This window comes from Hydrogenibacillus schlegelii, assembly GCF_001653195.1.
In the GTDB taxonomy this organism is placed as follows: Bacteria; Bacillota; Bacilli; order Thermicanales; family DSM-22653; genus Hydrogenibacillus; species Hydrogenibacillus schlegelii.
In genome coordinates this window covers 1-57,671 of record NZ_JXBB01000006.1, presented here as the reverse complement: position 1 = coordinate 57,671, position 57,671 = coordinate 1, and the positions used below count along the sequence as shown (strand labels likewise).

37 protein-coding genes, 8 tRNA genes, 1 other RNA gene, 3 pseudogenes and 1 CRISPR repeat array (1 of these 50 running past the window's edge) are annotated in these 57,671 nt (G+C 64.2%); of the genes and pseudogenes, 7 read left to right on the top strand and 42 right to left on the bottom strand.

Annotation, left to right across the window (positions count from 1 at the left end; genetic code table 11):
* Window positions 1–8,774: a CRISPR direct-repeat array (repeat unit 30 nt; unit sequence GTTTCAATCCCTCATAGGTAGGCTGCAAAC); it reaches 1,062 nt to the left of the window's first position.
* A gap of 238 nt (window positions 8,775–9,012) precedes the next feature.
* From cas3 to SA87_RS13435, 17 genes and pseudogenes are all read right to left on the bottom strand, one after another.
* Window positions 9,013–10,674 carry a CRISPR-associated helicase Cas3' gene (gene cas3 / locus SA87_RS03190; RefSeq protein ID WP_066199057.1) on the bottom strand — a complete coding sequence of 554 codons (1,662 nt, stop codon included), beginning with the start codon at window positions 10,672–10,674 and terminating at the stop codon, window positions 9,013–9,015.
* Window positions 10,675–10,978: 304 nt separating this feature from the next.
* Window positions 10,979–11,449 (bottom strand): annotated as a pseudogene (locus tag SA87_RS14340) (CRISPR-associated endonuclease Cas3''); the annotation flags it as partial.
* On the bottom strand, window positions 11,437–12,195 hold the full coding sequence (gene cas5, locus SA87_RS03180; RefSeq protein ID WP_082910453.1) for a CRISPR-associated protein Cas5: 759 nt from the start codon (window positions 12,193–12,195) through the stop codon (window positions 11,437–11,439). The pseudogene SA87_RS14340 and the gene cas5, both read right to left, overlap by 13 nt.
* Window positions 12,174–13,112 (bottom strand): type I-B CRISPR-associated protein Cas7/Cst2/DevR, encoded by a 939-nt coding sequence (gene cas7i / locus SA87_RS03175; RefSeq protein WP_066199049.1) that lies wholly within the window; start codon window positions 13,110–13,112, stop codon window positions 12,174–12,176. The genes cas5 and cas7i overlap by 22 nt, the downstream gene beginning before the upstream one ends.
* A 68-nt stretch (window positions 13,113–13,180) precedes the next feature.
* Window positions 13,181–14,773, bottom strand: coding sequence for a hypothetical protein (locus tag SA87_RS03170; protein ID WP_066199046.1), 1,593 nt, complete (start codon window positions 14,771–14,773; stop codon window positions 13,181–13,183).
* A gap of 189 nt (window positions 14,774–14,962) precedes the next feature.
* Entirely contained in the window at window positions 14,963–16,003 is a 1,041-nt protein-coding gene (locus tag SA87_RS03165) for a helix-turn-helix transcriptional regulator (RefSeq protein ID WP_066199045.1), read from the bottom strand.
* A gap of 219 nt (window positions 16,004–16,222) precedes the next feature.
* On the bottom strand, window positions 16,223–16,993 hold the full coding sequence (locus SA87_RS03160; RefSeq protein ID WP_066199042.1) for an amino acid ABC transporter ATP-binding protein: 771 nt from the start codon (window positions 16,991–16,993) through the stop codon (window positions 16,223–16,225).
* A gap of 181 nt (window positions 16,994–17,174) precedes the next feature.
* On the bottom strand, window positions 17,175–17,855 hold the full coding sequence (locus SA87_RS03155) for an amino acid ABC transporter permease (RefSeq protein WP_245637631.1): 681 nt from the start codon (window positions 17,853–17,855) through the stop codon (window positions 17,175–17,177).
* Between the two features lie 35 nt (window positions 17,856–17,890).
* Window positions 17,891–18,751, bottom strand: a complete 861-nt coding sequence (locus SA87_RS03150) for a basic amino acid ABC transporter substrate-binding protein (protein WP_082718505.1) — start codon at window positions 18,749–18,751, stop codon at window positions 17,891–17,893.
* A 470-nt stretch (window positions 18,752–19,221) separates the two neighbouring features.
* Window positions 19,222–21,912: an aconitate hydratase AcnA gene (acnA, locus tag SA87_RS03145; RefSeq protein ID WP_066199040.1), complete on the bottom strand. Its 2,691-nt coding sequence runs from the start codon at window positions 21,910–21,912 to the stop codon at window positions 19,222–19,224.
* A 281-nt stretch (window positions 21,913–22,193) separates the two neighbouring features.
* Window positions 22,194–23,174 carry a 2-hydroxyacid dehydrogenase gene (locus SA87_RS03140; protein ID WP_066199038.1) on the bottom strand — a complete coding sequence of 327 codons (981 nt, stop codon included), beginning with the start codon at window positions 23,172–23,174 and terminating at the stop codon, window positions 22,194–22,196.
* A gap of 266 nt (window positions 23,175–23,440) precedes the next feature.
* Window positions 23,441–25,243 (bottom strand): ABC transporter ATP-binding protein, encoded by a 1,803-nt coding sequence (locus SA87_RS03135; protein ID WP_066199036.1) that lies wholly within the window; start codon window positions 25,241–25,243, stop codon window positions 23,441–23,443.
* Window positions 25,224–27,008, bottom strand: coding sequence for an ABC transporter transmembrane domain-containing protein (locus SA87_RS03130; RefSeq protein ID WP_066199035.1), 1,785 nt, complete (start codon window positions 27,006–27,008; stop codon window positions 25,224–25,226). Before SA87_RS03130 ends, SA87_RS03135 begins: the two co-directional genes overlap by 20 nt.
* Before the next feature lie 4 nt (window positions 27,009–27,012).
* Window positions 27,013–28,149 carry a hypothetical protein gene (locus tag SA87_RS03125; protein WP_245637630.1) on the bottom strand — a complete coding sequence of 379 codons (1,137 nt, stop codon included), beginning with the start codon at window positions 28,147–28,149 and terminating at the stop codon, window positions 27,013–27,015.
* Between the two features lie 198 nt (window positions 28,150–28,347).
* Window positions 28,348–29,172 carry a Cof-type HAD-IIB family hydrolase gene (locus SA87_RS03120; protein WP_066199034.1) on the bottom strand — a complete coding sequence of 275 codons (825 nt, stop codon included), beginning with the start codon at window positions 29,170–29,172 and terminating at the stop codon, window positions 28,348–28,350.
* 165 nt (window positions 29,173–29,337) lie between these two features.
* Complete coding sequence (locus SA87_RS03115) at window positions 29,338–29,871, bottom strand: response regulator transcription factor (protein ID WP_066199032.1); 534 nt, start codon at window positions 29,869–29,871, stop codon at window positions 29,338–29,340.
* 65 nt (window positions 29,872–29,936) lie between these two features.
* A complete protein-coding gene (locus tag SA87_RS13435) occupies window positions 29,937–30,074 on the bottom strand; it encodes a hypothetical protein (RefSeq protein ID WP_169816894.1) in 138 nt (45 codons plus the stop codon).
* A 60-nt stretch (window positions 30,075–30,134) separates the two neighbouring features.
* Here SA87_RS13435 and SA87_RS03105 point away from each other — a divergent pair, with 60 nt between their 5' ends.
* Window positions 30,135–30,890 carry a S1C family serine protease gene (locus SA87_RS03105; protein ID WP_245637629.1) on the top strand — a complete coding sequence of 252 codons (756 nt, stop codon included), beginning with the start codon at window positions 30,135–30,137 and terminating at the stop codon, window positions 30,888–30,890.
* 177 nt (window positions 30,891–31,067) lie between these two features.
* Here the strand turns inward: SA87_RS03105 and SA87_RS03100 are convergent, their stop codons facing one another.
* The 15 genes and pseudogenes from SA87_RS03100 to SA87_RS03030 form a co-directional block, all read right to left on the bottom strand.
* The gene (locus SA87_RS03100; protein WP_066199024.1) at window positions 31,068–31,502 is read right to left on the bottom strand and encodes an Hpt domain-containing protein; all 435 of its coding nucleotides are present in this window, start codon (window positions 31,500–31,502) and stop codon (window positions 31,068–31,070) included.
* Window positions 31,503–31,649: 147 nt separating this feature from the next.
* Window positions 31,650–32,255, bottom strand: a complete 606-nt coding sequence (gene plsY, locus SA87_RS03095; RefSeq protein ID WP_066199022.1) for a glycerol-3-phosphate 1-O-acyltransferase PlsY — start codon at window positions 32,253–32,255, stop codon at window positions 31,650–31,652.
* Entirely contained in the window at window positions 32,252–33,409 is a 1,158-nt protein-coding gene (locus tag SA87_RS03090) for an MGDG synthase family glycosyltransferase (protein WP_066199020.1), read from the bottom strand. The genes plsY and SA87_RS03090 overlap by 4 nt, the downstream gene beginning before the upstream one ends.
* A 145-nt stretch (window positions 33,410–33,554) precedes the next feature.
* Window positions 33,555–33,966, bottom strand: an RNA gene (rnpB, locus tag SA87_RS03085) — RNase P RNA component class B.
* Window positions 33,967–33,995: 29 nt separating this feature from the next.
* Window positions 33,996–34,086, bottom strand: a tRNA-Ser gene (locus SA87_RS03080).
* 99 nt (window positions 34,087–34,185) lie between these two features.
* A tRNA-Ile gene (locus tag SA87_RS03075) sits at window positions 34,186–34,261 on the bottom strand.
* An 11-nt stretch (window positions 34,262–34,272) separates the two neighbouring features.
* Window positions 34,273–34,349: transfer RNA gene (locus tag SA87_RS03070), tRNA-Arg, on the bottom strand.
* 3 nt (window positions 34,350–34,352) lie between these two features.
* A tRNA-Cys gene (locus SA87_RS03065) sits at window positions 34,353–34,426 on the bottom strand.
* A gap of 32 nt (window positions 34,427–34,458) precedes the next feature.
* Window positions 34,459–34,532: transfer RNA gene (locus SA87_RS03060), tRNA-Trp, on the bottom strand.
* 5 nt (window positions 34,533–34,537) lie between these two features.
* A tRNA-Met gene (locus tag SA87_RS03055) sits at window positions 34,538–34,614 on the bottom strand.
* Between the two features lie 3 nt (window positions 34,615–34,617).
* Window positions 34,618–34,710, bottom strand: a tRNA-Ser gene (locus SA87_RS03050).
* Window positions 34,711–34,790: 80 nt separating this feature from the next.
* Window positions 34,791–34,866, bottom strand: a tRNA-Ala gene (locus SA87_RS03045).
* 141 nt (window positions 34,867–35,007) lie between these two features.
* Complete coding sequence (locus SA87_RS03040) at window positions 35,008–35,862, bottom strand: inositol monophosphatase family protein (protein ID WP_245637628.1); 855 nt, start codon at window positions 35,860–35,862, stop codon at window positions 35,008–35,010.
* A gap of 197 nt (window positions 35,863–36,059) precedes the next feature.
* Window positions 36,060–36,716: pseudogene (locus tag SA87_RS03035) on the bottom strand (uracil-DNA glycosylase); the annotation flags it as partial.
* A gap of 8 nt (window positions 36,717–36,724) precedes the next feature.
* Window positions 36,725–37,831 carry a M42 family metallopeptidase gene (locus SA87_RS03030; RefSeq protein ID WP_082718070.1) on the bottom strand — a complete coding sequence of 369 codons (1,107 nt, stop codon included), beginning with the start codon at window positions 37,829–37,831 and terminating at the stop codon, window positions 36,725–36,727.
* Between the two features lie 257 nt (window positions 37,832–38,088).
* Between SA87_RS03030 and pdo the strand changes: the two genes are divergently transcribed.
* Window positions 38,089–38,748, top strand: a complete 660-nt coding sequence (gene pdo / locus SA87_RS03025; RefSeq protein WP_066199013.1) for a protein disulfide oxidoreductase — start codon at window positions 38,089–38,091, stop codon at window positions 38,746–38,748.
* Between the two features lie 152 nt (window positions 38,749–38,900).
* Here the strand turns inward: pdo and SA87_RS03020 are convergent, their stop codons facing one another.
* The 4 genes from SA87_RS03020 to SA87_RS13655 are packed head-to-tail and all read right to left on the bottom strand — an operon-like array spanning window position 38,901 to window position 42,642.
* Window positions 38,901–39,122: a YqgQ family protein gene (locus SA87_RS03020; protein ID WP_066199010.1), complete on the bottom strand. Its 222-nt coding sequence runs from the start codon at window positions 39,120–39,122 to the stop codon at window positions 38,901–38,903.
* Window positions 39,109–39,588 carry a response regulator gene (locus tag SA87_RS03015; protein WP_066199006.1) on the bottom strand — a complete coding sequence of 160 codons (480 nt, stop codon included), beginning with the start codon at window positions 39,586–39,588 and terminating at the stop codon, window positions 39,109–39,111. The genes SA87_RS03020 and SA87_RS03015 overlap by 14 nt, the downstream gene beginning before the upstream one ends.
* Entirely contained in the window at window positions 39,557–41,581 is a 2,025-nt protein-coding gene (locus SA87_RS03010) for a sensor histidine kinase (protein WP_066199004.1), read from the bottom strand. Before SA87_RS03010 ends, SA87_RS03015 begins: the two co-directional genes overlap by 32 nt.
* Window positions 41,578–42,642, bottom strand: coding sequence for a BMP family ABC transporter substrate-binding protein (locus SA87_RS13655; RefSeq protein WP_066199001.1), 1,065 nt, complete (start codon window positions 42,640–42,642; stop codon window positions 41,578–41,580). Before SA87_RS13655 ends, SA87_RS03010 begins: the two co-directional genes overlap by 4 nt.
* Window positions 42,643–42,703: 61 nt before the next feature.
* Here SA87_RS13655 and SA87_RS13900 point away from each other — a divergent pair, with 61 nt between their 5' ends.
* The 5 genes from SA87_RS13900 (at window position 42,704) to queF (ending at window position 48,625) form a co-directional block, all read left to right on the top strand.
* The gene (locus SA87_RS13900) at window positions 42,704–43,768 is read left to right on the top strand and encodes a helix-turn-helix domain-containing protein (RefSeq protein WP_066198998.1); all 1,065 of its coding nucleotides are present in this window, start codon (window positions 42,704–42,706) and stop codon (window positions 43,766–43,768) included.
* Window positions 43,769–43,835: 67 nt separating this feature from the next.
* The gene (locus SA87_RS02995) at window positions 43,836–44,963 is read left to right on the top strand and encodes an ABC transporter ATP-binding protein (RefSeq protein ID WP_066198995.1); all 1,128 of its coding nucleotides are present in this window, start codon (window positions 43,836–43,838) and stop codon (window positions 44,961–44,963) included.
* A 300-nt stretch (window positions 44,964–45,263) separates the two neighbouring features.
* Entirely contained in the window at window positions 45,264–47,216 is a 1,953-nt protein-coding gene (locus tag SA87_RS02990; RefSeq protein ID WP_082718293.1) for a heavy metal translocating P-type ATPase, read from the top strand.
* 346 nt (window positions 47,217–47,562) lie between these two features.
* Window positions 47,563–48,180, top strand: a complete 618-nt coding sequence (locus SA87_RS02985; protein WP_245637627.1) for a queuosine precursor transporter — start codon at window positions 47,563–47,565, stop codon at window positions 48,178–48,180.
* Window positions 48,143–48,625, top strand: coding sequence for a preQ(1) synthase (queF, locus tag SA87_RS02980; protein ID WP_066198992.1), 483 nt, complete (start codon window positions 48,143–48,145; stop codon window positions 48,623–48,625). The genes SA87_RS02985 and queF overlap by 38 nt, the downstream gene beginning before the upstream one ends.
* 115 nt (window positions 48,626–48,740) lie before the next feature.
* On the opposite strand, the gene SA87_RS02975 is transcribed toward queF, so the two are convergent.
* The 6 genes and pseudogenes from SA87_RS02975 to SA87_RS02950 form a co-directional block, all read right to left on the bottom strand.
* Window positions 48,741–49,409, bottom strand: a complete 669-nt coding sequence (locus SA87_RS02975; protein ID WP_066198988.1) for a methyl-accepting chemotaxis protein — start codon at window positions 49,407–49,409, stop codon at window positions 48,741–48,743.
* An 11-nt stretch (window positions 49,410–49,420) separates the two neighbouring features.
* Window positions 49,421–50,254: a protoglobin domain-containing protein gene (locus tag SA87_RS02970; protein WP_066198985.1), complete on the bottom strand. Its 834-nt coding sequence runs from the start codon at window positions 50,252–50,254 to the stop codon at window positions 49,421–49,423.
* A gap of 280 nt (window positions 50,255–50,534) precedes the next feature.
* Window positions 50,535–51,815, bottom strand: coding sequence for a globin-coupled sensor protein (locus tag SA87_RS14205; RefSeq protein WP_169816893.1), 1,281 nt, complete (start codon window positions 51,813–51,815; stop codon window positions 50,535–50,537).
* A 335-nt stretch (window positions 51,816–52,150) separates the two neighbouring features.
* Complete coding sequence (locus SA87_RS02960) at window positions 52,151–53,758, bottom strand: gamma-glutamyltransferase family protein (RefSeq protein WP_066198981.1); 1,608 nt, start codon at window positions 53,756–53,758, stop codon at window positions 52,151–52,153.
* A gap of 194 nt (window positions 53,759–53,952) precedes the next feature.
* Window positions 53,953–55,266, bottom strand: a pseudogene (locus tag SA87_RS02955) (class I SAM-dependent rRNA methyltransferase); the annotation flags it as partial.
* Window positions 55,267–55,676: 410 nt separating this feature from the next.
* Window positions 55,677–56,666 carry a DUF1028 domain-containing protein gene (locus SA87_RS02950; protein WP_245637625.1) on the bottom strand — a complete coding sequence of 330 codons (990 nt, stop codon included), beginning with the start codon at window positions 56,664–56,666 and terminating at the stop codon, window positions 55,677–55,679.
* Window positions 56,667–57,671 lie beyond the last annotated feature (1,005 nt).

Genomic DNA, 57,671 nt, shown 5'->3' with positions numbered 1-57,671 from the left:
ATCCCTCATAGGTAGGCTGCAAACACTGCCCATGTGCGCATAAGTGCTCTTATGTGTACAGTTTCAATCCCTCATAGGTAGGCTGCAAACTGATCGAGTTTCGCGGCCATGATCTTGCGTCGGATCAGTTTCAATCCCTCATAGGTAGGCTGCAAACTCCAGAAACAACACGTCTCGCATGTCCGGGTGATCCGTTTCAATCCCTCATAGGTAGGCTGCAAACCGTAGGAACCGGCAGGGTGGCCTGGTTGAACGTTCCGGTTTCAATCCCTCATAGGTAGGCTGCAAACTTTCGACCAGGCGCCAGAAGTCGGCCTCGATTCGGAGTTTCAATCCCTCATAGGTAGGCTGCAAACGGAGTCATTGTTGGCGTTGTTAGCGGTTTTGCGCTGTTTCAATCCCTCATAGGTAGGCTGCAAACGGGGTTGTACGTTGTATCGCTATTTGATCGCATTTCGTTTCAATCCCTCATAGGTAGGCTGCAAACCCCTGCTCAAGCGCCTTATCGTAAATCCGCAAGAACGGTTTCAATCCCTCATAGGTAGGCTGCAAACTCGATTCTTGGCGCCTATCTTGTGGCCGTTGGGATTGTTTCAATCCCTCATAGGTAGGCTGCAAACAGCGGACGCGCTCGCAATAAGGGCCGATCGCCGCGACGTTTCAATCCCTCATAGGTAGGCTGCAAACGTTGCTCGATTGTGGCCATGCCGAGATCGGCAAGAAGTTTCAATCCCTCATAGGTAGGCTGCAAACCCCGGTCAGCTCGCGCCGCCGGCCGGTCCCGACGAGTTTCAATCCCTCATAGGTAGGCTGCAAACCGTCTTACGCGCCGACGGCCTCGAACTGATCGTCACGTTTCAATCCCTCATAGGTAGGCTGCAAACTGTCCCGGCTGCCCTGAAAAACGCAATCGAACTGTGTTTCAATCCCTCATAGGTAGGCTGCAAACACTGCGTCGGCTGCGGCCCGGACGTAAGCGATGGAGGTTTCAATCCCTCATAGGTAGGCTGCAAACGATCGCGGCGAGCGTCCGAAACGCCGCCTCAGCGTGTTTCAATCCCTCATAGGTAGGCTGCAAACTCGGCTGTCATTACGGCCGAAGACGTAACGGCTCGTTGTTTCAATCCCTCATAGGTAGGCTGCAAACTTGTTGCTTTGCCGTCAAGAGCTCCTTGTCCATATGTTTCAATCCCTCATAGGTAGGCTGCAAACCCGTGTTGGATCGGCCCTGTCGTCACCTGCACAGTGTTTCAATCCCTCATAGGTAGGCTGCAAACGGCCGTCCCTGCCGCGGAACGGTCCAGCCGCGGCGGGTTTCAATCCCTCATAGGTAGGCTGCAAACCGCAAACCCTTAAGCGAAGCGGAACTCAAACTCATCGGTTTCAATCCCTCATAGGTAGGCTGCAAACGTACTTACCGCCTACGCCTGGATGGACTCCAGCACGTGTTTCAATCCCTCATAGGTAGGCTGCAAACCTTTTGGTATGTAATAAAGATATGGAGGGGATAAAAGTTTCAATCCCTCATAGGTAGGCTGCAAACAAGCATCTCCGTCGCTCCTTTCTCAGAACTGCATCTGTTTCAATCCCTCATAGGTAGGCTGCAAACCCGGTTCACACAAAATCATGCGGAGGGGTTAGACAAGTTTCAATCCCTCATAGGTAGGCTGCAAACGGTCGACTGCGCCTGTTTAATCATCAAATGATGGAGTTTCAATCCCTCATAGGTAGGCTGCAAACCGCCTGCGCCGTTGGTAGGGGAGGGAAAATATGTGGTTTCAATCCCTCATAGGTAGGCTGCAAACAATCCACCGATCAGGAATTCCTTTCTTTGCTTCCTTGTTTCAATCCCTCATAGGTAGGCTGCAAACTGTCTGGTGTAACGGCTGTCGTTCCTCTCGCGCTTTGTTTCAATCCCTCATAGGTAGGCTGCAAACTCGGGAGACGAGCTTATCGATCGTGCGGGTCAAAGAGTTTCAATCCCTCATAGGTAGGCTGCAAACGCTAGAAGAAATTAAAATATCGATTACGTCTTCGTAAGTTTCAATCCCTCATAGGTAGGCTGCAAACCCCTTTTAAGATCATGTCAATACCACCTGCCACGGGGTTTCAATCCCTCATAGGTAGGCTGCAAACCGCGGGCTGAGGACAAAGGGGCGTACAGCGTTATTCGTTTCAATCCCTCATAGGTAGGCTGCAAACTCCCGCCGGGGCGACCAAACAGCGGGGGTGAATAAAGTTTCAATCCCTCATAGGTAGGCTGCAAACGGCGTCCTCCGTTAGCACATAATATTTAGTACCACTGTTTCAATCCCTCATAGGTAGGCTGCAAACGTATTTCCCGGTACAGAAAAGCGTCCCAGAGCTATTGTTTCAATCCCTCATAGGTAGGCTGCAAACACTGCGCCGTTTCGGCGCTTGTGCTTGCGCTTGCGGTGTTTCAATCCCTCATAGGTAGGCTGCAAACGGCAAGATCGAATCAGTAGATAGCTTTTTAGATTTGGTTTCAATCCCTCATAGGTAGGCTGCAAACTGGAAAAGCTCACCCGGCAAATCGAAACCGCCCGTCGGGGTTTCAATCCCTCATAGGTAGGCTGCAAACCCCGGCCGACACAGCAATGCCCTCCGCCCGTGAAAGTTTCAATCCCTCATAGGTAGGCTGCAAACATAAGGCGAAGGAGTTGTTAGATCCTGTGTTACTGGTTTCAATCCCTCATAGGTAGGCTGCAAACCGAGGATGCGCCCGAACCATCGGAGATTGATGTACTGTTTCAATCCCTCATAGGTAGGCTGCAAACCTCCAATTCGGACCACGTTAGGGACAGGCTATCCAATGTTTCAATCCCTCATAGGTAGGCTGCAAACTCCGCACCCATGCGCCCAGCCATCCAAGGTCGGCGCGTTTCAATCCCTCATAGGTAGGCTGCAAACAGCGGCGGGCTGACGGATTTAAGGAGCTGTATCGTGTTTCAATCCCTCATAGGTAGGCTGCAAACCTGTCAAGGGCGCCCAAGGTCGGAAGTCGTTATCTCGTTTCAATCCCTCATAGGTAGGCTGCAAACGATCTTAAAGAACTTAAAAGGAGGGAACTAAAGGAAGTGTTTCAATCCCTCATAGGTAGGCTGCAAACGGGTATTTTTATGTGGGGACAAACACCGCCCCTGCAAGTTTCAATCCCTCATAGGTAGGCTGCAAACGGAGGAGGTGGCGAAGCTTCTGGACATAGACAACACGTTTCAATCCCTCATAGGTAGGCTGCAAACCGTTCCACGGAAGACCGCCGGCGGGGTTCGCCATGCGGAGTTTCAATCCCTCATAGGTAGGCTGCAAACGCTGAGGCTCAGGCTAAGGCCGCCGCGGCCGAAGAGGTTTCAATCCCTCATAGGTAGGCTGCAAACGATAAGGTCATGCGGCTGCGGGAGCTTCTGCAAAGTTTCAATCCCTCATAGGTAGGCTGCAAACCGGGTCTGCCGAAGCTGTGAGTATCGGGAGCTTTGCCGTTTCAATCCCTCATAGGTAGGCTGCAAACTACCAGACGCCGAAAAGGGGGCGATCGTTTGCGAGGTTTCAATCCCTCATAGGTAGGCTGCAAACTGCCAGTCACGACCATAACGTTCCCTAACTTTACGAAGTTTCAATCCCTCATAGGTAGGCTGCAAACTATCACAAAGGACGATAGTTTTGTGGTCGGGCAGAAGTTTCAATCCCTCATAGGTAGGCTGCAAACATGTTTAAGCAGACGATGAAAGACTACCGCTTATCTAGTTTCAATCCCTCATAGGTAGGCTGCAAACCAAGCGCCGGTCGCGGTCGCGACGGCACAAGCGACAGGTTTCAATCCCTCATAGGTAGGCTGCAAACTAAACGGCGCGGGCGTCCGCCTAAAAAACAGCAAAGTTTCAATCCCTCATAGGTAGGCTGCAAACTTCCAAAGATAATTTTAAAATTGTCTATTCAAAGTGTTTCAATCCCTCATAGGTAGGCTGCAAACCCGGAAAGCCTTGTGTATCAAGGTTTTCCGGGAATCGTTTCAATCCCTCATAGGTAGGCTGCAAACGGAATGATTTTTCCGATCCGCAAGCATTGGCCGCAGGTTTCAATCCCTCATAGGTAGGCTGCAAACTTTCGTTACTTCTTCGAACGCCTTCAGTAATTCGTGGTTTCAATCCCTCATAGGTAGGCTGCAAACCGCGGCGACCCGGCGCGCCAGGCCGATGAGGACGTGTTTCAATCCCTCATAGGTAGGCTGCAAACGAAGGTGATTCAGGAACTTTTGAACCGCGGCCAGAGTTTCAATCCCTCATAGGTAGGCTGCAAACGAAAAGCACATACAGCAGCTCATTGAGATGTACCGCAGTTTCAATCCCTCATAGGTAGGCTGCAAACTCAGGGCGGCTTGCGGCAGATGCGCCGATTTTCTCGTTTCAATCCCTCATAGGTAGGCTGCAAACCTTATCCTCGTGCTGACCTATTAGCAGAAACACAGCGTTTCAATCCCTCATAGGTAGGCTGCAAACGTCGCACAGGTGCAATCGCCTTCTCAAGGCGGCGATGTTTCAATCCCTCATAGGTAGGCTGCAAACTTTTTGATGTATAATAAGAAGCATGGAGGGGATAAAAGTTTCAATCCCTCATAGGTAGGCTGCAAACCATCTGGTACGCCGTCCGCTGGGTTCTTAGACTGACTGTTTCAATCCCTCATAGGTAGGCTGCAAACGTGATAACAACACCCAGATTTCTAATAGGTTCCCACGTTTCAATCCCTCATAGGTAGGCTGCAAACCTCCGCGTCCCGAATCGCCGCGGCGCGGTAAGGTGAGTTTCAATCCCTCATAGGTAGGCTGCAAACGCCTCACGAATAATCCGTCTTCGATACATAAGCGCTTGTTTCAATCCCTCATAGGTAGGCTGCAAACGCGGCAACCCCGACTGCCGCAACCCAGGGAAACACCCCCGTTTCAATCCCTCATAGGTAGGCTGCAAACCGGAACCTAGTGGTCCGTTGTAAGTTTAGCACAACGGGTTTCAATCCCTCATAGGTAGGCTGCAAACTGCCCATGTGTGCAGGAATCCGCCACTTCGTTCGTCGTTTCAATCCCTCATAGGTAGGCTGCAAACTGGGCGAAACGCCGGCCGACGACCTGGCCGAGGTGCGTTTCAATCCCTCATAGGTAGGCTGCAAACTATTTTGATGGACAGGCCATCGCGTTTCGTCACGCAGGTTTCAATCCCTCATAGGTAGGCTGCAAACGAAAAACCGTGGCGTGAAGCTAGGGGGAATCTTCCTGAGTTTCAATCCCTCATAGGTAGGCTGCAAACGTTGGTGGAGATTATGTTTTGCAACCTCAGTCGTCAAGTTTCAATCCCTCATAGGTAGGCTGCAAACGGATAGTCAAACTGAACGATTCTGTAATGTTCGATGTTTCAATCCCTCATAGGTAGGCTGCAAACTCAAAAACTGCCCTGATCGATCGCATCGCTTCATGTTTCAATCCCTCATAGGTAGGCTGCAAACGATCGTCAGGGCGATCGAGGGCGCCTACGCGGAGATGAGTTTCAATCCCTCATAGGTAGGCTGCAAACGAAAATATAGAAAGAGCAAAAGTCGACAAAGAGTACAGTTTCAATCCCTCATAGGTAGGCTGCAAACTTAGTTTATACCCACTAGCGCGCATGCGCAATATGGGTTTCAATCCCTCATAGGTAGGCTGCAAACCGAAAAAGCCAATGAAGACAAGGCTTACGAGAATTCGTTTCAATCCCTCATAGGTAGGCTGCAAACTTTAAGCTGGGCGACGGATCGCGGGTTCTCAACACCTGGTTTCAATCCCTCATAGGTAGGCTGCAAACTCCTGGACAAGCTAAATCGCATCGTCGCCAATCCAAAGTTTCAATCCCTCATAGGTAGGCTGCAAACGAATCGTCGAATGGGAGGAAGGCAAGAAACTCGGAGGTTTCAATCCCTCATAGGTAGGCTGCAAACCGATCACGACCCTTCTCCTTTGCACGTCAATGCTGGAGTTTCAATCCCTCATAGGTAGGCTGCAAACCTTTGCAGCGTCTCGACGATTTCGTCAGCGACGACCGTGTTTCAATCCCTCATAGGTAGGCTGCAAACTTTTTGATGTTGATTCGCGTATGGTCGGCACCGCCGAGTTTCAATCCCTCATAGGTAGGCTGCAAACGCGCCGTCAGTCTCAACCGCAACGATCGCGTTCCCGGTTTCAATCCCTCATAGGTAGGCTGCAAACTACAAACCGCGGCGGTGATCCAGCGCGCGGTTCGCTGTTTCAATCCCTCATAGGTAGGCTGCAAACATACGGCGTCGTGGAAATCCGCTCCACTAAACGCCCGTTTCAATCCCTCATAGGTAGGCTGCAAACCCGGCGCGATCGGAGCGGGTTGCATCTTAAGCGTCGAGTTTCAATCCCTCATAGGTAGGCTGCAAACTTACGAAATGCTCGCCATGGCATCGAAAAAAACCAGTTTCAATCCCTCATAGGTAGGCTGCAAACCCTTTTTGCAAATAACCTCAGCAACCGACTCGTCCGAGTTTCAATCCCTCATAGGTAGGCTGCAAACCATATGATGGGAGGAAATGTGATGAAGATTGAGGGGAGTTTCAATCCCTCATAGGTAGGCTGCAAACGCAATTGTTGCGTTTCTGATCGTTCTGATGCTGCGCGTTTCAATCCCTCATAGGTAGGCTGCAAACTTTCCAATATCTCGCACACATCCTTGGCGACAAACCAGTTTCAATCCCTCATAGGTAGGCTGCAAACCTCGGGAACCCAGACGTTGTTGGGGTAACGAATACAGCGTTTCAATCCCTCATAGGTAGGCTGCAAACCCCAAGCGATCGGAAACGACACGCACCGGAACACCGGGTTTCAATCCCTCATAGGTAGGCTGCAAACGAGAAAGCGCCGCCTCATCTGAGTGGCCGCTCCATTCGTTTCAATCCCTCATAGGTAGGCTGCAAACGATAAGCCGCCATGTGTTCATCGCGAGCGCCCGCTGTTTCAATCCCTCATAGGTAGGCTGCAAACCAGAATTCCACAATTCGCGGATTCGCCGTCCTCCACGTTTCAATCCCTCATAGGTAGGCTGCAAACCCGATCCTACTCAGAGATCCGAGATGACCGAGCCGAGGTTTCAATCCCTCATAGGTAGGCTGCAAACTTGTCGATGAAGCGGGCGTGTTTTTTAATAGTAGAGATGTTTCAATCCCTCATAGGTAGGCTGCAAACAAGCGCCGGCGCTAGTGGAAACAAAAAACCAAACGCGTTTCAATCCCTCATAGGTAGGCTGCAAACCCGGTCAATATTTGGGTTATATTAATTACTTTATACGTTTCAATCCCTCATAGGTAGGCTGCAAACCCGAGGTCGATGTACTGTTTAGCGGCGCGTAGATTTGTTTCAATCCCTCATAGGTAGGCTGCAAACCCGCCTGCAGGGCGCACCCGACGCCTTTGTTGCCTGGTTTCAATCCCTCATAGGTAGGCTGCAAACGCGCGCAGACTTCGACTGGGTGCTAAAGCCGGACCACGTTTCAATCCCTCATAGGTAGGCTGCAAACATGGCAGAGTGTCCTATGAAGATCTGCTGGAAGCTGCGTTTCAATCCCTCATAGGTAGGCTGCAAACCTTCTCTCATTTGCTAGCGGCGGCACCCACACCGCCTGTTTCAATCCCTCATAGGTAGGCTGCAAACATCTTAGCGCGGACTAAAGGGATGTCGCATGATGAGGTTTCAATCCCTCATAGGTAGGCTGCAAACGAGGCGCGCGGTTGGGTACAGGTCCTTCTCTTGCGTTTCAATCCCTCATAGGTAGGCTGCAAACCGATCCAATGTGAGTACAACCAGCCAAGGCCTACGATGTTTCAATCCCTCATAGGTAGGCTGCAAACCCCTGATCGCATATTCCTAAAAGACTTCATCAGCGAAGTTTCAATCCCTCATAGGTAGGCTGCAAACTGACATCCTACCGCGTTTCAGTTTAATTGCAGTTTTTGTTTCAATCCCTCATAGGTAGGCTGCAAACATGTCGAAGCGAATCCGCTTCGCGGACGTAGACGTCGTTTCAATCCCTCATAGGTAGGCTGCAAACGTTTGTCATCCCAGATTCCGGCCCTGTCGTTTAACTGTTTCAATCCCTCATAGGTAGGCTGCAAACGAGGCATCAACTATACTGACCCGAGGACCGAGCAGAGTTTCAATCCCTCATAGGTAGGCTGCAAACCAGCAAAGCCCGAGCAACAAGGAAATCGTGGGCATTAGTTTCAATCCCTCATAGGTAGGCTGCAAACCCCAGCACAAGCGCCAACCGCGACGACAGCGCCTAAAGTTTCAATCCCTCATAGGTAGGCTGCAAACGCAGGCGGTGGCGGCCTCGGCGACGGCGATGCAGGGTTTCAATCCCTCATAGGTAGGCTGCAAACTGGTATCGTGGATATGGTTCTCTGTCGTCTCTATCAACGTTTCAATCCCTCATAGGTAGGCTGCAAACCAGCTTTCCAGTCAGTCTTGGGATCCTGCCAATCACGTTTCAATCCCTCATAGGTAGGCTGCAAACCTAGCGATTGCCATCAAAGTAGCCGACCACCTGCGCGTTTCAATCCCTCATAGGTAGGCTGCAAACCGGGTCTTTTGCGGAGGAAAGGAGTGCGTCGGCGAGTTTCAATCCCTCATAGGTAGGCTGCAAACCTGAGGCCATCGCGGCGGAACTGCGAAAGCTTCCGCGTTTCAATCCCTCATAGGTAGGCTGCAAACCCCAAAAATAACGTTAATCATAAAGCACGCTAATCCTTTACCGCAAAAAAGATCCGCTGCGCTACCCTGGAACATTCGCCGCTCTGGCATCATCATAACAGGATTTTCGCCAAATATCAAGATGTCGTCGATCCCCCGGGATTTTCGCTCGATTGGGGATCGACGACAGTATTCCTTCCACGTCAAAGCCCATACAAAAGAATCAAAGCAACAAAGCAAAAACTGTCAAACATCATTCCTACGAGAGGATCAACGGACCGGAAGAAGCGCCGATCCCCCACTCATCGGCCAGCGAACGGCTCAAGAGGCCAAGTTCATCGTCATAGGGAAGCTGCGTTACAAGCGTATCGAGACTGGCATAATGTTCAAACGCTTCGCGATACGCGTGCAACCACTGAATCCGCACCGGTACCTGAAATTCGACCATCCTCCACCGGTCTCCTTGCTCGATCAACCGAAGCGCCTCATCGACGAAACGAAGCGGAATGACATCGACCGACAACGAACCCCGTCGCGTCACAAAGCGCTGGAGCATCTCCTCATCGGAAAGATCGATGGTAAACGTCCCGAGCGCCGTTTGAACCCATTCGAGATTTTCCCGTCCCTCTCGAAAGGCATCCTGCCACGCATGACTCCTAAGATAAGCGCGATAGACTTCTTCATTAGCGTCCAGCCAGTCTCGATCCGTCGGCTCTGGCGGAAGGTTTTTGAGGATCGAGCGACTGAGCGCCAACACTTCTTCATCATACACGCGCCCCCGGGCGATCGCCGACCCATCTTCGTAAATGACAACCGGCGCAGGGGCTCGATTCCCGGACCGGTTGACCCGTCCCATGCGCTGGACGAGCGCATCGACCGGCGCCAGGTCCGTCATGAGCACATCGTATGAGATATCCAGGCTGACCTCCACCACCTGCGTCGCCACAAAAATCGTGCCGGGCACCGGATGCGCGACGGTCTGCTCCCGCCGCTCGCGGTCGCGAAAGATAAATCGACCATGATAGAGATGGAGTTTCGGCCACCGAACCTCCTCTTTCAAAGCGCGGTATAGCCGCTGCGCCTCCTCCACGGTGTTGGCGACGACGAGGACCGCTTGGCCGGCTCGGGCAAACTCGACGATCTCGTCCATCCGCTCCACCAGACTTCCGGGACGAAGCTCGACCCGGTGACGACGCCGATTCCAAAGCGGCGGTTCGGCTTCTACGATCCGATCCAAGGATACGATCTCCTGAAACCGTTCCATCAGCGCCTCCGGAAGCGTGGCGCTGGCCAAAGCGATTCGGCGTGGACGCTCCCTTTCAAGCGCCGCCCAGAGGAGTCCCAGCATATAAGGCTCGTAAGCATGGATTTCATCCAGGATGACGGCCGCCTCCCTGGACAAAAAACGTCGCTCTTCCCAATGTCGTCCGTGAAGATGGGCCAAAAGCCACTGATCCAGCGTCGCGACCGTGACCGGGCGAGCAAAAACGCGGCTCAACAGCCGTACGTTCTCTGAGCGGTCGTCCAACGTTTCTTCGAAGGCGGATTTCCGCAGCATGTACGAAGCCCGGCCATGGGCCAGCCCGACAGCATCGTCGCCGTAGATATGCCTTAACCGTCGCCACATCGCATTGACCGTCGCCTGCGTCGGAAGCAGATAGATCACCCGGTTGGCATCGCCCGCCCATCGAAGGAGCGCTTCCGTCTTTCCCGTCCCGGTCGGCGCCCGCAACCAAAAACCGGAAGCTCCCGCCCGCCCCGCTGCCACCTGAAAAGCTCGCCAGACAAACGCTTTTCCCTCCGACTCGGAGCGATGGTTCAAAAAACGCTCCAGCTTTGCGCCGCCCGCTTTCAAGTACAATCCCTCGACCGAGGCGACGCCTCCAGACGCCAGCCAGTCGGCCAAATGGAGCGTCGTCATGACCGCCGCGTACCGTTTGGAATCGTTTTTTTTTGAGCACATCGATCAGCCGGGCGGAAGCGTTGAAAAATCCATGCAGGAGTCGGGACAGATCGTCTTTCATCAACTCTTTGGCCAGCGCCAGCACCCTTTCGCCGTCAGGAAGAACGATCGGAGGATGTGCCTTAAGCCGCCGCGCCGCTTCGTCGAGACGCCTCCAAATCGAGCGAAAAATCTCCTCATAACCGCCTGCATAGCGGGGGAGGCCAAAACCCACAAACAAGTCGCCGTGAAGGGACGAATGATGGGCCAGGACCGCCGCCGTAGCCGGCAATTCTCGACGACGCTCGCGCAAAGCACCTCCAGCCGCTCCATGCGCCGTCTCATCGCCCGCGAGGGCCGTTGCAGGCGATTCTTCCAGGAGAAGTTCGGCCGCCAGCACAAAAGGCAAGGCGGCAAGCGCATGAGGAAAAGTCTGGCCGCGTCCGGCGGCGATGCCCTGTCGAAGGCGGCACATCTTTGCTTGAAAATCAACCGTCGCCTTGCCGATATCGTGCAAAGCACACGCCATCAGGGCCCGAAGCGCAAGCAGCGGTGATTGATCAAAATGCCGCTCTACCAGCCGTTCCCCGAGTTCGAGGACCGCCGTGAGATGGTCCAAAAGCGTAACGTCCGGCTTGGCGAAAAGGCCGCCGCAGGGATCGGCCGAAAAAGCGGCCGGTTTATCCCCTTGATCAAAGGAGGGCGGGGGAGCCTCCCGATCGTCCGGCCTGTCGGCCCGGCTCAGTTCAGCCATGCGAAATTCCTCCCGCAGCAGCGCCACGCCGAGGCTTCCGGAATTTCAACCATGACCCCATACGCGAGAAAGCTCATCACCCTCAGGCGATCGGACTTGCGGACCCCGCGCGGATCGACCGAAAACCGAAGCGGAACCGGCTCGACGATCGGCGGCATCAGACGGGCGCCCGCCGCGAGCATCGGTCGCAGATGGTATTTACGCACGTCGAAGGGGAGCACGGTCCCGTGAAAGCGGGGCTCCCCCGCTTCGACCGTCTCAAAAGCAACCGCCTCCACTTCCGCCAGCTCATCTTCCCGACCGAGCGAAAGGGGGTAGATCGGATCGTCAAACGCTTTGGCCAGTTGCTGAAGAATCCCTGAGTGCGAAGGTTCCTCCGAACCTGAGACTGAAGCGTCCTTTCGCAAAGCCGCTTCCGCTTCTCCGATGAGCACCGTATACCGGACGCCAAAGAGGATTTCCCGCAAATAGGGCGAACGCTGCATTTTCCCCTTGTTGATCTTAAGGAGCGTCCAAACATCTTCGCCGCGCCCCGGCTGTGTTTCGCTCCAGACGGCGATCTTGAGCTTCGAAGCCGGTCCGTCCGGCCGCCACAGCTCATGCTCTGAAAGCCCGAGGGCCGCCCCGATGAGGCCGAAAATCGTCGTCGGCGGAGGGAGAGGAAACGTCCGTTGATAATTGATATCGAGCGGCCTTCGGAACGAGGCGAAGGGCGCCCTGAGCGTCAGGCGGAGGGCCCGCACCACAGCGCCGTCACCTCGTCTTTGGCCCGGCGGATCGCTTCATGAACCTCCCCAACCTCCCCATAGGCCCCAAGAGCGCGCTTTACATCCTCTTCGTTTGCCAAAAATCCAGCATCCATCCCGAAGAACGTTTTTACCTGATAGGGTTTAAACCGGTCGAGGGCCGCTTTCAGCGGATCAAGATCAAGGGTGATCGCTCCGTTTTCGTATCGGGCCATAAGCGCCTCAAGAAAGACCGGGTGCTTGACGCTGAGAAACGTGAGCGCGACAAACTTCGGCGAAAGATCCGCCAGCATCCGCGCCGATCGCCCGCCGCCCCAGAGAAGACCGAGCGCATCCAAAAGCGCGTGCAACCGCTTTTCCCGTTCTACACTATCGAGGGTACGCGATCCTGCTTCTGACTTTTCGCCGAGCTCTCGCGCGGTAAAGACGCCGACGCGATCGAGCTCGATGAGGACCGAACCGCGAAAGACGTTGGTGTACACTTCGGTCTCAAACATATTGCCGCCCGCATCCATCGACTGATTGAACTTTTCAAAAGAGCGGGTCCCGAGGTCGCGATCGCCCTGATAGGGGTAAAGACCGATCGCCGCCGATACGCGAACCGGCGAAGTGCGCCGCTTCGACCCGGAGGCATCGAGATAACCGAAAAGGTCTTCGTCGATGAACTCCCACGGCCGTCCCGGCGGCGTGACTTCCTGCCCGTCCACCTTGGCGAACGGCTCCGACAGCGAAAAGCCCAAATCCGCCAGGCGATCGCGGAACATGCGGCGGATCGCCTGTCCCGAGATGTAAGGCAAGGCGCTTCCATCCGGAAGCGTCACTTTTTTGGCGACCACGACGTTTCCTTCCGTATGCGCCGCGTTCACATTGCCGGCGGACACTTTGCTCAGATACCCGATGGCCATGGCTTTAACCATGAATGACGCCTCCTTGCTTTGAATTATTGATTCTATAATGCATTCTGGATCGGCGATCTCGGATCCTTTTACGAAACCGAGCGGTCCAGCGCTTCTCCTTCTGTCTCTTCTTCTTTGCCGCCATTTTCTGCCCGAAGATAGGCGTTCATCGCGTAGATGGCGAGCATCGTTTTGAGGCGAATCCAGGGCACGCCGGCGATCCGATCGCCGGCTTCGAACATGAGAAGCGCTTCGGGCACCGTCATCTTCAGGCGGAACTGAATGTCATTAAGGACGCGATAAAACTCCTGGATGTTTTTTGCATTTCGCATCATGTACAGAACGCCCATCTCTTTTTCCTCAAAGGCCTTCTTCCCCAGCGAATAGCCAAAGCCGGACAGCATCTTTAAAAATGACGGGTTCATCCGTAAAACCTCCTCGGCGTAGTGATCGAAAAGAACGAGCGTCCCGGCGACAAGCGGCCGCCGATCCTTATCCCGCGCCCGCTCCTCGTACAGAAACTGCTCGATGGCCGGGAAAGGATCCTCTTCCGTGAGGACGGCCCGGGCCACCCGATCCCGCCAGATCGTCTCCTGACGCAGACTCCGATCCCCACCGGGTTGACGGCGCTCCCGGACAAACTGCCTGAAGATCTGGCCGATCACCCTCCCCGGACTCGAAAAACCGACCGTCGAAAGACGGTCAAACCACCGCTCGTACCGGCCGTAGTGCGCTTCGAGCCGGGAAAACGTCCGGATCGACTTGATTTCGAGCGCTTGTCCGAACGTCCCATGGATGGCATACAACGTAAGCGGCACCGGCACCGTCGCTTCCACGTCAAAGAAGCGCCGCAAGATCGCCAGACCCCCGTCTTGAGTCGCCCCTAGATTTCCCCCGTTTTCCGACGCGGCCGATCCGTCGCTTGCTCGGAGGCGCGCGAACAGATCGAGTAAAAGCCCGAGCGTCGACTCATGGACATACGGCCCATAAAACGCCATCGAAGCGTTGCCGCTTTTGGTTGCCTTAAGCTGCGCAGGCCGGATGTGGTTTTCGTAAAGCCCCTTCATCGTCGAAAGTTCGCCGTGAAAGATAAAAAAGTGCATGTATTCTCGTCCCGCCGCCCGCCATAGCCAGCCGAGGTATCCGGCGGCGCCGGCGAGGGCGCAGCGGGAACAGAGGTCGATCCCCTGCTTGGTCATCGAATAAAAATTGCCGAAGTTGTTCGGAGCGACGGCGAACGGAAAGACCCACATCCCCGCCTGCGTCGTCGGTGCCTCGGCCCCGCAGACGGTACATCGCCCCGGTCGGGCGCTGAATTTGAGCTCAAGCCGGTAAACCGGCGGCTGGGTGGGGTAGGCTTTCTCTTGTCCGTTGATCAGGCGCTTGACCTTTTCCCCCGAATCCGGCGTTACTTTAATAAAAAAGTTAAGCGGATACACCCAATTTTTCTTCGGATACGAACGAAGGCTTTCGGTCGAACGATCGTAGTACTCTCCCGTATTGCCGGTCGGCTGAACGTACCGGTCGGTCAACCACGCCAGCACCGCATCGACGGGATGCGGCCCCGGGCCGAGCTCCGCATGGAGGACCGCAAGCCCGAGATCGATCCAAAAATGCCCGCTCGGCGCTGACAGATGAAACGTCGCCGTCGGCACGGACGGCTCCTTCTGCCGCCTCGCCATCGAAGGCTCTCCCCCTTTTGCGGCCAATCCCCCAGGACCCTCCGGGCGTCGAACCGCTCGATGCCCGGTCCACGCCGAAGCGCGACCAGGATCGGTCCGACATGTCCACCGCCTCGCCCGCCTCGATCGACGGTCCGCGGGCCGACGATCCGGAACCCTCCCCCCGAGGGCCGGAACACCGAGGCCAGCTTACCCCTTTTTTACCCCATCCAGGGTGACAGAACGTGACACTCTGGATCGTGCAATTATTTTCTCGGCTTCGGCGACGATTTTGTCGCGAAGTTCCGGCGGTTCGAGCACCTCGGCGGCGGCGCCGAACTGCATGATCCATCGCTTGATCTCCTCGAGGCCGAGGACGCGAAAGAGAAGAACGAGCGACCCGTCGGGCTCTTCGACGGCCTCCTGGGACGGGTGCCACCTCCGACCGCGCATGTAGCGGGCCTGCTCCGGCGTAAAGCGGACGGCGACCCGCACCATCTTCTCGCCTCGTTCGAGGCGCCAGGTGGCCGCAAAGTACGTTTCCGGGGAAAACCGCTCCGGATCCGGCGGGGCGAACGTCCGCCCGGTCGGTTCGATGGCGCGAATCCGGTCGACGGCAAAGATCCGGAGATCCTGCCTTAGGCGACAAAAGCCGACGACGTACCAGGCGCCGTCGAAGTAACGGAGATGGTACGGCTCGACCTCCCGACGGGTCACCTCGCCGCGGGAGGCCGAGGCGTACTCGAGCACGATGCGGCGCCGGCCGTCGATCGCCTGGCGCAGCGCATGAAGCCGCTCGGCCACCTCGCGCGCATCCCCCCGCAGAGGTTCAAAGGCAAAGGAAAACATGGCGCGAAGCTCCTCCGGATTGACGCTCACCGACTCCGGAAGCCACGCCGGCAGCTTGGCGACGAGAGAGCGAAAGGCGTCCTCGAGGCCGGTTCCCCGCATCGCTTCAAAAGCCGTGTGGGCCAGAAGGAGCGCCACCGCCTCCCCGGCCGAAAGGCGAAGCTCCGTAAAGGGACCGATCGGCGGCTGCCAGTTCGGGTCCGTGAGGACGTAACCTCCCCGGCGGCGGTCGAACTCGATCGGGGCTCCCCAGTCGTCCCGCAGTTCATCGAGGTCCCGGCGGACCGTCCGAAGGGAGATCTCGAGCATATCGGCGAGCTGGCGGGCGGACGGCGCGCGACCCGTCCGAAGCAGCATGAGCAGGCGAAGCAGCCGGTACCGCTGGCTCCGTCGCGTCCTCATCGCCACGAGATTTCCTTTCTTTCGACGATACTCGCTTTGATATTACCATGAATTCCTTTTTTCTGCAAGAAAATACCGCCCGGCCCGGGGACCGGACGGCTTCTCATCTTGCGAGCGAACGGCTCCTGAAGCGCAGCGCGATCAAAACGGGAGGTTGCGGATCCGTCGAAAAGCCCGACGCCCGGAGCGGTTGAAGACCGGGGCGCCAACGTCCGCCGCTTAAAGGATCTTGCTCAAAAACGTCTGCGTCCGCGGGTTTTGCGGCCGAGAAAAGATCGCCTCCGGCGTCCCGACCTCGACGATTTCCCCCTGGTCCATGAAGACGACCCGGTCGCCGACCTCCCGGGCAAAGCCCATCTCGTGGGTGACGACGACCATCGTCATCCCCTCCCGCGCCAGGGACTTCATCACGTCCAGCACTTCCTTGACCATCTCCGGATCGAGGGCGCTCGTCGGCTCGTCGAACAGCATCGCCTTCGGCTTCATCATGAGCGCCCGGGCGATCGCGACCCGCTGCTGCTGCCCGCCGGAGAGGGCGTCGGGATAGGCGTCCTCCTTGTCGGCGAGGCCGACCTTCCGGAGCAGTTCCCGGGCGTCGGCGACGGCGGCGTCCCGCGGCCGCCGCCGGACTTTCATCGGCGCGAGGATGAGGTTTTCCAGCACCGTCATGTGCGGGAACAGGTGAAAGTGCTGAAAGACCATCCCGAGCTCCCGCCGGACGGCGTCGACGTCCGTCTTCGGGTCGGTGAGGCGGACGCCGTCGACGACGATCTCCCCCTCGTCGACCGTCTCGAGGAGGTTCAGGCACCGAAGGAGCGTGCTTTTCCCCGATCCCGAAGGACCGATGATGACGACGACTTCCTGCGGGTAGACGTCGAGATCGATCTTCTTCAGCACGCGGTTTGTCCCGAAGGATTTGCTCACGCCCCGGACGGAGATGAGGGGCGCTGCGGGCTCATGCGTCTCGGGCGCCGATCGTTTCTCCAGCATCGATCGCGTAACCTCCCTGCTCGCCGTGACCGCTTCACCGAAAACGGTCGGGCACCGGCGACGCCGCCTTTGGCCCCGGACGCCGGCGAACCGAAGCGCTTCCGACCGCCGCCTGCTTACACGCCAACGCTTCCCGCCGCCGCGTTTCACGCCGGTGCATCCCGGCCCGTCGCCTCCGGCCTCAGCCGCTTCGGCCCGCCGAAAGGCGGCCTTCGAGGCGGTGGATGAGGGCGCTCAAGACGAGAGACAGAATGAGGTAGAGGACGAGCACCGTCAGAAAGGCCTCCCACGGCCGCTGCAGCGCGCCGTTGACGATTCGACCGGCGTTCGCAAGCTCCGGAACGGCGATGGCCGAAAGGAGGGACGAGTCTTTGAGGACGATGAGAAATTCGTTCCCCAGGGGCGGGATCATCCGCCGGAGCGCCTGCGGCAGGATGACGTAGCGCATCGCCTGGGCGTGGCTTAAGCCCAGGGAGCGGGCGGCCTCCATCTGTCCGCGGGCGATGGACTGGATGCCGGCCCGGAAGATTTCCGCGATGTAGGCGCCGGAGTTGACGGCGAGGGCGACGATGCCGGAGACGATGGGGCTTTGGGCCTTGCCGAGAAGGGTCGGAAGGACGGCAAAGTGTATGAGGAGAATCTGGACGAAAAGCGGCGTGCCGCGGAAAAATTCGATGTAGACGACCGCCGGAACCCGGAGCCACGCCCGCCGGGAGAGCTTGGCCATCCCGGCGAACAGGCCGATGACGAGCCCGATGGCCACGCCGGCGACGGAGAGAATGAACGTGTAGTAGACGCCGCGGATAAAGAGTTCCCGGTAATTCCAGATGATCTCCGGGCGAAAATCCAGAAGGTCGAGCACCGTCCGTCCCCCTCACCCGTGCCGGCGGCGCGATCTCATTCGACGTCCGCTCCAAAGATCTCCCGAATCACGCCTTCTTCTTTCGCCTTTTTCAGCGCGGCGTTGATCCGATCGAGCACCTCGGCGTTCCCTTTTTTGACCATGATGCCGTAATACTCTTTTTCAAAGGACGGATCGTCGAAGTAGCGAAGCTTCGCCTTCGGGTTGTTTTTCACGTATTCGATGACGACGGCGTTGTCGGCGATGACGGCGTCGGTGTTGCCGCCGAGCATGTCCTGGATCGCAAGCGGCGTCGACTCGTACGCTTTGATCTTCGGGCTCGTCTTGCCGAGGAGATTTTGCGCGACGATGTGGCCGGTCGTCGCGTTTTGCACGCCGACGTAGCGGGCTTTCGTCTTGAGATCTTCAAGCGTCTGGATCGGCGAATCTTCGGGGACGAGGACGAGCTGGTGGGCGACGTAGTACGGATCGCTGAAGTCGTAGGTGAGCTTCCGGTCGTCGGTGATCGTGATGGCGGAGATGGCCGCGTCGACGCCGCCGTTTTTCACTTCCTGGAAAAGGGAATCCCAGGGAAGGTTCCGGATCTCCACCTGAAAGCCGCCGAGCTCCCCCAGCTTGTGGATGAGGTCGATGTCCCAGCCGACGATCTCGCCCTTTTCGTTCACGTACTCAAAAGGCGCATAAGCGGCGTCGCTTCCGACGACGAGGATCGTCTTCTCGCCGCCGGCCGCCGGCCCCTCGGACGACGCACCGCCGCCCGCGGCGCCTCCCCCCTGAGAACCGCCGCCGCACGCCGCCAGACCCGCGCCGAAGGCGACGAGAAAAAAGAGCGGAAGAAGCCTGCGCCCCAGACGACGAAGCGCGGCCGGCGTTTCTGTCTTGCGGTCCCGATCCATCTTCGGTCTCCCTTCCCTTTCTTCATTCTCCATTCTTTTCAAGAGAAACCTACCCCTTCTGCATATGATTGCGAGGCGGTGCATTCATATGCCTCTAATTCTAAACGTCCGCCGCCGGTTGTCAACCTTTATCCCGTTATCACGGTAAAGCAAAATTCTTCAAGTGCGCTGCTGCCGCCCCAAGAGACAGGCCGGAAAAAAAGCGCCCCGGCCGGGGCGCCTGAACCACAAAAACCGATCCCTGTTCCACAAACCCGTTTCCCGTCTCAAACGGTGCCGGATCCGACCGGCCGTCTTTTCCAAAAGGACACGCCGCGGCGGACGGCCGGCGGCCAGGGTCCGCCCAGACGGGCAGCCGATTCCAAGCATCCGTCGCGGCGGCGGACCGAAAGCATTGCCCCCCTCGGCGGACGGATGTCGCCACGAAGGACGGCCGCCGATCGTCGCCCCTCGCTCGAGCGGCGTCCATTTTATGCCATCAGCTGCTTGAGCACCGTCTGCAAAATGCCGCCGTTTTTGTAGTAATCGATCTCGACGACGCTGTCGAGGCGGCTTTTGACGTTGAACGTCGTCACCCGCCCGTCCGGCCGCGTCGCCCGGACGGTGAGGACCGCGCCGGGCCGGAGGTCGTCGTGAAGACCTTCGATGTCGAAGATCTCCTCCCCGGTCAGGCCGAGGGACCGCCAGCTTTCGCCGGGCATGAATTCGAGGGGCAGCACCCCCATGCCGACGAGGTTCGACCGGTGGATGCGCTCAATGCTTTCGGCGATGACCGCCCGGATGCCGAGGAGGGCCGTCCCCTTGGCCGCCCAGTCGCGGGATGAGCCGGTGCCGTATTCTTTTCCGGCGAGGACGACAAGCGGCGTCCCTGCGGCCCGATAGCGCATGGCCGCCTCGTACACGCTCATGATCTCGCCGCTGGGGAAATGCTTCGTCACGCCGCCTTCGGTGCCGGGGAGCATCAGGTTCCGCAGGCGAATGTTGGCGAACGTCCCGCGCATCATCACCTCATGGTTGCCCCGCCGGGAGCCGTAAGAGTTGAAGTCCCGCTGGGCGACGCCCCGCTCCAGCAGATAGCGGCCCGCCGGCGAATCCGGGGCGATGGCCCCGGCCGGGGATATGTGGTCCGTGGTCACCGAATCGCCGAGGAGAAGCAGCGCCCGCGCCCCGCGGATGTCCCGGATGCCGCGCTCCGCCTCCAACCCTTCAAAAAACGGCGGATGCTGGATGTACGTCGAGTTCGGATCCCAGGCGTAAAGCATCCCTTCGGGCACGTCGATGGCGTTCCAGCGGCTGTTGCCGGTAAAGACGTCCCGGTACGTCTCGCGGAATTTTTCCGGCGTGACGGTCTTGAGGATCGCGTCCTGAATCTCCCGGGACGTCGGCCAGAGGTCCTTCAGGTAGACCGGCCGCCCTTCCCGGTCCGTGCCGAGGGGCTCCGTCATGAGATCGATGTCGACCCGCCCGGCGATGGCGTAGGCGACGACGAGGGGCGGCGAGGCGAGGAAGTTCGCCTTCACCTGGGCGTGGATCCGCCCTTCGAAGTTGCGGTTGCCGCTTAAGACCGCGGCCACGGTGAGGTCGCCGTCCCGGATCGCCGCGCTCACTTCATCCGGCAGAGGACCGCTGTTGCCGATGCATGTCGTGCAGCCGTAGCCGACGACGGCAAACCCCAGTTTTTCCAGGGCCTCCAAGAGGCCGGCGTCTTCGAGATAGCGAGTCACGACGCGCGAACCCGGCGCGAGGCTGGTCTTGACGTACGGCGGCACCTTGAGCCCCCGTTCGACGGCCTTTTTGGCGACGAGGCCGGCGCCGATCATAACGCTCGGGTTCGACGTGTTCGTGCAGCTCGTGATGGCGGCGATGACGATCGAGCCGTGCCGGAGCGTCGACGTCTCGCCGCTCGGGTGCCGGACAAGGACCGCCCGCTCGCGCGCCTCGCCGGCGAGGCCGTAACCGCCTTCCGCGACGGGTTTTTCGAACAGCGTCTCGATCGTCGCCCTGGCCTTGTCCAGATCGATCCGGTCCTGGGGCCGCCGGGGCCCGGCGATCGTCGGCACGACGGTGGCGAGATCCAGTTCCACGACGTCGGAATAGACCGGATCCGGCGTCCCGTCGCCGTAGAACATCTCCTGCGCCTTGTAGTACGCCTCGACCCGTCGGACGAGCGCCTCGTCCCGGCCGGTGAGGGCGAGATAGCGGATCGACTCTTCGTCGACGGGGAAGTAGCCCATCGTCGCGCCGTACTCCGGCGCCATGTTCGCCACCGTCGCCCGGTCGGCGAGGGAGAGGGTCTTGACCCCGGGGCCGAAAAATTCGACGAACTTGCCGACGACGCCTTTTTTCCGCAGGATGTGCGTCACCGTGAGCACGAGGTCCGTCGCCGTCGCCCCCTCCGGGAGCTTCCCCGTCAGGCGGAAGCCGACGACCTCCGGCAGGAGGAAATAGAGCGGCTGGCCGAGCATGCCCGCCTCCGCCTCGATGCCGCCGACGCCCCAGCCGACGACGCCGAGGCCGTTGATCATCGTCGTGTGGGAGTCGGTGCCGACGAGGGAATCGGGGAAGAGCACCGTCCCGTCCGGCGTCTCCTTTTCCCGGACGAGGGTGGCGAGATATTCGAGGTTGACCTGATGGACGATCCCCGTCGCCGGCGGCACGACCCGGAAGTCGTCAAACGCTTTCTGCGCCCAGCGGAGGAAGCGGTAGCGTTCCATGTTCCGCCGGAATTCGTACTCCATGTTCGCCTCGAGGGCTTCTTTGGAGCCGTAGACGTCGACCATGACCGAATGGTCGATGACGAGGTCGACCGGCACGAGGGGGTTGATCCGCCGCGGATCGCCGCCCCGCTTCGCCATCGCCTCCCGCATCGCCGCGAGGTCGACGACCGCCGGCACGCCGGTAAAATCCTGGAGCACGATTCGCGCCGGCAAAAAGGGGATCTCCTTCGTCTTGTCCGCCGTCTCCCAGCCGGCGATGAGCCGGACGTGCTCCTCGGTGATCGCCCGACCGTCGAGCTGCCGGATCGCCGCCTCGAGGAGCACCCGGATGGAAAACGGGAGCCGCTCCGGCCGATAGCCGAAATGCCGAAGTTCCGGCAGGGCGACGTAGCGGTACGTCTTCCCGTCGACGATAAGCTCCCGCCAAAGGGTCCGAACGTCCATGGCGCCGCCTCCTCATCCGCCGGCCGCCGGGCCGGCGCCGTTGTTTCGTTTGACAGAACTTCGTTTCTCTGATCAGCACCATTATACCGGAAAAAGGCACCGGCGTCATCCTTTTCGCCGCTGCCTCTCCCGCTTCTTCCGCCGTAAAAGGCGCCGGCATCGTCCTCCCGGCGCTTCCGTCGCCCGAAAGCGCCCGCATCGGCGACCCGGCCGATCGGCGGCGCTTCTTTTCCTTCCCCGGCGATCCCCGCAACGCCGCCGCTTTGGCCGCCCCTTCCCGGTTACGGCCCGTCGGCGTCGACCGGATCCCGAGGCGGCCGGCCGGTGAGCACCCGGACGATGTTGTCCACCGCCCGTTCGGCCATCTTGAGGCGGGTTTCGACCGTGGCGCTCCCGATGTGGGGCAAAAGGACGGCGTTTTCGACCGTAAGAAGCGGATGATCCGGCGGGATCGGCTCCGTTTCGAAGACGTCGAGGCCCGCCGCCGCCAGGTGACCGGCCCGAAGCACTTCGACGAGGGCGGCCTCGTCGACGATGCCGCCCCGGGACGCGACGATGAGCACCGCGCCGCGCTTCATCCCGTACAGCACCTCCCGGTTGAACCGGTGGTAGAGCTCCGGCGCGTACGGCGCCAGGATGACGAGGACGTCGCTCTCCTGGACGAGGGCGGCAAAGTCGACGTACCGGGCCGGGATGCCCCGCTCGACCGCCTCCGGCAGGCGCCGGCGGTTGTGGTAGAGGATCTCCATGTCGAATCCCCGGGCCCGCCGGGCGACCGCCCGGCCGATCCGGCCCATGCCGAAGATGCCGAGGCGCTTGCCGTGAACGTCCAGGCCGACGAAGTCAAACGGCGACCAGCCCTGCCACTGCCTCTCCCGAAGGGCCCGCTCCGCCTGCGGAAGCCGCCGCATCGCCGCGAGCAGGAGCGCCATGACGAGATCGGCCGTCGTCTCGGTCAAAACGTCCGGCGTGTTCGTCACCCAGATGCCCCGCCGCCGGGCCGCGGCGACGTCGATGTTGTTGTACCCGACGGCCATGTTGGCGATGATCGCGAGCGACTCCGCCCGTTCGATCATTTCGGCGTCGATCCGGTCGGTGATCAGGGTGAGCATCGCCCGGGCGCGCGCCGCCGCTTCGAGGAGCACCTCCCGCGGCGGCGGGACGGTTTCTTCCGGCCAGACCTCGACCGTCCCGAGCGACCGGAGCGGCGCCAGCACCGCTTCCGGAAGACGCCGGCTGACGAAAATGCGCCGATCGCTCAAGCCTCCCGCCTCCTTTACAGGATGCCCGCTTGGGCCGATCTTTTTCCGATCCCTCGTTCCTTGGGGGATTCGCCGCCGGGACGAAAAACTCCTGCCGGCCGTCGCGCGCACCTCACCGGCCGTCCGTCCCCCTTCCCGCCCGTCCCATCGCCCGTCCCGCCGTCGCGCCTTCCCGCCGGTCGCCGCGCCTTCCCGCCGCCGCGCCTTCCCGCCGCCGCGCCTTTCCCGCCGGCCGCACCGCCGGTCGTCCTGACGCCCCCCGCCCGTCAGCCGAAATCCGCCTCCCCTTCCGTCTGCAACCGGACCATCGTCGCGTATAGACCGCCTTTGGCCATGAGCGTCTCGTGCGTCCCGGCTTCGACAATCCGGCCCCGGGAGAGGACGAAGATCCGGTCGGCCTTCTGGATCGTCGACAGCCGGTGGGCGATGATGATCGTCGTCCGGTCCCGCCGCATCCGCGCGAGGGCCTCCTCGATCAGCGCCTCCGTCTCCGAATCGACGCTCGCCGTCGCCTCGTCCAGGATGAGGATTTTCGGGTTTCGAAGCATGACCCGGGCAAAAGCGACGAGCTGCCGCTCTCCGGCGGAAAGCGCCGCCCCGCGCTCCATCACCGGCGTCCGAAGCCCCTCCGGAAGGCGCGCCAGGCGCCGGTCGAGGCCGACGAACGCCGCCGCCTGCGCGACCGCTTCCTCCGGAACGTCGTCATAAAGCCGGATGTTGAACGCCACGTCGCCGCCGAACAAAAACGGCTCCTGAAGCACATATCCGACGTCCCGCCGGAGCACCGCCTCGTCGTAGTCGTCGAGCGGCCGGCCGTCGATCCGGATCTCGCCGGCGGTCGGCCGGTAAAAGCGGAGGATGAGGCCGGCGATCGTCGATTTGCCGGCGCCGGTGGGGCCGACGAGCGCGACCGTCTGTCCCGGCTCGACCGTGAACGTCACCCCGTCGAGCACCGGATGGGCCGGATCGTACGCAAACGACACGTCGCGAAACTCGATCCGCCCTTCCCGGATCCCGCCCGGCGCCAGCCGCTCGGGCTTAAAGAACGGCTCCTCGTGATCGAGAAGCCCGAAAACCCGCTCGCCGGCGACGAGCGCTCCCTGCAGAAAGGTCAAGCTGAACATCATCTCGTTCACCGGCTCAAACATCCGGTCGACATACGCGATGAACGCCACCAGCACGCCGAGGGAAACGGCGCCGGTGAGGGACCGGAGCCCGAAGACGTCGACGAGGACGACGAGGGCGAGAAGGTAGAGGACGTCGACCGCCGGACGGACGAGAAGGGCGTTCAGCCGGATCCGCCGAAGCTGGGCGCCGTAGGCCGTCGCCGTGAGCGCCTCAAACCGCTCCTGAAACCGGCCCTCCTGCCGGTACGCCTGAATGACCCGCATGCCGGCGAGCGCCTCGCCCAAAAAGCCGCTGAGCGCCGAGAGCGTCTTCCGCACCGCGCGGACGACGCCGTCCGAAAGCCGCCGGTAGGCGACCATGAGCCCGAAGGCCGCCGGAAGCACCCAGACGAGCCAGAGAGCCGACCGGGGATCGAGGATGAAGAGCGCCCCCGTCACCCCGAGGAGGAACACCCCGTTTTGCACAAAAGCGGCGATGACCGTGGCGTACAGCTCCTTGAGCGCCTCGGTGTCGTTCGTCACCCGGGAGACGAGCCACCCGGACGGCACCCGGTCGTAAAACGCCATGGCAAACCCCGTCGCCCGCCGGTAGACGTCCATCCGGATCCGGAGGACGATCCGCTGGGCCGCCTTTCCGAACGCCACATACTGCAAAAACTGAAAAACCGCCGTGAGCACGAGCGAAAGGAGATACGCCGCCGCCAGCAGCAAAAGCGGCTTCGGCGCAAAATCGCCGGGGACGAGGTGCCGGTCGATAAACCGCCGGATGAGGGCCGGCCCGAGGACGTTCCCGGCGGTGGCCAGAAACAGGAACGCGAACCCGACGAGAAAAAGCCGCCACTCCCGCCCCGCATACCGAAGCAGCCGTCGGCCGACGCGGCGGGCCCGCCGGACGCCGTACTCGACCCGCTCGTCCGCCGCGTCACGCTTCCCGCCGTCCAACGCTGGGTCCCTCCGCTTGCTTAAGCGTCTCCCGCATGGCCGCCCACTGCTTCTGCCGCCGGTACGTCCGGGCGTACCACCCTCCGGCGGCCATGAGCGACGCATGATCCCCCAACTCCGCCACCCGCCCGTCGATCAGGACGAGGATGCGATCCGCCGCCTCGACGGCGCTCAGGCGGTGGGCGGCGATGATCGTCGTCCTGCCCCGGCGCTCCGCCCGAAGGTTGGCCAGGATGCGCGCCTCCGTCCGGCCGTCCACCGCCGACAGGCCGTCGTCGATGACGAGCACCTCCGGATCCAGAAGGAGCGCCCGGGCGAGGGCGAGGCGCTGCCGTTGCCCGCCGGAGAGGGTCACCCCCCGTTCCCCGATCGGCGTCTCATACCCCTCCGGAAACCGGACGATGTCGTCGTGGAGCTCCGCCAGCCTGGCCGCCCGCACGATCGCCTCAAACGGCGCCTCCGGCCGGGCAAAGGCGATGTTCTCCCGCACCGTCGCCGAAAAGAGGATCGGCTCCTGCGGGACGTAGACGACCGCCGTCCGAAGGGCGGAGAGGGTGAACGCCGAAAGGGGCCGGCCCCCGATCGCGATCTCTCCGTCTTCGACGTCATACTCCCGGACGAGAAGGCGAAGGAGCGTCGATTTCCCGGCTCCGACCGGACCGACGACGCCGAGGGTCGCCCCTTCCGGCAGATCGACGAACACCGCTTCCAACGCCGGCGCCGCCGCATTCGGGTAGGCGAAGCGCCGGATGCGGATCGCGATCGGCCCCCGAGGCGGCCGCGGATCCGCCCCCGGTCGGTCCGCGACCGCCGGCTCCGCCGTAAGAAGCCGCCGGATCCGGTCGTACGAGGCGCTCCCCCGCTCCATGATGTTGAACAGATACCCGAAGGCGAGCATCGGCCAGATGAGGTGCCCGAGGTACATCGTAAACGACGTGAGCGTTCCCAGCGTGAGCGTCCCCTGCACGATGAACAGCGCGCCGACGGCGACGGTGAGAAAGTACGACAGCCCGACGAAGAAAAAAATCACCGGATAATACAGCGCGTCGATCTTGGCCACCTCGACGTTTTCCCGGGCCGCCGCCTCCGCCGCCCGCCGGAACGCTTCGACCTCCCGATCCGTCTGGCCGAGCGCCCGAAGCACCCGGAGGCCGCCGATCCCCTCCTGCACCTTGGCGGACAGGGCGCTGAACGCCCCCTGGGCCCGCTCGAAGCGCTCGTGCATCGCATCTCCGAGGCGCTTCGTCAGGACGGCGATCGCCGGCATCGGCAAGAGAGCGACGAGGGCCAGCCGCCCGTCGAGCCAGAACAGCATGCCGACGACGAGCCAGCCCATGCTCACCGCATCGACGAGCGTCATCACCCCTTCGCCGGCGGCCGCCTCCAGCGCCTCCACGTCGTTCGTCACGTGAGCGAGGAGGTCGCCCACCTGCTCCCGCTGGTAAAACGCCGGCGTAAGCCGCACAAACCGGGCGAACAGCCGGTTGCGAAGGAGCATCCCGAGCCGATATGCGCTCCCGAACAGATAAAGTCGCCACCCGTACCGGAGGGCATACGACACCCCCGCCACGGCGAGGATCGCCAGACTCGTTCGCGCAAGCTCCGCCGGCGTCACCGTCCCCGACCGGATCGCATCGACCGTCCGGCCGACCCAGTACGGGGGGAGCAGATTGATGCACGCGATGACGACCAAAAAGAGCGCGCCGAGCCCATACGCCCGGCGTTCCTGCCAGAAAAACCAACCGAGTTCGCGAAACAGCCGCACCGAATCACCTCAAACCGTCCGGTCGGCCGGCCGCCTCCGATCCGCTCCGTCCTTCCGGCCGCCCGCGTTCCTCCGATCGACGGCGTTCCTCCGGCCGGCGGCTTTTTCCCGACGGCCGGTCGGCGCCGACCGCCGCCTGCCGCTCCCACATCGTCGGCGGGAGCTTGCCGACCGTCTCCATGAGCAGTGGATACAGCTCCCGATCCGGGACGGCGAGCCGCCCGTCCGGAAGCCGCTCCACCGGCACGCCCGCCGCCTCGAGGAGCGCCGAAAGGGTCGTCTTCTCGTCTCTGAGCCGGCGCATCGCCCGCCGCCACCGGGGGAGATGCGGCCCGTGGTAATCGTAGAGCGTCTCCCACTTCTCCCGATCGATCGCGAGCACCGCCTCCCACATGTCGCTCACGACGTCGACCGTCGCCCCTTGAGCCCCTTTTTCGAACAGCCGCTGCCGAAAGACGTGCTTGATCAACGCCTCCTCGCTGAACTCCAGCAAAAACGGCGGCATGATGTAGCCGACCGGAAGCGAGGACCGCATCGCCTGCAGTTGCTCGGGGTCGGGGTTGTCCGCCGAGCGCGTCACCCACTGGACGACCTCCCGGATGCGAGGCAGGTTCATCTCGATGTACCGCTCCGGGTGCTTCGCCTCGACCGGCACCTCATACCCCCACGGGAGATTGGCCCGCTGTCCGGCGGCGATCCGCGTCGTCCGGCCGACGCTGTACGTCACGAGATGGTCGTAGACCGGCTTTCCCACGCCGATAAAGAGGAACAAGATCGACTCGCCGCGGATCGGCTCGTACGAATGTTCCCCCCGGACCATCCGCTTCAAAAACCGCTCGCGGTTCGCCATGTCGTGGTAATTGCCGAGGTACATCGCCGCCTTGAAGGCCGACACGAGCCGATCGTCGTCCGTCGCCCGAAGCGCCACCACCCGCCGCTTCTGGACGACCGTCTCGCCTCGGGCGACGAAGACGGCGTTGATCGCCGCCTCCAGCTCGTCGAGATACCGATCGATGGGAATGAGATCGCGCAAAAAAATGACGCGCGGATGCGCGTAAATCGCCTCCCGGTCGAGCCGAAACCGCCGTCCTTCCCGCTTTTGTGCGCCCTCTTCCCGCATTTCTGCCCTCTCCCGCTCCATCGCGCGCCCCGCCTCGTTCTCCTGGACTCTCGCCGTTTTTCGTCCTTCCGCTGCTCGTTTTCTTCGCGCTTCCGTCCCGTTCGCTCCGCGACCTTCGATCTTGCCGCGACTTCTATCCATAAACTTTACTTTGGTCCGTCGCCGTTTCTGGTCCGTCGCCGTTTCTCCCGGCGAGCGCCCAGTCGGGCCCCCCGGCGGTCAGATCGTCTCCCGCCCCGCCGGGTCGTCGCCGAGGACATAGCGGAGGATGGCGAGGTAGACGCCTTCCTCGTTGTTCGACGCCGTCACCGCATCCGCCCGCCGCTTCACCTCGTCGGGACTGTTCGCCATCGCCACGGCGAAGTCGGCGACGGCAAACATTTCGAGGTCGTTATAGTAATTGCCGATCGCCATCGTCCGGGAAAGCGGAATGCCGTAAGCGGCGGCGACGGCCTTGAGCCCGGCGCCCTTGTTCGCCTCCGGATGGACGACGTCGATGTACGTCTCCCCGCTCCGAAGCACCCGGTACTCCGGAAACGCCCGCACCGCCTCCGGAAAGATCCGATCGACGTGCGCCTCCGATCCGATCATCGTCACCTTGACGACCGGCTCCGTCACTTCCGACCAGTCGGCGACGACGAGCGGCTTGGCGTAATACGCCTCGTACAGCGCCGCCATCTCCGGCGCGATCGACGCGTCGACGTACAGGTGATAGGTGGTATTCACGTCGTAGTGAAGCCCGTGTTCCCGGGCGAAGCGAAAAAGATCCGGCAAGCGCGACCGTCCGAGGGAAAGGGTCAAAAACTCCCGGCCCGTCGCCGGATCGAAAACGAACGCCCCGTTGTGAACGATGAGCGGGCCGGAGATGCCGATTTCGGACAGCAGGGGGACCGTTCCGCTCGGGTTCCGTCCGGTGGCCAGCACGACGACGAGGCCGCTGGCGTGGATCTCCCGCAGGATCGCCCGCGTCTTCGGCGGCACCCGAAAGGCGTCGTCGATCAGCGTGCCGTCGACGTCGACGGCGACGAGGTCGTAGCGAAACAAAAACGGCCCTCCTTTCACCGCCTACCCCATTGTACGTGATCGGAGGGCCGCCGGCAAACCGCCGCCACGGCGGCGGCCGACGCCGGTGGTCGATGGGCTTGTCCCCGAACCGGGCGCCCCCGCCCGCGCCGATCGGTCGCCGGAGGCGCTTTCCGGTCGGGCGCGTCAGCGGACGTCCCGAAGGTCAAACTGCTTGATCTTGTAGTACAGCGTCCGGAGGCTGATGCCGAGCGCTTCCGCCGTCTTCCGGCGGTTCCCCCGGAAGAGCTTCAGCACGTAGGCGATGTGCTTCCGCTCCACTTCCTGCATCGAAATCGGATACGCCTCGTCCTCCCGCTTGCCGGAAAGCTGCTTCATCACGACGTCCTTCAGGCTTTCCGCCGAGACCGGCTTCGCCAGGTAGTCGTTGGCGCCGGATTTCATCGCCTGGACCGCCGACTCGATCGAGCCGTACGCGGTGATGATGACGATTCGCGTCATGAGGTCCTTGTCCCGGACTTGCTTCAAAATCTCGAGCCCGTTTTCGTCCGGAAGGTTGAGGTCGAGAAGAACGACGTCATAACGGTTCCGCTTGAGAAGCTCCAGCCCGTCCAGCCCCGTCTCCGCCGCCTGAACCTCGATCCCCTCCGGCTCGAGCACCTCCCGGGCGAGGAGCTCCAGCTCCTTCTCATCGTCGATGACGAGCACCTTCCGCTTCATCGGGAACCCCCTCGTTTCATAGGATGATGATTCAGAACTCCAGCATCAAGCACGATTCATCGTTTTTATTGTATCACATCATAGAAAAGATGCAACGGATCTTTCTGGGCGTGGCGGATGCGAACCGGATGGTCGACGAACCGTTTCCCGTCCCGTTGCCTGAGCGCCGCGGTCGAACGGCCGAACCGATCTTTCCGGGCCATGGGCGGACGAACGTGACCGGGCCGGCCGCCGGACATACACTGTAGCGAACCCGGAAAGAGGTGGGGACCGTGAAGCCGACGAAGAAAAAACGCCTCGCCCTGGACCTCCTTCGGGCCCAACCGGCAGAGCGACCCGATCCGGCGGATCGGCCGCATCCGGCCAACATCTTCGTCGACGTCATCGAGCGGGTCAAACCGATCATCGTCGCCATCGAGACCGACCGGGAACGGCAGCTTCCCTTCGGGCCCTTCGGCCCGTTTTTCCTCCCTTTTTTCCTCCCCGAAGACGACGGGCCGCCCCTCGGCCGAAGTTTCGGCTCCGGCTTCATCATCCATCCCCGCGGCTACATCCTGACGAATCAGCACATCATCGACCGGGCCGGTGAGATCCGCGTCCGGCAAGGGGCGTTCGTCCGGCCCGCCCGCCTCGTCTGGCAGGACGTTCGACGGGATCTCGCCGTCCTCAAGGTGAGCGCCCCCCGACCGCTCCCGGCGGCCGTCCTCGGGAGTTCCGACGCGGCCCGCGTCGGCGAATGGGTCATCGCCATCGGCAACCCGCTGGGGCTCGAAAACACCGTCACCGTCGGCGTCATCTCGGCCAAACACCGCTCGGTCCGGACCGGCCAGCACGACTACGACGACGTCATCCAGACCGACGCCGCCATCAACCCCGGAAACAGCGGCGGGCCGCTTTTCAACCTCTACGGCCAGGTGATCGGCATGAACGCCGCCATCGTCCGGGGGTCCCAGAGCATCGGGTTCGCCATCGCCATCGACAGCATCAAGCCCCGGATCGCCGCCTACCTTCCCCGCTAGGGCCGTCCGGCGGCGCTTCCCAAACCTCTCCGGCGGTGCTTCCGACGCCCATCGGGCCGCCCGCGCCCTTCCGGCGGTCTTTTTGTCGTCCCGTCAAGACGCCGGCCCCCGGCGGCGGCGTTTTCGGCCCCGCCCCAGGGCGGCGGCCCCCCGACGCCCGGAAATCGACGGGCGACGCTAGCGCTCGTCCGGCTCCGGAGCCGGAAAACGTTCCCGAAGCGCCGCGATCGCCGCCGCGATCGCCTGCCGGGCCGCGTCGACCGCCTGTTCCCCCGCTTCGGGGCCGGAGGAGCCTCCGGCCCCGCTTTCGCCTGCGGAAGCCGCCGCAACGTGGGCCGACGGGTCCGGGCCGGCCGTCCGGGGCGCCTCGCCAGCGGTCGGATCGGAGCGACCCGCCGCGGGGCGAAAGGCCGCCTCGAGCGCCGCGCCCGCCTCCCGGATCGCCGAAAGCCCGAAGTAGTGGGCGCCGGAGTTCCCCTTGAGCGCGTGGCCGAGCCGCGAAAGCCGCGCCCGATCTCCCGTCGACCACGCCTGCGCGATCGCCGCCTCCGCCTCCTTAAGCGTCCGGATCAGCTGCGCCGCAAGCCGCCGTTCCGCTTCCGGGCCGAGCATCCGCTTCGCCCCCTTTCGACCGCCTTGGCCGCCGGTCCTTATTCCCGTTCGGCCGCTTCTTTGCCTCCGGGCGCGGGCCGGCCGGGCGACCCACCGGACGCGGGGCGAACGGAGGCAACGGGGCGGCCCCATCGCCCTTCCCGGCGCCTACCGAAGCGGCCGGTCCCGCCGCGGGCCGAACGTAAACTTCGGCTCCTCCCCGGCGAGCAGGCGGCGGATGTTTTCCCGGTGCAGCCAGATCGCGTACGCGCCGAGGGCGTACGAAAGAAGGATGAACAGCGGATCATGCCGAAAAAACGGAGTAAGCAGCGGATAGACGACGCCCGCCGTGATCGAACCGAGAGACACCGTCCGCGTCCGGGCGACGACCGCCGCAAACGCCGCCGCCGCGAGAAGGATCGCCCACGGGTTGAGATAAAGGAGCACGCCGAAGCTCGTCGCGATGGCCTTCCCGCCTCGAAAGCGGAGGAAGGCCGATTTCGTGTGGCCGAGGATGATGAGAAGCCCCGTCGCATAAAGCGCCCACGGCGCGTGGACGAGCGGCGCCAGCAAAAAAACGCCGGCGAGCCCCTTCAGCACGTCGAAGACGAGGGTGAGCGTCCCGACGACGGGGCCGGCGCAGCGAAAGGCGTTCGTCGTGCCGATGTTCCCGCTCCCGCAGCGAAGAAGGTCGACGCCGACCGCCCGGGCGAAGAGGAGGCCGAACGGCACCGAACCGAGGAGGTAGGCGAGGACGAAGGCAAGAAGCGTCATCGCCGAGCTCCTTTCGCCGCCGCGAGAAAGGCCTCCAGCTCCTCGACGATCGTCGTCTCATGCATCGACCGCTTGAGCGGCAGAAACCGGCCCTTCATCGCCGCCCGCAGTCCGGCATCGTCCAAAAACCGGCGGGTGAAGGCGATGAGGTCGTCGAGCTGCCGGGTGATGACCGCCACCCCGGCGCCGGCGAGGAAGTCCGCGTTCGCCGCCTCCTGGCCCGGGATCGGCTTGAAGAACACCATCGGCACCTCCATCGCCACCGCTTCCGACGTCGTGAGCCCGCCGGATTTTGTAAACACGAGGTCCGAGACGGCCATCAGCTCGGCGATATTCTCCACAAAACCGAACACCCGAAGCCCTCCGCCGGCTTCTGCCGCCACTTCCGCCATCGTCTCATAGAGCCGCCGGTTCCGGCCGGTGACGACGAGGAGTTGAAGCGGCACCGGCTCCGCGAGGAGCGCCCGGGTGACGGCGACGATCTGCTCCGAGACGCCGAACGCCCCGGCGAGGAGGAGCACCGTCGGCCGATCCGGGCGAAGGCCCATCCGGCGGGCGAGCTCCGCCCGGTCGTACGTCCGCAAAAACATCTGCCGCACCGGGATTCCCGTCACCCGGATCTTTTCCCGCGGCACCCCCTCGGCGATGAGTTCGTCGCGCACCTTCGGCGCCCCGACAAAAAAAAGGTCCGTCTCCTGGTGGATCCACTGCCGGTGGGCGGCGTAGTCGGTGATGACCGTAAACGACGGCACCGCCGTCTCGCCCTGCCGCTTCAGCTCCGCGTAGGCTCCGGCCGAAGACGGAAACGTATGAATGACGGCATCCGGGCGAAAATGATCGATGTATTCCTTCAGTTTTCGCCCGCCGATGATGTGGCCGATGCGGCTCATGCTGCGGCTTAAGGTCGAATCCGTCGGGATGCGGTTGAACTGTTTATAGAAAAAGCCGTACAGGACCGGCGCCCGTTTGATCCCCTGGAGGTAAAAAAACTGCGCAAACCGGCTCCACGTCCGGTTGATCGACTGGACGTAATCGACGATCTCGACGGCCGCATCCGGATGGCGAAGATAGAGCGCTTCCTGAATCGCCCGGGAAGCCTGCCGGTGGCCTTCCCCAAAGCTCGCGCTCAAGATGAGCACGCGATACGGCGCCATCCCTTCACCCTCCTTCATCCCTACGTATAGTATGCAGGCCGTCCCGGGAAAAATCAACCGAACCCCCATCCCGCCCCGAAAACGCCAAAAGCCGCAGAAGCACAAGCTTCCGCGGCTGGTATGCGCCCGTGTGGGCGATCGGCGGCACTGTAAGCCAGGTTCTGTCCTCCCGTACTGCCAACGGGTGCCCGGCCCTCGTACAGGAGGCGTAGCCATCTTTCTATCGCCGCCGGCGAAGCCGGAGGCGATCCCTCCTCCGATTCATTTCTCTTCGGAGGGCTCCCCTACCATCATTTGGGTTTCTCGCTCGCGGGGTTTACCGCGTTCCACCTCTTCCGTCGCCGGAAGAGCTCGTCTCTGTGGCACGTTATGGCTAATAGGAACTCCGGGAGTTCCGTTCGCCGCCGTCGACGGACCCGGCACCTGCCCGGAGGCAGGCCGTCCGCCGCCCCGGGTTGCCCCGGGCGCGAACACTCCGAGCCTCGCAGCTCGGGCGAGCCTGGACTTTCCTCTACGCCGGCGGCCAAATCCGTCCGGCGCAGCGGCTACGCGTGCCCCGATCATCACGGGCGCGCTCTGGCGCGTCTGGTGGAGGAGGTGGGATTCGAACCCACGTGGGCCCGCAGGCCCCAACGGATTTCAAGTCCGCCCCGTTATGACCTCTTCGGTACTCCTCCACGGCGGACGCCTGCGGCCGGACTCCGAGCCCCCGCTCGAACGCCCGCCCCTTCCGCCGGGCGAACCACCGGCGCCCCCTCGGTCGGGCGCGGATCCCGTGGGGGGCCCTGCAGGATTCGAACCTGCGACCAATCGGTTATGAGCCGACCGCTCTCACCGCTGAGCTAAGGGCCCGTTCCTCAGCATGGCGTTCCAGGAGGGATTCGAACCCCCGACCGACGGCTTAGAAGGCCGCTGCTCTATCCGGCTGAGCTACTGGAACGCGTGGAGGGAGCACCCGGATTCGAACCGGGGATGAGGGTTTTGCAGACCCTTGCCTTGCCGCTTGGCGATGCTCCCGAATAAAGGAAGAAACGCCTCAAGCCGGGGAATGGCAGGGGCGGCAGGAATCGAACCCACACTGGCGGTTTTGGAGACCGCTGTTCTACCATTAAACTACGCCCCTGCGGCTGGTAGCGGAGGAGGGGCTCGAACCCTCGACCTCACGGGTATGAACCGTACGCTCTGGCCAGCTGAGCTACTCCGCCATCTGGTGGAGTGAGTGGGATTCGAACCCACGCTGGGCCTTTGGGGCCCACTAACGGTTTAGCAAACCGTCCCCTTCACCACTTGGGTATCACTCCACGTCACCAAGACGCAAAAAGCCCCGCCCGAGGCTCGCAGGATGAGAAACGCCGCTTGTGAATGAAAAGCCAAACAGAAATGGTGGAGCCGAGCGGGATCGAACCGCCGACCTCGTGAATGCCATTCACGCGCTCTCCCAGCTGAGCTACGGCCCCACACCGATGGCGGCCTCGGATCGTCCGGCCATCGCACCGGACCGCCGCGACAATGCTTAATGTATCACGGCCCCCGGGAAAAATCAACCCTTCGGGTAATGTAATAATCACATATACCCCGGCGTTGTCCCCTTTCTCGCCTCAGCTGACTTCCTGCTGCGACCGCACCCACGGCCGGAGCACCTCGAGGATCGGCCCGACGAGGGACGGATGCGCGGCCAGAAAGCCGAGCTCCGGGCGCTTCAGCCCGACCGGCCGCCCGGCAAAGTCCACCACCGTCCCGCCCGCTTCCTCGACGATGAGCTTGGCCGCGGCAAAGTCCCACGGAGAGAGCGTCAGGCTCAAAAACGCATCGAGGCGCCCGGCGGCGACGTACGCCGCCTCCAGCGCCGCGGCGCCGAGCGAGCGGAGCCCCCGGGATCGCTCGGCGAGGCGCCAGACGGGTTCGACGAGGCCCGTCTGTCTCGCCCGGCGCACCCACGTGAGGCTCGTTCCGATCAGGCTTTCCGAAAGCCCTTTTGCGCCGTTCAGCCGGAGCGGACGGCCGTTTAAGGCGGCGCCGCCCCCGCGGACCGCCGTAAAGCGTTCTTCCCGCATCGGATCGTAGACGACGCCGACGAGCCCCTCGTCGCCGGCGTAGAGGGCGATCGATACGCAGAAATTCACCTTTTGATGGACGAAGTTCGTCGTCCCGTCGATCGGGTCGATCACCCAGCGCAGTCCGGCGGCTTCCGGCGACCCGGCCGCGTCGGTCCCTTCCTCGCCGAGGACGCCGTGGTCGGGATACGCTGCCCGGATGCGCCGGACGACGTGCGCTTCCACCGCCCGGTCGACTTCCGTCACGAGGTCGCTCGGGCCGCTCTTCGTCCCGATCTGAAGCGCCTCGCCCGCCTCCAGCTGAAGAAGCCGCTCCCGGATGAGCGCCCCCGCCTCTTCCGCCAGCGTGCGGGCAAAGGCGAGATACGCCTGAAGCGCCCCTTCCGTGATCATCCCCATCGTCTCCCTTCTCCGCCGACCGACCCGGCGCTCGGATGCGCGGCCGGACGCGCCCCGTCGCCGGAACCCAAACCGCCGGACGGCCCGCCGATCGCCTCTCCGCCGCCCGCCCCGTCCGGCCGGCGCGCCGCCGATCGGGCGGCCGGCGCCCCGCGCCCCGGGCGCTCCGGCGCTTCGTCCGCCTCCGGCGTCTCCGGCAGGCGCCAGTCGATCAGGCCCCGGCCGACCGCCTCGAGGAACTGGTTGGCTTTGGAAAACGGCCGCGAGCCGAAAAATCCCCGCGCCGCCGAAAGCGGGCTCGGATGCGGCGCCGTGAGCACGAGGTGGCCCGGATACGTGATGAGCGGCCGCTTCGCCTGGGCGTCCCGCCCCCAGAGAAAGAACACCGTCGGCACCGGCCGCGCCCCGAGGGCGGCGATCGCCGCGTCCGTCAGCTTTTCCCAGCCCTTTCCCCGGTGCGATCCCGGCTGCCCGGCACGGACCGTCAGCACCGCATTGAGAAGGAGCACCCCCTGCCGCGCCCAGTGGACGAGGTGGCCGTGCTTCGGCCGGGGAAGACCGAGGTCCGCCTCCAGCTCCTTAAATATGTTGGCCAGAGACGGCGGCACCTCCACCCCCGGCCGGACGGAAAAGGCGAGGCCGTGGGCCTGATTCGGCCCGGGGTAAGGATCCTGGCCGAGGATGACGACTTTCACCGACGCATACGGCGTATAGTGGAAGGCATTGTAGATATCATACATGTCGGGATAGACCGTCGTCGAGCGGTACTCCTCGATGAGAAAACGGCGGAGCGCCTGATAATACGGCTTTTCGAACTCCGGCCCGAGGACGTCGTGCCAGTCGTTTTTCAAAATCCGGCCCGTCACCCGACGATCGCCTCCAGCGTCGCCCGGTCGAGGCGGGAGACGGCCGCGATGAGAAGCCGCTTCGCCGCCCGATAGTCGTCGAGGTCGATGATCGCGACGGGGCCGTGAATGTAGCGGGCCGGGATGCCGATCACCGCCGAGGGCACGCCGATCCCCATCGTGTGCACCCGGCCGGCGTCGGTTCCGCCCCGGGAGACGAAAAACTGGTACGGAATCCCTTCCGCCTCGGCCAGGTCGAGGAGGTAATCGAGAAGCCGCCGGTGGGTGACCATCGTTCGGTCCATCACCCGCATGAGGACCCCGCCGCCGAGGCGGCCGAGGCCGCTTCCGCCGGGCATGTCGCCGGCCGGGCCGGCGTCGAGGGCGAAGAAAACGTCCGGGCGCACGAGGCGGGCGGCCGTCTCGGCCCCCCTGAGGCCGACCTCTTCCTGCACCGTCGCCCCGGCGACGACGGTATTCACCCGGGGTCGATCGCGAAGCGCCCGAAGGAGTTCGACGGCGAGCCCGACGCCGAAGCGATTGTCCCACGCCTTGGCCAGCACCCGCCGGCCGCTCCACGAGGGGGTGTAGACGCCGGGGAACACGACCGGGTCCCCGGGGCGAATGCCAAAAGCCCGGACGTCCTCCCGGGAGGCCGCGCCGACGTCGACGAACATCCGCTCGAGCTGCGGCGCCTCCCGCCGGGCCTCCTCCGACAGGCCGTGGGGCGGCGGCGCGCCGATCACCCCGGGAACGGCCCCGTTCCGGCCGAGGACGAACACCCGCTGCGCCAAGAGCACCGGCTCGTAAATGCCGCCGAGCGCCGTCACCTTGAGGAGGCCGTCGTCCGTCACCTCGGTCACCATAAGGGCCACCTCGTCGAGGTGCCCGGCGACCATCACCGTCGGGCCGCCTTCCGGTCCGTCCAGCACCCCGAAGAGGCTTCCGAGCCGATCCCGGATCATCCGGTCGGCCGCTCCGGCGAGGGCCGCCTCGACGACCCGGCGCACCTCGCCTTCAAACCCGGGCGCTCCCGGCGCTTCGATCAATTGCCGAAACAACGCTTCATCGTACGGCAAGCCGGGCACTGCACCCGGCCCGGCGCAAGGGGTCTGGTCGTTCATCGCCGGCCTCCGTTTCAAGTCGTCGTTGGCGTTTTTCGGCACCGCCTTCATTGTAGCACGCCGCGCCGCCGGGAGCATCCGTTCCGTCCGCGTCGAAACCGGGCCGGGTCGAAACAAAGCCGGGGGATGGAACGACCGAGCGCCCCTTGCGCTCTTCCCCCCTTGTGCTTCTGTGGAAAATATAGTACGATGGATTACGGTCCAAGGTATGCCGTTCGAAATCCCGGTTTCCACAACTCATTTGAGGAGTGAGATGGATGGGCATCATCGCCGAGAAGGACAAAGAGACGATCCGGGACTGGTTCGGCCAGATGACGAACCCGGTTCACGTCGTCTTTTTCTGGAGCGAAGCCGAGAACAAGGAATACGGCGAGGCGACGAAGCAAATCCTGGAAGAACTCGCGGAGCTCACCGACAAGCTCCATCTTCAGGTCTACCGGCTGGACGACCCCGCGTCCGGCGACGTCGCCGCCCGGTACGGCGTCGACAAGGCGCCGGCGATCGTCTTCACCCGGGAAGACGGCGAAGACACCGGCGTCCGCTTCTACGGCATCCCGTCGGGGTATGAATTTACGACGCTCATCGAAGACATCGTCGACCTCGGCAAGGGCACCCACGGCCTGTCGCCAAAGACGGTGGAGAAGCTCCTCGCCGAAGTCGACAAAGACGTTCACATCCAGGTCTTCGTCACCCCGACGTGCCCGTACTGCCCGCGGGCGGTCCGGATCGCGCACTTTATGGCCATGGTCCACCCGAAGATCCGCGCCGACATGGTCGAGGCGACCGAATTCCCCGAGCTCGCCAGCCAGTACAACGTCTACGGCGTGCCGAAGACCGTCATCAACGACGTCGAAGAACAGGAAGGCGCCGTCCCGGAGCAGGTCGTCCTGCAAAAGGTCCTCGCCGCCATCCGGTAAGCCGTCCGACGGATCCCGGGTCGGCCGACCGGCACTGCCGTCCGAAGGATCCCGGGTCGGCCGACCGGCACCGCCCTCCGCGCACCGCCGGTGCGCGGAGGGCGGTTTTTTGCCTTCGACCCCTTCCCTCCGACGCCAAAGAGCGCACGGCCTCACCGCTCCTCATCCCGGTCCGCGATGAGGTCCGCCTCCCGGCGCCGGAGCGCCTCGAGCGCCGCCCGAAGCGTCTCGCGGTCGATCAGGCCGGCCTGAAAAAGCTCCCGCAGCTCCTCCCGCATCAGTTCGATCTCCCCGAGGGGGTCGCCGGTGTAGAAGATCGCTCCGAACCGCCGGAGGAGCGCCCGGACGTCCGCGGCGGTCTCAAGGCGCCTCATCCCGAACCCTCCCGGCGGACGGCCCGGCCCCTTCGCCTCCTCCGGCCCCGGGTTCCGGGGCCTCGGCCGCCGGCCGGCCTTTTTCCGGGACGGTGATCCGGCCGGAGCGAAGGTGGCGGCTTACGGCGGCGACGAGCGTCCGGACGTCGATCGGCTTCGTCAGGTAGTCGTCAAAGCCGGCGGCGTACGCCTCCCGAATCTCCCGCTCGGTGGCGAAGGCCGACAGCGCCACGATCGGGACGCCGTCAAACGCCGGCGTCGACCGAAGCGCCCGAGCGATCGCGAGGCCGTCCATCTCGGGCAGGTGGATGTCGAGGAGGATGAGGTCGTACACCTCCGCCTCCAGGCGGGCGAGGGCCGTCTCCCCGTCCGGCGCCACCTCGACGGCGTGCCCTTCCGCCGCCAGCACGTCGCTGAACAGAAGCGCGTTCGTCTCATTGTCCTCGACGATGAGGATCCGCGCCACGGCCGTTCCCCCCTTCCCACTGCGTCTCGATCGCCCGGGCGATCGCCTCCACCTCCGGCGGCACGATCGCCTTCGCCCACCGAAGGAGGCGGGCCTTTTCCGCCAGCGTAAGCGGACGCCGCGTCGCGAGCACGACCCGGTGCCCCGCCTCGGCGAGCGCCCGCACCGGCCGGACGGCCGCCTCCGGATCCGCCGGCGCGCCGTCGGCCGGCCCCGCCACGGCGCCCCCGTCCCGGTCCAGGCCGAGAACGAACACCGCCGGCGCCTCCGCGGCCGCAGGCGAAAGAAGCGCCGCCGTCACCTCGACCGCATGGCCCGCCGCCTCGAACCGGCGGGCGAGCGCTTCGGCGACGAGCGGGGGGAGGCCGGCGAGGATGAGGCGCCTCCGCGGCGCCGGTCGGTCGGCCGACCGGGGCGCCTCCGGCGCCTTCCGCGGCGCCTCACACGGCCCCTCCGGCAAAACGACCGTAAAGCGGGATCCTTTGCCCGGCGCGCTTTCGACGGTAATCCGGCCGCCGTGGAGCTCCACCAGCCGCTTGGTGAGGCTTAAGCCGAGACCGGTTCCTTCGTACCGCCGGCCGATCGCCGGCTCTTCCTGGACAAACGGAAGAAAAATCCGCTCCAGCGCTTCCGGCCGGATGCCGATCCCCGTGTCGATCACGTCGACGGCAAGGGCGTCCCCTTCGTCCCGGACGACGACCGTCACCGAGCCGCCGGCCGGCGTGAATTTGACCGCGTTGGAAAGCAGGTTGAACATCACCTGTCGCATCCGCACCGGGTCGAAGCAAAAGCGCCTCCGGCGGGTGCTCAGCCGAAGCCCGAGGGTGACGCCGCCTTTTTCCGCCCGGGCCGTGACGACGTCGAGCGCCTCCCGGAAAAACGGCTCCAGCTCGACCTCCTCCCGGATGAGGTCCATCGCCCCCGCCTCCGCTTTGGAGAGGTCGAGGAGGTCGTTGATGAGCGCGAGGAGATGTCGGCCGCTCGAGAGGATCCGCCGGAGGTAGGCCTTTTGCTTCTCCGTGAGCGCTCCGGCCCGCTCGTCCAGGAGAAGCTCGGAAAACCCGATGATCCCGCCGAGGGGCGTCCGAAGCTCGTGGGAGATCATGGCGAGAAATTCCGATTTCGCCCGGTCGGCCGCCTTCGCCCGGGCGCTTTCTTCGGCGAGATAGGCGTTCGCCGTCCGAAGCGCTTCGACGAGCTGCCGGAGCCGCTCGCCCATGGCGTCGAAGGCGTCGGCCAGCACGCCGAACTCGTCCCGCCGGCCGAGACCGACCCGGACGTCGAAGGCGCCCTGTTCGAGCCGCGCCGCCGCCTCCCGGAGCCGGTCGACCGGCCGCTGGATCGTCCGAAAAAGGACGACGCCGGCGGCGACGGCGAGGATGAGCTGGGCGCTCCAGAGGACGGCGAGCGCCACCGCCGAGCGGCGGGCGTCGGCCGCCGTTTCGACGACGAGGCGCTGGATCTCCGCCTCCTTGTCCCGGCTGAACGCCTCCAGCCGAGCGAGGAGCTTCCTCGCCTCTTTCTCCGCATCCGTAAGCAGCGTCTTCCAGGCGTCTTCAAAGTTGCCGAGCTCGTAGACCGGGATGACCCGGTTTCGGAGGATAAAATCAAACGACCGCTGATCGTAAAAAAAAGCGACGAGCGCCGCCCGCTCGCTGCCCCGGGTCGCCGCAAAGAGCGCCCGCTCCAGGTCGTGCACCCGGGCCGCGGACGCTTCGAAGGCCTCCCGGTACGTCCGATCGCCGGTGGCGATGTAGCTCGTCACGTCGTGGAGGCGGGCGTAGACGGTGTTTTTGTACTCCATCTCCCAGAACCAGACGTGCTCCGCCTCCAGCACCCGATCGTACGCCTGCCAGACCTTGAGCGCCAGGACGACGGAGACGGCCGTCGACAAAAGCGCTCCGCTGGCCACGGTGCCGAGGGTGACGCCGAGTTTCCCCGCCAGGGGAAGATCGTACCAGCGGCGAAAAAGCCGCCGACCCCATCCCCTCACGACGCCCTCCGGCCCCCTGCGTCCAGGTCCGCCTCCGTGAGCTTTCCGGTCCGAAGCGCCTCATAAAGCCGCTCCACCGCTTCTGCCACCGGCTTCGGCACCATCGGCCCGAACCCCGAAAGCCGTTCGTAGCCGTTTTTGACGTCGAGCACCCGGCCCCTGAGCGCCTCGAGCGAGCCGTCCCTCGCCCGGAGGAAAATCTCGGTATAGAGCCGTCGGACGTCCTGGGTCACGCTCGTGATGACCGCGTTGCGGGCGATAAACGATTGATCTATGATGAAGCCGACCGCATAGCGACCGTGTCGCCGCGCGACGTCGATGACGTCGATGCTGAACCCGTCGCCGGCCGGAAAGAGGACGTCGGCCCCCTGCCGGATGAGGGCTTCCGCCGCCGCCCGCCCCGCCGGCCGGTCGCCCCAGCTCCCGACGGACCGGGCGAGGACGACCGCCTCCGGCCGCACGTACCGGGCGCCGGCCCGAAAACCGTCGACTTCCGGAAGATCCGGATAGGCGCTGACGATGCCGACGATCCCCGTGCGGGACATGAGCGCCGCCGCCGCGCCGGCGAGAATGCCCATCGTCCGGCCGGAAAAGTGGACCGACACGACGTTCGCCTCGGCGGCCGGGCCGTTGATCGAGACAAACTGCACGTCCGGATGGTGCGGCGCCGTCGCCTCGATCACCGGGCCGAAGACCGCTCCGTGGCCGATGAGGAGCGTCCGCCCCTCCGCGATGAAGCGTTCGAGGGCCGAGGCAATTTTTTCCGGCGTCGCGGCATTGTGAAACTCCACGAACGCCACATCGGCCCCGTAATGCCGCTCCAGCGCCTGAAGCGCGGCGTACGCTTCCGAGTCCCACCCCTGATCGTAAATCGCCCCTTCGATGAGGACGCCGACCCGCGGCGCCCGATCCGCCGGCCGCTTCGCCGAATCGCTTCCGCCGTCCGCCCGACGGTTCGCATCGCCAAGGAGGAACCCGGCGGCCCCCGCGAAAAGCCCCAGCGCGACCGCCGCCAGCGCCCAGAAGACCGTCCGACCGTTCGTCGATCCGCGTCTGAACATCCCGCCGCTCGCCTGCCTTGTTCATCATCCGGTCTTTATTGTAGCATGGGGGGCCGGCCCGTTGCGCGATTCGGACCATGAACTTCTGCACGACGCCGTTTTTACCCGCCCGGACGCCGCCGCGCCGGAGCGCCTGACAGCCGACCGTCGCGCCGGCGCCGGAGACGGTGCCCCTTCTTTCCGTCCTTCTGGGGCGGGCCGAACGCCGGACCGTCCGCCCCGCTGGGCGGCGGTCATCCGCCTGCCGGACCCGGGCACCCCGCCCGGATCGGCCGACCCCTTCGGCCGGCTGGCGGAAGTCGCGGAAGCATACGGCCTGCCCGGCCGTTGGACGGTGCTCTCGCCCCGGGAAGGGCGGTTTGTCTTTTCGGCGCCCTGGCTGGCCGGCGCCGGCGAGGCCGGCGAGGCCCTTCGGGGGCTCGTCGACGCCTGGACGCAGGAGGCCCATCTCCGGGTTTCCGTCGCCTTTGACGGCCCCGTCCTCTCTGGAGGTCCCGCCGGCACAAAAGCGGCGTTCGCCGCCGAAGCGAGCGACGTTTCTCGAGGGCCCTCGGCTTCCGGAAGCCGGCACGCCGCCGGGGACCCTATCGCCCTCGGGGCGGGCGAGGCGGAAGCCGTGCCGTGGCTTCGGGCCGCCGCCCGGCTCGTCGCTCCCGGAACGGCAGACCCCTGGCTCCGAAAGCTTCCCGACCTCCTCATCTCCGGCCTCGGCCCGGCGCCCGGCGCCGCGCCGAATGCCCCCGAGGAAAGGCGTCTTGGTCGGCGCGGCGAGGAGGCGCCGCCGGCGAAGGCCCGGTCGGCCGCCCGATCCGAGGAGAGAACGGCCTTGGACCTCGCCGCCGCCCTCCGGCGTCGGCCGCCGGCCGGCTGGCCGGACGAGCTCTGGGCGACCGTCCGGGCGCTTTGGGCCGAGCACCTGAGCGTCTCCCGGGCCGCCCGGCGCCTCGGCCTGCACCGGAACACCCTCCTCTACCGGATCGAGCGCATCCGGCAGTCGTCCGACCTCGACCCCCGGCGCTTCGACGACGCCGTCGCCCTTTTCTTCATCGATCGGCTCCTTTTCCCCGACCGGCCCTTCTCCCCGTTGTGCAGCCTGCCCATGGCTCGGGCCACCGATCGCCGGTAGAGTCAAAGGAGGCGGACGCCGCCCGAGGGGCCGGGCGAGCCGAATTCCAGGCGAAAGGAGCGGGAAGATGGCCAGCGTCGTCCTGAAAAACGTCACGAAGCGCTACCCGAACGGCTTCGTCGCGGTCAAAAACGTGAGCCTCACCGTCGAGGACGGTGAATTCGTCGTCCTCGTCGGCCCGTCCGGCTGCGGCAAGTCGACGACGCTCCGCATGATCGCGGGGCTCGAGGATATCACCGAAGGGGAGCTTTACATCGGGGATCGGCTCGTCAACGACGTCCCGCCGAAAGACCGGGACATCGCGATGGTGTTTCAAAACTACGCCCTCTACCCCCACATGACCGTCTATGACAACATGGCCTTCGGCCTGAAGCTTCGCAAAGTGCCGAAAGACGAAATCCGCCGCCGGGTCCACGAGGCGGCCCGCATTCTCGCCATCGAGCACCTCCTCGACCGAAAGCCCAAGGCCCTCTCCGGCGGCCAGCGGCAGCGGGTCGCCCTCGGCCGGGCGATCGTCCGGGAACCGCAAGTCTTCCTCATGGACGAGCCCTTGTCCAACCTCGACGCGAAGCTCCGGGTGCAGATGCGGGCGGAGATCATCAAGCTTCACGAACGGATCGGCGCGACGACGATCTACGTCACCCATGACCAGACCGAAGCGATGACGATGGGCGACCGGATCGTCGTCATGAAAGACGGCGTCATCCAGCAGGCGAGCACGCCCGAAGCGGTGTACCACCGGCCGGTCAACCTCTTCGTCGCCGGCTTCATCGGCTCCCCGGCGATGAACTTCCTCCGCGGGACGCTGGAAGACGCCGGCGGCATCCTCCGCTTCCGGGCGCCCAACCTTTCGCTCGCCGTGCCGGAGCCGGACGCCGCCGTCCTCCGGGAGCGGGGCTACGCCGGAAGACCGATCATCCTCGGCATCCGGCCCCAGGACATCGTCGATCGGGGACCGGAAGGGCTCACCTTCTCCGGCACCGTCACCGTCGTGGAGAACATGGGCTCGGAAAAGTACCTCTACATCGCCGTCGACGAGGCGACGGAAATCGTCGCCCGGGTCGACGCCTCGCTCCGGGTGACGCCCCACGAGCGGGTGACCCTCGGCTTCCACCCCGAAAAGCTCCACTTTTTCGACCCGGAGACGGAGCTCGCCGTCCGCCCCCCGGCCGAACGTTCGGCGACCGTCGCGTAGGCGATCGTCGCGTCAACGGCCGACGCCGCTCGCCTTCCCTCGATCGAGCGGCCGACCCGGGCGGCAACGCCAAACCGGCCATCGCTCCGTCCCCCAATCTCGTCCGCCTCCGCTTCAAACCACCGCCCCGCCCGTCTGCCTCCGATCGGCCTTCCGGCCGGTCGGAGGTTTTGTTCGTTCAGGGCCTTACTTTTTTACACTCCTCCACGCGGCGGTGGACCTTGCGTGGACAGAGACAAATTAATATAATTCTAATGTGGAATCCATCCTAAAGAAGATCCCCTCCCGGAGGTTTGGACGATGATCGAAGCGAAAGATCACGATTGGGCCGCCGGCTGCGCCTGCCGGCCGAAGGCCGAGGCGACCGATCGCGGCGCAGGGGGCCGGGCCGGATGGTGGGCGGCGTACGGCGAGCTCGTCCTCGCCCTCGGAAGCGGCGCCCTCACCGCCGCGGCCTGGGCGCTTCAAGCCTTCGGCGCCGGCGCCGAAGCGGTCGTGCCGCTTTTTCTCCTCGCCTACGCCGTCGGCGGCTATCACAAAGCGCGAGCGGGGCTTTCCCTCCTCTTCCATCAGAAAAAGCTCGGCGTCGACGTGCTCATGATCCTCGCCGCCGCCGCGGCGGCGGCCACCGGCTACTGGACGGAAGGGGCCGTCCTCATCTTCATCTTCGCCATGAGCGGCGCCCTCGAGACGATGACCCTCGCCCGAAGCCGCCGAGACCTCTCCCGGCTCCTTTCGCTCCAGCCGGAGACGGCGACGCGGCTCGTGGACGGCCGGGAAGAGATCGTCCCGATCGACGCCCTTGACGTCGACGACGTCGTCCTCGTCCGGCCCGGGGAGACGGTGCCGATCGACGGCGTCGTCCTCGAGGGCACCTCGAGCGTGAACCAGGCGGCGATCACCGGAGAGGCGGTCCCGGTGGACAAGGCGCCCGGCGATGCCGTCTACGCCGGGACGCAAAACACCCACGGCGCCCTCAAGATCCGCGTCACCCAGCGGGCGGAAGGGACGCTCTTTGCGAAGATCGTCCGGCTCGTCCGGGAAGCGGAAGAAAGCATGCCGCCGACCCAGCGGTTCATCGACCGGGTGGAAGGGGCCTACGTCTACGGCGTCCTCGCCGTGACGATCCTGCTCATCGTCGCGCTTCCGACCGTCTTTCACCTCAGCTGGACGGCCGCCCTTTACAAAGCGATCGTCTTTATGGTCGTCGCCTCGCCGTGTGCCGTCGTCGCTTCGATTACGCCGGCGATCCTCGCCGCCATGTCGAACGGCGCCCGAAACGGCCTGCTCTTAAAAGGCGGCGCGTATCTCGAGTCCCTCGGCCGGGCGAAGGTCGTCGCCTTCGACAAGACCGGCACGATCACCGCCGGCCGGCACGAGGTCACCGACGTCCTCGTCGCCGACGACGTCGACCGGCGGGAATGGCTGAGCCGGGTCGCCTCCGCCGAGCGCCTTTCGGAACACCCGATCGCCCGGGCGATCGTCGCCTACGCCGAGCGGGAGGGGGTGCCGCTTTTCGAGGTCGACAACCTGGAAGCCCACGCCGGCCTCGGCGTCACCGTCCGCCTGGGAGAGCGCGTCCTCAGGATCGGAAGCGTCGTCTGGATCGGGCTTCCGGACGACCACCCGTGGCGGGCGGCGATCCGGGATATGGAAAAAGAAGGAAAAACATTCGCCCTCGTCGAGGAAGACGGGCGCCCGACCGGCCTCATCGCCCTGCGAGACGTCATCCGGCCCGAAGCGAAAGAGGCGATCGCCGCCCTCCGGGCGATGGACGTCCGGGTCGCGATGCTCACCGGCGACCACCGGACGCCGGCGGAAGCGATCGCCCGGGAGGTCGGCATCGATCTCGTCTACGCCGAGCTCCTCCCGGACGACAAGGCCCGCATCGTCGACGAGCTCCGGAGGAAACACGGCACCGTCGTCATGGTGGGCGACGGCATCAACGATGCCCCGGCCCTCGCCCGGGCGACGGTCGGCGTGGCGATGGGCGCCGCCGGGAGCGACATCGCCCTCGAGACGGCCGACGTCGTGCTCATGAACGACCAGCTGGCCAAGCTCGTCCACGCCGTCCGGCTCGGCCGGCGGACGGAGCGGATCATCAAGCAAAACCTCACCTTCGCCGCCGGCGTGATCGTGCTCCTCATCGCGGTGAACTTCGGCGCCGCGCTTCCTCTTCCGCTCGGCGTCGTTGGCCACGAAGGTTCGACGATTCTGGTCATCTTAAACGCCCTCCGGCTCCTCCGCGGCTAGCCCGGCGACCGGAAGCGGCGGGGCCCGGCCGTCCTTGCGAACGCGTCGACCGCGTCCTCGCCACTCCGTCGGCCCGTCCGATCGGACGGGCGTTTTTTTCTCCGACGGACGCCCGGACGGCGCTTTTGCCTCGACCCGGAGACTGATACAATGAGGGACGACAATCGCATACCTGATCCGCCGGCCGGTGCCTTTTTCCGGCGGCGCCGAGGGCGCGTTCTCCGCGAAGGGCCTGCCGGCGGCGCGGTTGAAGCCAACCCGCGTTATCAAAACTTTCCCGGGAGGGGGATGCGCCATCCGTGAACCGTATCCGCTCGAGCCGCACGTCGGGCGTCTGAACACGCTGGTGGGCTTCTTCGTCGCCGTCGTCATCGTCGCCAACACGACGGCGTCGAAGATCGCCGACTTCGGCGTCACGTACGCGACGGTGGCGATCTTGTTTTATCCGATCAGCTTCGTCATCGCCGATACGATCGCCGAAGTGTGGGGCAAGCCCGCCGCCCGCCGGACGATCTGGACCGGCCTCGGCGTCAACTTCGCCGTCTCCGTCATGTACGCCATCGCGGTGCTCGTGCCGGCGGCACCGTTTTACGGCGACCAGGACGCCTATGCCCGCGTCCTCGGCGGCGTACCCCGGATCGCGCTGGCGTCGATGACGGCCTACGCCGTCTCGCAGCACCTCGACGTGACGATCTTCCTCACCTTACGGGCGCTCACCCGCGGGCGTCATCTGTGGCTTCGGAACAACGCGGCGATCCTCACGAGCCAGCTCATCGACACGACCCTCTTTACGTTCGTCGCTTTCTACGGGGTGTACCCGACCGCCGCCCTGTGGCAGATCATCGGCACCGAATACGCGATCAAGGCGACGCTCGCCGTCTTCGGCACGCCGTTTACGTATCTTCTCGTCGCCTGGGCCAGGAGGGATGACCGTGGACCCGTCGCCGTTCCGCGCGCTCGGTAAAAAGAGCGCCGTCCCCGCGACCTACGATCCGTCGGTCCTGGAGCGGTTCGAAAACGCCTTCCCCGATCGGGACATGTTCGTCAAGTTCAACGCGCCGGAGTTTACGACCCTCTGCCCGGTGACCGGCCAGCCGGATTTTGCCACGCTTTATATCTCGTACGTGCCGGACCGGTGGCTCGTCGAGAGCAAATCGCTCAAACTGTATCTCTTCAGCTTCCGGAACCACGGCGCCTTTCACGAATCGGTCGTGAACCTCATCCGGGACGATCTCGTCCGCCTGCTCGAGCCGAAGTACCTGGAGATCTGGGGCAAGTTCCTCCCCCGCGGCGGCCTGTCCATCGACCCGTACGTCAACTACGGCAAGCCGGGGACGCCCTGGGAAGAAGTGGCGAAAAAGCGCCTTTACGAGCACGACATGTACCCCGAAAAAGTCGACAACCGGTAACAGCACCCACGAAAAAAGCCCGGGACCGATTCCGGGCTTTTTTCGGCCGCTTTTTGCGGCCCCTCGAACGGCTTCGGCGGCGGACCGGCGCCTTTTTCGGGCGCTCGCCTGCCGATCATCGCCGGTCGGCGAGCGAAGGGGCCGCTTCGGAGCGAAAGGCGCCCGAGGAAGACGGCGCCGGACGGGAAGGCGCCGACGTTTCTTCTTCGCCCGTCTGAAGCGAGCCGGCCAGCTCGCTCAGCCGTTCGCCGAGGACGGCGACCTGTTCCATCGTGCGGCTCAAGTCGTCCGCCATCGTCTTCAGGTTCGTCATCGCCGCCTCGACATCGGCCGACGCCGCCTTTTGCTTTTCGGCGACGTCGACGATCTGACCGAACGCCGATGCCGTCGTCCGCAGGCTTTCGGCGAGCTCGACGAAGACGGCTTCCGACTTTTGGGCGGCCTCGTCCATCGCGGCGGAAAGGGCCTTGGTCTTTTCGATCATCGCCCGCACTTCGCCGAGGGACTGCTTCGTCTGTTCGGCGAGCTTCCGCACTTCGCCGGCGACGACGGCAAAGCCCCGGCCCGCCTCTCCCGCCCGGGCCGCCTCGATGGCGGCATTGAGGGCAAGGAGGTTCGTCTGCTCGGCGACGTTGCGGACGATCGCCACGACTTCATCGATGCGCCGGGAAAGGTCGACCAGCGCTTCCGTCCGGTCGCGGAGAGCGGCCAACGTCATGTGCATGCTTTCCAGACGCCCGGCGTTTTCCTCGATCGCCCGCCGGCCAAAACCGGATTGTTCCAAGGCGCGGCCGCTTAACGTCGCCGTCTCCTCGCTTTTTTCCAGGCGATCGCCTGGGCTTCGGCCAACGTTCGCATGGCCGCGTTCGCCTCTTCGGCGCTTGCCGCAAGCTCGTGGGCCACGTCGAACAGCTCGGCCGCGAGGGCTTCCCGCCGGGCCGCTTCCGCCTGCTCGGCCGCCCGCCGGCGGCCGGCGTTGTAGAGGGTGAGCACCACCTGCATCTCAAAGTTAAAGAGCCGATCGAGCGCCTGAATCAAGGCGGCGACCTCGTCCGAGCCGATGTCCCGCCGCCGGCGCAAGGCGTCGGAAAAGGCGTCTTTCAAAATCTGAAACGACCCGACATACCACCGCGTCGACAGCCCGACCCGAATGTGCGCTTCGGCCACCCGCTCCCGCCGTTCGATGTAGGCCCGGTCGAAGTCGCCGGTGAACATCGCCTCGAGATGCCGCCGAAGCGTCTCTTTGCGGAGGCCGATGCCCCCCGACGGGACCAAGAGAGCCTCGAGCGCCGGGACCGTCTGCAAGACGGCGTAAAAGCGGTCCACCACCTCGGGAACGATGGCGACGAGCACCGGCCGCCACCGGTCGATCCGGCCGAGATCGCGAGGCGAAAGGCCGATGAATTCAACGTTCACCCGCCACGGATCGTCGTCCGGAAGGCGAAAACGCGACGACGGAGCCGGCTCGTCGGCGGGCCGGGGATCGACATCCCCCCGGGCGGCCGGCGGCCGGGATGCCGCCGCCTCTCCCTCGAACGCCGGCGATGGATGGAGGCTTCCGCGAACCCCTTCCCACCACGCGCGCGCCCGCTTGCGCCAGGCGTCGAGCGCCTGAAACCTTCGCTCCAATCCCTGTCCCTCCATTCCGGGAACGTCCCGGAGCTCTGACGCGCTACCAGGCGGAACCGGTCCGTTTTTCCTAGGAATCCTTTCCTTGATCGAGGGATTCGACAGGAGACGAGGTTTTCCTTCGCTTCCCGTTCCGAAGACCGCCCCGTCGCTTCGCCTGTGCGCCCTTCTTCAGGGCCGAACCTCGGGCCGAACGTCGATGCTTCATCGCCTCGAGCCCCCGAATGCGGATGCCGACCGGCTTTCGCTCCCGCCCCCGGGCGATCGAACAGGGCCGGCGCTACGCGCCGGTGAGCTGTCGGGCCGTCTCGTTCAGCCGCTCCGCCTCCGCGGCGACGCCGCCGGACGCCTGGGCAATGTCCTCGAGCATCGCTTCAAACCGCCGGAGCGTCGCCTCGAGCTCCGTCGTCCGGGCCGACTGCTTGTCCGCCCGATCGGCGAGGTCTTTTAAGTCGTCGGCGACCGATCGCAGGCTCGCATCGCCGTCGGTGATGCGGCTGGCGGTCGCCTTCGTGAGCGACTGCATCGCGGCGATGTGCGCCTTCGTCGTCTCGATGAGCTCGGTGACGCTCGCAAGCTGCGCCTTCGTCTGCTCGGCGAGCTTTTTGATCTCTCCGGCGACGACGCTAAAACCCCGCCCGGATTCCCCGGCCCGGGCCGCTTCGATGGCGGCATTGAGCGCGAGAAGATTCGTCTGCTCGGCGACGCCGCGGATGAGCTGGACGACGCCGTCGATCCGCTCGGAGATGGACATCAGTTCATTGGCCCGGTCGGCGAGGTCGCCGAAGGCTTCTGCCGCCGCCTGAAGGTGCCGCCCGTGGGCCTCCAGCGCTTCCACGCCGCCCCGGGCGTGCCCGGCAACGAGGGTGCCGAGCGCCGCCGTCTCCTCCCCGACGGCCAGGAGGTTCGCCCCTTCTTCCTTGAGCGCCTGGAGAGAAGCGCTCGTCTCTTCGGCGAGGGCGAGGAGATGCTCCGAAAGCTCGTTCAGCCGTTCGGCGATCGCCCGCTTCTCGCGGAGCGTCGCTTCCTGCACGGTCTCCCGGTCCCGGTCGTAGCGTTCGATGACGAGCTGCATCTCGAGGTTGAACAGCTTGGCAAACGCCAGCGTTGCCCGATCGGCTTCGGCCGCTTCCCGAGCGGGATCGCCCGCCAGCGCCGCCTGGATTTCGCTCAGCAACACTTGAAACGAAGCCAGATACCACGGGCTCGGAAGACCGATCCGGACGTGCGCCTGGGCGATCGCCTGACGGCGGGCGAGATAGGCGTCGTCGATCACGCCGGCGAGCATCTCTTCCAGGTGCCGGTGGAGCGTCCGCTTGAGCGCGTCCACCCCCCGGTGGGTTTCGATGATCCGGCGAAGCTCCGGCACCGCCAGGAGGCGATCGTAGAACGCCTCGACGATCGCCGGAAGCTTCGGTCGAATCCGGGGTGCCGCCGCCCGGACGGCGGCGAGGTCGGCCTCCCCCAGGCCGATCAGCTGAAGCCGCATCCGCACCGTCTCATCCGCAATCCGGATGCCTTCGCCTCCGTCCCGGTCGCCCCGGCGTTCCGGATCCCCCACCCGTTCGGACCGGGCGGAAGCGCGGTCGGCCGAAGGCCGGGCCCCGGTTATCCTCACGAGGTGCCGAAAAAAACGCCGATCGAGCAACGCGATATCCCCCTCGTGCTTCGGACTTCCCCGTTTCGACAGGGACTTCTCAAGAAGATTTCTCAAAAAGGATATCGGTCGATCGGCAACGGACCGTTAGGCCGGGACCGCGGCGCGGGCACCGCCAACGCCGGGGCGAAGACATCGAGCGCAAGCGACCCGATCCGCCGCGCGGCGACGGCGTCAGGTCGGAGCCCCGCCGACGCGATTCCCGCGGCCGGAACGGGCTTCGTTGGCCCAGCGTCCCTCTACCACGCGGCGACGGCGCCGTCTGCCCGCGGCTCGGCGGCGCCGACGAGGACGCCGTCCGGCTGCCGGAGGATGATCTCCCCCCGGCCGAACGCCGCCGGCCCGACCGCCCAGCGGACATCGTGCCCCCGCCGCTCGAGGGCGTGGACGACCGCCGGCGGAAAGCCCTCTTCAAACTCGACGGTCCGCCCTTCGACCCACCGCCAGCGGGGCGCATCGAGGGCCGCCTGAGGGTTCAGGGCAAAATCGACGAGGTGCATCACCACCTGCAGGTGCCCCTGCGGCTGCATGAACCCGCCCATCACGCCGAACGGCCCGAGCGGCCGATCGCCGACGACAAGAAACCCCGGGATGATCGTGTGATACGGCCGCTTCCCCGGCGCCAGGACGTTCGGATGATCCGGCTCCAGGCAAAAGCCGAGCCCCCGGTTGTGAAGGGCGATCCCCGTCCCCGGGACGACGAGGCCGGAGCCGAACCCCATGTAATTGCTCTGGATGAACGAGACCATCGTCCCGTCGCCGTCCGCCGCCGCGAGGTACACCGTCCCGCCGGCCGGAAGCCGCCCCGGCGCCGGATCGAGCGCCCGGTCGCCGATCGCCCGGCGCCGCTTCCTTACGTAAGCGTCGGAAAGCAGGGCGGCGACGGGGACGTCGGCGACCCGGGGATCGGCGATCCGGGCCAGGCCGTCGGAAAAAGCGAGCTTGAGCGCCTCGATCGCCCGGTGGACGGTTTCCACGTCCTCCCGCCCCGGAAGGGCAAGCCCGTCCAGAAGGCGAAGGGCAAGAAGCGTCACCAGCCCCTGACCGTTCGGCGGGAGCTCCCAGACGTCGATCCCCCGGTACGAAACCCGGATCGGCTCAACCCACTCCGGCCGAAACGCGGCGAGGTCCTCGCCGCGGAGGAACCCGCCCGTTTCCCGGGAAAAGCGGTCGATCGCCTCCGCAATCGAGCCGCGGTAAAACGCCTCCGCCTGCGTTTCGGCGATCGCCTGAAGCGTCCGGGCGTGGTCCGGAAAGCGGACGACCTCCCCGGCCGCCGGCGCCCGGCCGGCCGGGGCAAACGTCTCAAACCACGGCCGAAAGAGCGGCCCCTCGAGCCGGCGGCGGTACGCTTCGACCGCCCGGGCCCAGTGTTCGGCGACGACCGGCGAGACGGGAAAGCCCGCCTCGGCGTATTCGATCGCCGGCTCGAGCAATTTCGAAAACGGAAGCCGACCGAACCGCGCCGACAGGGCCGCCCACGCCGCCGGCGCGCCGGGGACCGTCACCGGCGCCCAGCCGGTCTCGGACATCGCCCCGTAGCCGGCCTTCCGAAGCGCCTCCGGCGTAAGCCGCCCGGGCGCCGGGCCGCTGGCATTGAGGCCGTACAGCCGGCCTTCGTGCCAGACGAGGGCGAAGGCATCGCCGCCGATGCCGTTTGACGTCGGTTCGAGCACCGTAAGCGCCGCCGCGGTCGCGACGGCGGCGTCGACGGCGTTCCCGCCCTGAAGGAGCATCCGGAGCCCGGCCTGCGCCGCGAGCGGCTGACTCGTGGCGACCATGCCGCGCCGGGCGTAGACGACCGTCCGGCGTGACGGATACGGGTAAAAATGCGGATCGAAGCGCATCCCCCATCCCTCCTGCCGCTTTTTGCCGCCCAAGGACCGCCCGACGAACGGCCGTCCGGACCGCCGCCGGCCGTCCGGACCGCCGCCGAAGCGAGATGCCGCCTCAGAAAAGGACCGGCGCCGCCCGCCGGACGATCATGCGCCCGCCGGCCGCCTCACCGCGACGTCCGGCTTCGTCCGCCGGGCGACCGGCTTCATTCGGACCCGCCCCCTTCGTCTCCTTCGCCGTCCCCCGCCCGGACCGCCCCGGTTCCGATCCGTTCCTCCCGCCGTTGGCCGACCGGACTTTTGCCCCGGCTCGGGCGCCGCCCCCGGCTTCGCACCTCGAAGATGCCGAACTTCAGATAGTCTTCTTCCGGCGCGGCGAGAAGGGCCGGGTGATCGGCGGCGGCGGTCCGAAAGGCGATGCGCCGGAGGATTTTGCGGCTGTCGAAGGCCGCCTCGGAGATCACGCCGAGAAACCGCTCCCGGTCGACGAACGCCGAGCACGACGCCGTGACGAGAAAGCCGCCTTCCCGGAGGAGGCGCATCGCCCGGAGGTTGATCTCCTTATAGCCCCGGATGGCGCCCTCGAGCGCCTGGCGACTTTTGGCAAAGGCCGGCGGATCGAGGATGACGACGTCGAACCGGGCGCCGGAGTCTTCCAGCTCCCTGAGCACGTCAAAGCAGTTCCCGACGCGAAACTCGATCCGGTCCAGTAGGCCGTTCCGCTCGGCATTCTCCCGGGCCAGGGCGATCGCCTCTTCGGAGGCATCCACCGCCAGCACCCGCCGGGCGCCGTAGTGGGCGGCGTGGACGGCAAAGGCGCCCGTGTGGCTGAAACAGTCGAGCACCTCCGCCCCCGCCGCACCGTCCGGTCCCCAGCCTTTTATGAGCGGCTTTAAGGCGGCGCGGTTTTCCCGCTGGTCGTAAAAGTAGCCGGTCTTCTGCCCGCGGAAGACGTCCACCCGGAAGACGAGGCCGTGCTCCCGGACCTCCACCGCTTCCGGCGCTTCGCCGTAGAGGAGGCCCACCTCCTGCGGAAGGCCTTCTTTTTCCCGCACCGGAACGTCGTTCCGGAGCACGACGGCTCGCGGGCGGAACGCCGCCACAAGCGCCTCCCGGATCCAGTCCCGCCGGACGTCCATGCCGTAAGAAAGCATCTGCACGACGAGGACGTCGCCGAAACGATCGACGATCAGCCCCGGGAGAAAGTCCGCCTCGCCGAACACCATCCGCCCGAAAGCGGGGTCGTCCAAAAACCGCTCCCGGTGGCGGCGGGCGGCTTCGATCCGCCGGCGGAAAAAGTCGGCATCGATCCGCTCCGCGGGGTCGTACGTGAGCACGCGGACGAAGATCTGCGACGCCGGGTGAACAAACCCCCGGGCGAGAAACACCCCCTGAGGGTTGACGACATCGACGACGTCCCCCGGGGCGACCTCGCCCTCCGTCCGGAGCACTTCCGTGCGATACACCCACGGATGGCCGGCTTCCAAGCGCCTTTTCCGCGTCGGCGAGAGAACGACCCGTCCCCGGACCGCCGTCCGGGGGTCGCCGGAAGTTCGGGGATCGCCGGAAGTTCGGAGATCGCCGGATACGAGACCATAAGCCTCTGAAGCCGCTGAGGCAAAAGCGCGGAGATCGTCGGACGATCGCATCGATAATGCTCCCTTGTGATTCAGGATTTTACCTCCGGGCGTTCGGCCGGCGCCTGAGGCTCCCCGACCGACGTCCCGTGCGCTACGGTTGCGCCGCCCGCGACACGGCCGGCGCCTCGTGCTTTACGGCCGAGCCGTCTGTGTTACGGCCGGCGCCTCGCGCGTTCCGGTTGCGCCGTCCGCGACACGGCCGGCGTGCGGAAAGCTCCGGCCGGATCCGGCGTCCATCGCCGGGCCAACCGGCCACCCGCCCGGCCCGCCGGGGCGCCGGCCCCTGCCCGTTAGCGGGCCGCCCGCTCCCGGAGATAGGCGAGCACCGCCCGGTCGATTTTCCCTTCCGGCGGAAGCCGCATCTCAAAGTTTTCCCGGAGGTGAAACGCCTGAAGCGCCGCCCGGAACGCCGCCTCCGTGACGGCCGCCGGATCGACCGGCGCCTCCGGAGCGTCGCCGGGGGAAGGGACACCGGCGCCGAGCCTTCGCCCGGACCCGACCGCTTCTTCTGCGCCGCCTTCTCCTCCGGCGCCGCCCGGCCGCGCCGTCCCGGAATCTTCCCGGCTCGGAAGATACCCGAGGCGCGCAAGGGCCCGAACGAGCTCCGTCCGAAGGGCCGCATCGATCGTCACGAAGTCTTCCGCCCCCGGCCGCTGAAAAACCAGCCGGTGCAGGCGAAGAAGCCGCTCGAGTTCCCGCACCGGCTCCGGATGATCGTCGACCCTAAGGTCGAGGTACCGGTCCGAAAGGCCGTCATAGCCGCCGCCCGGGCGCTCGACGACGAGCGCCGCCGACTGCTTCCCCCGGGCGTCGCCGCCGGCCGCTTCGCCGGCCCAAAGCGCCCGCAGCAGCCGTTCCGCGAGCTCCCCGTCGGTCCGCTCGAACGCCGCGGCCATCCGCTCAATGACCTCCGGTCCGGTGAGAATGTTGCCCTGCACCGCATAGTGCCGCCCCGTCCGGCCGCCGGCCCACGGCGTGCACGCCTCCCCGGTGTACGTCGCCGCGCCGCCCCGGACGTCGACGAGGCCGACCTGCCGCACCGCCCGCCGCTCATCTCCGGCGACGAGGGCCGCCAGCGCTTCTTCCGCCGACTTCCCCTCGGCGATGAGCCGGAGTCCCTCCGGCCCGTACTGCGGGTTCGCCCACGCCTGCGTCGCCACCGCCCCGACGCCGGCTTTGACCCACGGCACGACGCTCCCGACGGCGAGAAACTTCGACGCCACCGCCACGCCGACATCGCCGGTCGCCGGGTCGTAGGCCACGATGGAAAAAGTGGCCACCGGCGCCGGCGCGATTCGGTTTGCCCTTTGCGACAAACGGGACCCTCCTTTCGGTTCCTTCACGACGCAAAGCGAACGCCCGTGTCGCGAAGCGATCGCCCGAGACGCAAAGCGAACGGCCGCGACGCGGGGCAATCGCCAATGTTGATGATACGGCCAAACCTCCGCTCCAGCATGGAACCGACCGTGGCGCGCTCCGTGTTGAAAGCGGCTTTGAGCGTCCCGTCGATTTGCGCCTGATCATCGTCCCATGAAATCCCGGTCCTCCCTCACGACGACGGCGCTCCCCTCCTGCCGAAACGCCCTAGCAATCGCGGCCCCCAGCCCCGGCCGGCCCCTGTGACGAACACAACGCGCCGTTCCATCCCCAGCGACATCCGCTCACGCTCCTTTCTGTTTCCGATGTTCCACAATCGATGCGCGCTCGGTTCAGCTGCGTCCATTATAAACCACGATCGAAGGAAACCACCGATCGAAACGCCGTTCAAAACCGTTCAACACGATGATTGATCATGAAATATCGATCATGAAATCCAAGAGGTTATCGAAATTAAGATTTATAATGATGTTATTTATGCAATATAGAGGTTTATGATGAGGAAAAAATTTAATATTGACAAGCCCGAGTAGTATTTGATAAAAGTTTATTAAACTAAACGCCCGATTCGGGCGTGCAATGGCTCTCCATGCTTCAGCAAAGCGCCCCGTGCAAAGGAGGAAAGCTGAACAAATGCGCGCACAGGGGGGTAAGAACTCGCATATCGGAAAAGGACTCTTAAGCCCTTCAAAAAGCGAAAGATTAATCGAAGTGCGAGAAAGGAGGGGGAAACTTTACGTTCGGCCGATTTATTTCGAGAAAAACATCCCCAAAGCCCCGCGATCAAGTCCAGTATCATGTGTAAATTGCCCTCTTCGGCGAATGAAAGGACAGGTCACTCAGGCATTCACAACGTGCAGCATGGCCGGCTCAGTGGATTTCTGTTGTTCCTTCTTCCACTGCCAATA

Coding starts and splice junctions, on each gene's coding strand:
- SA87_RS02990 (WP_082718293.1), top strand. CDS start 45,264: ATGATCGAAGCGAAAGATCACGATTGGGCCGCCGGCTGCGCCTGCCGG.
- SA87_RS03160 (WP_066199042.1), bottom strand. CDS start 16,993: ATGCTGGAGAAACGATCGGCGCCCGAGACGCATGAGCCCGCAGCGCCC.
- SA87_RS03100 (WP_066199024.1), bottom strand. CDS start 31,502: ATGCTCGGCCCGGAAGCGGAACGGCGGCTTGCGGCGCAGCTGATCCGG.
- acnA (WP_066199040.1), bottom strand. CDS start 21,912: ATGGACGTTCGGACCCTTTGGCGGGAGCTTATCGTCGACGGGAAGACG.
- pdo (WP_066199013.1), top strand. CDS start 38,089: ATGGGCATCATCGCCGAGAAGGACAAAGAGACGATCCGGGACTGGTTC.
- SA87_RS02995 (WP_066198995.1), top strand. CDS start 43,836: ATGGCCAGCGTCGTCCTGAAAAACGTCACGAAGCGCTACCCGAACGGC.
- cas7i (WP_066199049.1), bottom strand. CDS start 13,112: ATGGTTAAAGCCATGGCCATCGGGTATCTGAGCAAAGTGTCCGCCGGC.
- plsY (WP_066199022.1), bottom strand. CDS start 32,255: ATGACGCTTCTTGCCTTCGTCCTCGCCTACCTCCTCGGTTCGGTGCCG.
- SA87_RS03090 (WP_066199020.1), bottom strand. CDS start 33,409: ATGGCGCCGTATCGCGTGCTCATCTTGAGCGCGAGCTTTGGGGAAGGC.
- SA87_RS03030 (WP_082718070.1), bottom strand. CDS start 37,831: ATGAACGACCAGACCCCTTGCGCCGGGCCGGGTGCAGTGCCCGGCTTG.
- SA87_RS03115 (WP_066199032.1), bottom strand. CDS start 29,871: ATGAAGCGGAAGGTGCTCGTCATCGACGATGAGAAGGAGCTGGAGCTC.
- SA87_RS03165 (WP_066199045.1), bottom strand. CDS start 16,003: ATGAGGACGCGACGGAGCCAGCGGTACCGGCTGCTTCGCCTGCTCATG.
- SA87_RS03040 (WP_245637628.1), bottom strand. CDS start 35,862: ATGGGGATGATCACGGAAGGGGCGCTTCAGGCGTATCTCGCCTTTGCC.
- SA87_RS13655 (WP_066199001.1), bottom strand. CDS start 42,642: ATGTTCAGACGCGGATCGACGAACGGTCGGACGGTCTTCTGGGCGCTG.
- SA87_RS03125 (WP_245637630.1), bottom strand. CDS start 28,149: ATGGAGCGGGAGAGGGCAGAAATGCGGGAAGAGGGCGCACAAAAGCGG.
- SA87_RS02960 (WP_066198981.1), bottom strand. CDS start 53,758: ATGCGCTTCGATCCGCATTTTTACCCGTATCCGTCACGCCGGACGGTC.
- SA87_RS03150 (WP_082718505.1), bottom strand. CDS start 18,751: ATGGATCGGGACCGCAAGACAGAAACGCCGGCCGCGCTTCGTCGTCTG.
- SA87_RS03170 (WP_066199046.1), bottom strand. CDS start 14,773: ATGGCGAGGCGGCAGAAGGAGCCGTCCGTGCCGACGGCGACGTTTCAT.
- SA87_RS13435 (WP_169816894.1), bottom strand. CDS start 30,074: ATGGCCCGGAAAGATCGGTTCGGCCGTTCGACCGCGGCGCTCAGGCAA.
- queF (WP_066198992.1), top strand. CDS start 48,143: ATGACCGTGGACCCGTCGCCGTTCCGCGCGCTCGGTAAAAAGAGCGCC.
- SA87_RS03020 (WP_066199010.1), bottom strand. CDS start 39,122: ATGAGGCGCCTTGAGACCGCCGCGGACGTCCGGGCGCTCCTCCGGCGG.
- cas3 (WP_066199057.1), bottom strand. CDS start 10,674: ATGACGACGCTCCATTTGGCCGACTGGCTGGCGTCTGGAGGCGTCGCC.